Below are 57671 nucleotides of genomic sequence, written 5' to 3'. Positions count from 1 at the left end.
TGTGCTGCTCCTTCAACTGGTGCTCAATCTCATCGCAGACCGCATTGACCTGCCGGTCCGAGGGCGCAGAGCAGATCAGGAAGGCGTCAGTGATGCCCAGCCGCTCCCCCACGTCCAGAGCAACGATATGGGTGGCCAGCTTATCGGCGGCCGCGGCGGCAGCAGTCCGCACCTCGGCGAGCACATTCTCAGGAACTGTCATAACTGCTCCCCAGTCTAGAGCAGCACAAAGTAGAGCACGACGCCGACGGCGATGAGGAGCAGCACCGCCAGCACAATCACCAGCCAGGTCAGCACGCTCTGCCGGTCCACCTGGCGTGAGGTCGCATCCACCATCTTGTTCAGGTCCAGCCCGTGGGCACCCTGGGCATTGACCGGCTCGATCTGCCCAGTGAAGTACTCGACTTCCTCCGGATCGCGGTCCAGAGACTCGCGCACTGCCCGCCCGGTGATCACCGCAGACTCGGGCCGCTCACGACGACGGCGCCGCGCTTCCCGCTCCGCTTCGATCTGCTGTTTGCGCAGGCGCTCCTGGTTGGCCTGCATGGCTTTGGCGGCCAGGGCCTGCTGCTTCTTCAGCAACTCCGGATCCACCCGCGAGGGATCGTCATTGCGCGCGATCTCGGCCGTGGTGCTCTGCAGCTCCTGGGCGAGTTCGGGGTCCAGCTTCGGCAGCGATGCGGTCTCCCGCAGCAGTCGGCGTGCACGGCGTGAGGCCGGGATCGGGGCGCTCTGGTGGTCGATGAACTCCATGCCGGAGGCCTCTGCGTCAGTGCCGGAGTCCGACCGCTCCTCCTGGTCGTCGGCATCGTCCTCATCGGTGATGTCTTCTGACTCTGTGGCGGCGGCAAGCAGCGCCGCGTCCTCTTCGGAGAGCTCAACGTCGGGGGTTTCCGAGATCTCACCGTCCGGTGCTGTCTCCTCAGCCGCATCGGCGAGGTCCTCCTCTGGGCGGGCCGGCTCCTCTGCTTCGACCGGCTCCGGGAGCACAGCCTCATCGGGCACGTGGCCCTGTGCCGTCTGCGCGCTCTCGCTGTCGGCCTCCGCCTGGCCGGCCGCCTCCTGGTCGGTCTCAGGGTCTGTGGTGAGGTCTGCCTCCTCGGCGTCCTCGCCACGATCCTCCGCCCCCTGGGCCACCTCGGGCTCGTCCTCAGCCACCGGGCTGCTGATGATCTCGGTGACGTCGTCGCCGGCGTCTTCGGACTCATCCGGTACTGCCTGGTCCCACTGTGCGGGGGGTTCGGCAGCGACGTCGTCCTCACCCCGGTCAGGTCCTCGGTGCGGCGGGCGGGGCAGCTCTGCGGCTTCGGCAGCCTCGGTGTCCGTCAGCGTCCGCTCGGACTCTTCCAGCGCAGGTTCTTCTTCGATGTCGGAGGCAGAGGAATCCAGCTGCGCGTCCTGGGTCTCATCCGGCTGCGCGTCTCCGGCGGCCAGTGCGTCCGAGGTGGCCTCGGCCTCCTCCTGGGCCGCCCGGCGTGCGGCCAGCTCTGCTTCCCTCCTGCGGCGCAGCTCCTTGCGGGAGACCGGCAGATACCGCGCGCGCAGGTCCTCTCCCCCGCCCGAGTTCTGCTCAGTGGTGTCTGCGCTCATCTACGAAGCCTCCTGATCGTTGTCCTCCATCGTATGCCCGTCGGAGACTGGGATGCGGTCAGTTGCCGGGCGCGTGTCCGGCTCCGGCTGATAGAGCCGATGTTTGGTGATGTACTGCACCACACCGTCGGGCACCAGGTACCACACCGGTTTGCCGGCCCGGCCGCGCTCTCTGAGGTCGGTGGAGCTGATGGCCATGGCGGGAATCTCCATCAGGGAGATCTGCTCGGTGAGTCCGAAATCCTCACTGCGGTAGCCGGGTCGGGTGACCGAGACGAAGTGCGCCAGCTCCCAGAGCTCCTCCACGTTCTTCCAGGACATGATCTGGGCCATCGCGTCGGCCCCGGTGATGAAGAACAGGTCGGCATCGGGGTACATGCGGCGGAAGTCCCGCAGCGTGTCGATGGTGTAGGTCTTGCCTCCGCGGTCGATGTCCACCCGGGAGACGGTGAACCGCGGGTTCGAGGCAGTGGCGATCACGGTGAGCAGATACCTGTGCTCAGCGGGCGTGACCTGCCGGTCCGCCTTCTGCCACGGCTGGCCGGTGGGAACAAAGACGACTTCGTCCAGGCTGAATTCGGCGGCGACTTCGCTGGCGGCCACCAGGTGGCCGTGGTGGATCGGGTCGAAAGTGCCGCCCATGATGCCCAGCCTGCGGCGGCCTGTGCCGCCCGGGGTCTCAGAGGCCTGCGGGAAAGGTGGCAAGCTTGTCCTGCTATCTGCTGATCAGTGGTCCGAGTGGGGGTCGGCCGGCAGCTCCCTGCTCTTATTGGAGAAGCTGAGCGCAGTCAGAAGTGCCAGCATCAGCAGAATGAACATCACGATGCCGAACCATTCTGCGGGCATGAAGAGCTCATGCTCTTCTCCGCCCTCAGCGGCCAGCAGCAGTGCAGCGAACGGCAGGTTCATGCCTCTCCCTCGACGAACGGTTCAGAACACGTCAAGTCTACGTGAAAAGGGACCCCGCTCGCCTGCCGGCGCACCGGAGAGCACCGATGCGCCGGCCCAGCGTTCCGGGGTCCCTTCCCGATCAGCCTCAGGCGGGGCCGCCGCCGGACGGGGGCGTGGGGCTCTCGGCCTTCCGCTCCAGCTTCTGCAGCTGACGGGCGGCCGTCTCCCGCCCGCCCAGACCGAAGGCAAGGGCTGCGGGCCAGGGCGCCGCCGACCACCACCGCGCCGAAGGCGAGATTGATGATGGAGTCCGCGATACCCATGTACTGCAGACCCATAGCCACGAACAGGGCCAAAGTGCCGTAGCGGATGATCGTGCTGGCCGCACCCGAGCCCACGGTACGGGCGAGCAGGTTGGCGATGAAGAAGCCGGCACCGATGATGACAGCGCCGAAGAGCACCCGTCCGCCGAGGCTGAGCACCTCGTTGAGGATCGCGGTGATCTCCGGGAAGTTCAGCGCCCGGGCGGCCATGATGGCGAAGAACAGCACGATGGCGACCTGGCCGACCTTCGCCAGGATCTCCGAGACGCTGGACTGCCGCGGCTCCACACCGAGGTTGGCGGCCAGCCGGTCGGTGCCCACACTGGCCAGAGTGGAGGCCAGCAGGTCGCCGACGAACTTGGCGATCAGCACGCCGATGCCCAGGATCACCACCGCGGCGATGATCGCCGGGATGGCGTTGAGGATCATGTTCAGCATGACGGTGGCCGGCTCGGAGATTGCCGAGATGCCCAGCACCTGCAGGGCGGCGATGGCCACCACAATGAGGATCACAGCGAACACGAGGTTCGCGATCGTGGAGGTGATGCGCCGGTTCAGCTCGGCGGCTTCGGCGGAGTAGCCGCTCGGCGCCGGCGGGGCGCCAGCCTCAGCGGGCGCATCGGCCGGGGTGCGCTGAGCCGCGGACTGGGCCTTGTTGAACAGTCCGTGGAAGTTGACCCGCCCCAGGGTGGCCTCGATCAGCTGCTTGACGATCCGGGCGATCACGAAGCCGATGAAGAAGATCACACCGGCAGCGATGATGTTCGGCAGGAAGCCGAGGAAGATGTGCAGCATCTGCTGCACCGGCTGCAGAACCTGCTCCAGGGCGAAGACCTGCAGAATGGTCACCAGGCCGAACAGCCAGATCAGCAGTGATGCGATCTGTCCGAGTCCGTCGCCCAGTGACTCTCCGCCGTCGCCCCCGCGGTGGAGGATCGGCACCTTCTTGACCAGTTTGGCCACGGCCCATTTCACAGCCGCGGCAACCAGCCAGGTGATCACCAGAATGACGAGCGCTATCACGACTTTCTCGACTAGGCCGAGCTAGTCGTAGTCGCCGAGATTCATGGTTGCTCCTTCGGTCGTATGCAGTTGCCTGCTGACACATCGGCGTGCCGGACATCACATACGCTACCGAACCACTTGACACAGGTCTACCGATTGGTGGGAATCAGCTGGACTTCGGCTGAACGTTACGGCTCTTCTGTGTGCAGGGCAGGCGCCGTCTCAGTCGCGGATCTGGCCTTCACCGCGCACGACCCATTTGGTGGTGGTCAGCTCTCCCAGCCCCATGGGTCCTCGGGCGTGCATCTTCTGGGTGGAGATGCCCACCTCGGCGCCCAGCCCGAACTGGCCGCCGTCGGTGAAGCGGGTGGAAGCATTGACTACGACGGCGGCGGCGTCGACCTCTGCGATGAACCGCTCGGCGTGAGCCACCGAATCGGTGACGATGGCCTCGGTATGCCCAGTGGTGTGCCGGCGAATATGGTCGATCGCCTCATCCAGGCTGTCCACCACGCCGACTGCCAGCTCCAGGTCCAGGAACTCGGTGGCGAAGTGCTCGGCGGTCACCTCTGTGACTTCGGCATTGGCGCTGCGCTCAGCCGGCAGCCAGGCATCGGCTCGGGGGTCCACGTGCAGCACCACGCCTGCGGCATGCAGCGCCCGCAGCACTTCGCGGCCGGACTGCTCAGCCTGGGAGTGGATCAGCAGCGTCTCGGCGGCGTTGCAGACACTGGGGCGGGACATCTTGGCGTTGAGCACAATCTCCCGGGCCTGCTCAGGGTCTGCGGTGGCGTCGAGGAAGATGTGGACGTTGCCCTCCCCGGTTTCGATGACCGGGACTCGGGCATTCTGCACCACGTGCTGGATCAGCTCGCCGCCGCCGCGCGGGATGAGCACGTCTACGCTGCCGCGGGTGGTCATCAGCTCTGTGGCACCCTCCCGGCCGAAAGCGTCGATGGACTGCACAGCATCCACCGGCACCGAGGTGGTGGCCAGGGCTTGGCGGATGATGGACAGCAGCGTCTCATTGGTGCTCTGGGCTGCCGAGCCGCCGCGAAGGATGGCAGCATTGCCGGACTTCAGGGCCAGGGCTGCGATATCCACCGTGACATTGGGCCGGGCCTCATAGATCGCGCCGACCACCCCCAGCGGCACGGTCACCTGGCTCAGCCGCAGACCATTGGGCAGGGTGCGTCCCTGCACCACGCGGCCGACCGGGTCCTCCAGACCGATGATCTCTTCGACGGCGGCGGCCAGCGCTTCGACCCGCTGCGGTGTCAGCCGCAGCCTGTCCAGCAGGGCCCGGCTCATGCCGTTGTCTCGGCCGCGAGCCAGGTCTGCCTCGTTCGCGCTGCTCAGCGCTGCGGAGGATTCGCGCAGTCCCTCGGCCACGGCGGCCAGGGCGCGGTCCTTATGGCGCCGGTCCAGCCGGCCCAGTACGCGGGACGCCTCGCGGGCGCGCTGGCTGGTCTGCTGCACTGATGCGCTCATGACTGTACCTCCACTCTCACCATGTCATCAGTATGGATGACCGGACGTTCATAGTCGGGCCCCAAGTCCCGGCCCAGCTCGGCAGTGCTTCGTCCCAGCATCTGCGGAAGCTCCGTTGAGCTGAATGCGGTGACCCCGCGGGCACGCACCTGATCGCCGAGGCTGCGGACCTCCACCACGTCTCCGGCTTCAAAGCTGCCTCGGACCTCGGTGATCCCGGCCGGCAGCAGGGAACCGCGCCGGTCCACCACGGCGGACACAGCGCCGTCGTCGATGATCAGCGCCCCCTTGGTGTGCGCCAGATGCGCCAGCCAGGCGGACCTGGCGCCGCGACGTCGACCGCGGGCTTCGAAGAAGGTGCCGACCTCTTGGCCGGAGAGCAGCTCGGCGGCCCGCGAGGCTGAGGTCAGCATCGCTGGAGTGCCGTTGGCGGTGACGATCTGAGCGGCCTCCACTTTGGTGGCCATCCCCCCGGTGCCGACTCCGGCCCGCCCGCGCGGGCCCAGAGTGACCCCCCGCAGGTCCTCCGCACCGCGGATGCGGGCCACCGGCTGCCCGCCGGAGCTGGGCGGGCCGTCGTAGAGAGCATCGACGTCGGAGAGAAGCACCAGGGCGTCGGCGTGCAGCAGGTTGGTGGTCAGCGCAGCCAAGCGGTCATTGTCGCCGAACCGGATCTCCGTAGTGGCGACGGCGTCGTTCTCATTGATGATCGGTACGGTACCCATGGCCAGCAACTTCTCCAGGGCACGCAGCGCATTGGTGTAGGTGGAGCGCCGGATCAGGTCCTCTGCAGTGAGCAGCACCTGGGCCACGGTGGCTCCGTAGCAGGCGAAGGCGCGCGTGTAGTGGGCCAGCAGCAGCCCCTGGCCCACAGCGGCCGCAGCCTGCTGGGTGGCCAGGTCCTGGGGCCGCACGGGCAGGCCCAGCGGACTCAGTCCTGCCGCGATAGCGCCCGAGGAGACCAGCACCACTTCGGTTCCGCCCCGCCGCAGCTGCTGGCAGGCCTCCACCAAGGAGTTCAGCGCCTGCACACTGATCCCCCCGGCCAGGGTGGTCAGCGAGGAGGATCCGATCTTGACCACCACGCGCTTGGCCGTCGGCAGATCAGCGGCTGACCGAACGCCGGAGACGCGGAGCTTGGCGGAGCTCACCGCTGGTCCTCCTGGGGGTAGACGACCTTCACCTCAGCCTCGTCCTCCACAGAGTAGAGCTCCTCCATCTCCTGCCGCACAGCCTGCTTGGCGGCCCGGCGCTGGGCCTGCTCCTGCTTCTTCTCAGCGCGGGTGGGCCTGTGGTGATCCTCAAACCGCGCATCGGAGCCGCGGGGTCCGGCCAGGTGCTCAGCCCCGCCCGCCATGGTGGGTTCCCAGTCGAACACCACGCCGTCGGACTCGCTGCCGATGACCACGGAGTCCGAGGGTGCGGCTCCGAGCCGGAAGAGCTCGTCCTCAATGCCGATTGCCAGCAGCCGGTCCGCCAGGTAGCCGACGGCCTCGTCATTGCTGAAGTCGGTCTGCTGGATCCAGCGCTCGGGCTTGGCCCCGCGCACCCGCCAGAGCGGTTCGCCGCCCTTCTCCTCCCGGGTGATGGTGAAGCCCTTCTCATTGACCGGCTTGGGACGCACCGTCACCGGCACCGGAGCGGCCTCAGCGGTGCGCTCAGCACGTGATGCCTCGACCAGCTCGGCCATAGCGAAGCTGAGCTCCCGCAGACCCTTCCGGGAGACGGCGGAGATTTCGAAGACCCGGTTGCCGCGGTTCTGCAGCGTGGTGCGGACCATCTCCGCCATCGCCTCACCGTCGGGGAGGTCGGTCTTGTTCAGCGCCACCAGCCGGGGCCGCTCGTTCAGCGGAACGGCTGATGCGGCGCCGGTGTCCGCCGCCGGGCTGACGGCGTCCGGGGCGTAGGCGGCCAGTTCCGCCTCCACGGCGTCCAAATCGCTGACCGGGTCACGGTCGGTCTCCAATGTGCCGCAGTCCAGCACATGCACCAGCGCCGCGCAGCGCTCCACATGCCGGAGGAACTCATGGCCCAGCCCCTTACCTTCGGCCGCACCGGGGATGAGACCGGGCACATCGGCCACGGTGAACCGGGTCTCGCCGGCTTCGACGACGCCCAGATTGGGCACCAGGGTTGTGAAGGGGTAGTCGGCGACTTTGGGACGCGCTGCCGAGAGCGCGGCGATCAGGCTGGACTTGCCCGCCGAGGGGAAGCCGACCAGCGCGATGTCCGCCACTGACTTCAGCTCCAGCACCACCTCGACCTCTTCACCGGGGGTGCCCAGCAGCGCGAATCCGGGGGCCTTGCGCTTCTTGGAGGCCAGAGTCGCATTGCCCAGGCCGCCTTGACCGCCTTCGGCGATGCGGGCCCGCGCTCCGGCACCGACCAGGTCCGCCAGGACCGTGCCGTCACGGTCTTTGACCACGGTGCCGTCGGGCACCGGCAGCTCCAAGGTCTGGCCTTTGTGGCCGTGGCGCAGTCCGCCCTGGCCCACTCCCCCGTTCTCGGCCCGCCGGTGGGGGCGGTGGTGGTAGTCCAGCAGAGTGGTGGTCTGCGGGTCCACCACCAGCTCGATGTGGCCGCCGTCGCCGCCGTTGCCGCCGTCGGGCCCGCCCAGGGGCTTGAACTTCTCCCGGTGCACGGAGACGCAGCCGTGGCCGCCGTTGCCGCCGGCGGCGTGCAGCACTACTCGGTCTACAAAGTGCGCCATGGGAGTTCTCCTTGAGCTCTTCGGCGGTGCCTGGGGGTCTCAGGCTGGGGAAATGCCAAAGGGCCCGGTCAGCTCTGCGCTGCCGGACCCTTTGGTATCTGTGGGCTGCGGGGTGTCCCCGCTGCCGCGGATGCTGCTGCGGCCGGCCTCAGCCTGCCGCTGGGACGATGTTGACGACCTTGCGGCCGCGCTTGCTGCCGAACTCCACGGCGCCGTCGGCCAGGGCGAAGAGCGTGTCATCGCCGCCGCGGCCCACATTGGTGCCGGGGTGGAACTTGGTGCCGCGCTGGCGGATGAGGATCTCGCCGGCGGAGACGGTCTGGCCGCCGAAGCGCTTCACGCCGAGGCGCTGCGCGTTGGAGTCGCGGCCGTTGCGAGTCGAGCTCGCACCCTTCTTCTGTGCCATAGGTCTGCCTGCCTCTCAGGAATCTGGAACTGCTGCTAGCTTACCGCGTGCGCTCAGGCGATCGAGGTGATCTTCGCCCGGGTCAGCTCGGAGCGGTGACCCTGACGCTTGTGGTAGCCGGTCTTGTTCTTGAACTTGTGAATGACGATCTTCTTGCCGCGGAAGCTCTCCTGAACCTCGGCGGTGACCTTCACGTTGGCCAGCTCGTCGGCAGAGGTGGTGACCTTGTCCCCGTCCACCAGCATCACTGCCGGCAGCTCGATGGTGCTGCCTGCCTCAGCGTCGACGCGGTCAAGGGTCACGAGGTCTCCGACGGAAACCTTCTCCTGGCGGCCGCCTGCGCGGACAATCGCGTACACCACTTGGGACTCACTTCTCTCGTTGTTACTTGTGGACTGATGGTTGCATCCGGTGGACCGGCTGCATCCTGAGGCGCTGGCACCGACCAGGAGATGCTGTGTGGATCTCGGCGATCTCAGCGCACAAAAGACTGTGGGCGTCACTTGACACCAGAGACCTATCCTACGCGAAACCTGGTGCCCGAGCAAACTGCCGCAGTGGGGCCCTATGTCTGCTCAGGCGTGTGCCCGCTGCGGCCGAGCTCCTCAGCGGAGACCCCGACTCCCAGCATCACCGGCTCCGCGGCGGAGCTGGTCTCAGCCTGCTTCTTCTCCCCGGACGACGACGTCGGCTCGGCGGTCACCTGAGTGCCGGAGGCCTCGGTGGTGACTTCTGTGACCTCGCCTGCTGCGCCCTGGGCGGAGCCGGCGGCACGACGGCGGCGCGGACGGCCGCTTCCGCTGCGCTGCGAAGAGCGGCTGCGCGAGGCCACCGCCTCATCCAAGCTGTCCAGGGAGACCTGCTTCTGCCCGCCGGAGTCCCCTGAGGTCTGCTCGGCACTGCCGCGGGGCACCTTCACCGTTTCGCCTGCGATGGTCAGCACAGTCTTGTCCTGCCCGTCAGCCCCGGCGTCGGGCTTCTCGGACTCGGTCTTCCTCGCGTCGGACCGGCCGGCCTCAGATGCGCCGGAGCCCCCGGCGTCCTCGCCCTCCTCACCGGAGGACTTGCCGTTGGTGGCTGCAGCCACCTTGGCCATGCCCTGGGAGGCCTTCTCCAGCTTCTTCAGCTCTTTGGGATCCGGTTCGCGGTCGGCGTCGTTCTTCTTCCGCTTCTTCCGCTTCTTGGCGTTCTTCCCGGAGGACACCTCACCGGAGGAGGTGTAGGAGGGCCGCTGCTCCACCGGCTCGGGGTGGGTGATGATCCCGCGGCCGGCGCAGTGCTCGCATTCGGTGGAGAAGACCTCCAGCAGGCCGGTGCCCATGCGCTTACGGGTCATCTGCACCAGTCCCAGGGAGGTCACTTCGGCCACCTGGTGCTTGGTGCGGTCCCGTCCCAGGCATTCGACCAGGCGGCGCAGCACCAGGTCGCGGTTGGATTCCAGCACCATATCGATGAAGTCGATGACGATGATGCCGCCGATGTCCCGCAGCCGCAGCTGGCGGACGATCTCCTCGGCGGCCTCCAGGTTGTTCTTGGTGACAGTCTCCTCCAGGTTGCCCCCGGAACCGGTGAACTTGCCGGTGTTGACGTCCACCACGGTCATCGCCTCGGTGCGGTCGAAGACCAGCGAACCTCCGGAGGGCAGGTTCACAGTGCGCTGCAGGGCCTTGTTCAGCTGCTCGTCGATCCGGTGGTGGGCAAAGATGTCATCAGCCTTGTGGTCCTCCGGCCGCCACTGCCGGCAGCGGTCCAGCAGGTGGGGGGCCACATAGGTCACGTAGGCCTCAATATTGTCCCAGGTCTCTTCGCCCTGGACCTCCATGGCGGAGAAGTCCTCATTGAAGACGTCGCGGACCACCTTGATGGTCAGGTCCGGCTCGGCATAGAGCATCTCAGGGGCCAGGACCTTCTTGTCCTTGGCCTGGGACTCGATGCCTTCCCAGAGGGCGCGCAGCCGGTTGATGTCATTGGTCAGCTCTTCCTCAGAGGCGCCTTCGGCGGCGGTGCGCACGATCACCCCGGCGTCGGCGGGCATCTGCTCCTTGAGGATCTTCTTCAGCCGCGCCCGCTCAGTGTCCGGCAGCTTGCGGGAGATGCCGGTCATGGAGCCGCCGGGCACGTAGACCAGATAGCGGCCGGGCAGCGATACCTGACTGGTCAGCCGGGCGCCCTTATGCCCCACCGGGTCCTTGGTGACCTGCACCAGCACCGAGTCCCCTGACTTCAGGGCGTTTTCGATCTTGCGCGGGGCGTTGCCGATATTGGCCGCGTCCCAGTCCACTTCGCCGGCGTAGAGCACGGCGTTGCGGCCCTTTCCGATATCCACGAAGGCGGCCTCCATCGAGGGCAGCACATTCTGGACTTTGCCGAGGTACACGTTGCCGATCAGGGAGTCGGCAGTGGTGTGGGAGACGTAGTGCTCGGCCAGCACGCCATCCTCCAGGACGCCGATCTGGATCCGCTCGCCGCGCTGGCGCACCACCATCTTGCGGTCCACTGACTCGCGGCGGGCCAGGAACTCGGCCTCGGTGATGATGCCGCGGCGGCGTCCTCCGCTGCGGGAGGCGCGGCGGCGCTGCCGTTTGGCCTCCAGCCGGGTGGATCCCTTCACTCCGGTGACTTTGTCCGGCGCGCTCTCCCCGGCCTCGCGGCCGGAGCGGATCCGGGTGACGGTGTGGCCGTCGTCGTCGGACTCTTCGATCTCCATATCAGCCGAGCCGCGGCGGCGGCGCCGCTTCTTGCGGATGACCCGGCCGTCGTCCCCGGTCTCGCCCTCAGCTCCGCCGCTGCTGTTCGCCTCGGCGTTGGAACCCTTCTCCGAGCCGGAGTCCTCGGATGCGCCGGATCCCTGCCCGCCGTTCGAGCCGTTTCCGGCGTCCTTGCTGCTGCGGCCGCCGTCGTTCCCCTCCCCGGAGGGCTCCGCCGAGCCGCTCTGCTCAGGGTTCTCGGACCGGTTCTTGTTCCTGCCTCCGCGGCGACGCTTGCGGCGGCTCTTGCGGCCGCTGGAGCTGCCCTCTGACTTCTCAGCATCCGAGCCGTCGTCGTCGGCGTCGTCCTCGCCGGAGGGCACGTGCTGCTGGCCGTTCAAGTCCTTGGGACTGGGGGCGGGAATGCTGGAGAGATCCGGTGCCTGGAATGTCACATCCAGGGGGTCCTCCACCGCAGCAGGCTCGGCGGCGGGTGCCTCGGTGGCCTCCGAGGACTTCTCACTCCCCAGCTGAGGCGGGCGGAAGGGGTTGAAGATCTCTTCGGGTTCGTTCGCGGAGGTGGTTGTGTCGGTCATGAAAGGTAGGTCTGCTTCCGCCGCGGGCGCCTGCCGCCACACTCAGCGGGTCCACGCGGCTCTCGTCATGGAATTCTCTTGTTCAGCCGTCACCACCGGGCGCTGCCTGGACTCTGGTTGAGCCGGCGCGCTCTGCACGGTGTGCGACGTCCGTCACTCGCGGGTCGAACAGTCAGGGAGCTGACGCATCAGGCGGCATCTTCTGCAAAGTCCTCGTGTGTCTCCGTGCGGACCTTCATCGTCCACGACGGGTGCCTGCCTGCTGTGTTCAGTTGTGCTTGTTCCTGCCAGTGAAAGCCTTCTCGAAGTGCAGGTGTGGTCTGCGGCTCCGATGTGTTCAGTATCGCACACCATGGCCAGGGCCTCAGGTTCGGTGCGTACCATGGGGGCTATGTCGACGACTCTCACCGCCCCGGATGCCGGGGCTGGGGACCCGTCTGAGCCGGCCGCGCAGACTGGTGATTCCGGGCGTGTCCCCGCTTTCGCCCGCCCAGTCGGGTTCGTGGTGTGGCTGCTGGTCACCGGCGCTGTCGGTGCGGCGGCCAGCTTCCTGCTGCTGTATGAGCGGGTGCTGCTGTGGAGCAACCCGGACCATGTCACCGCCTGCGATGTGAACCCGTGGGTCTCCTGCGGCGCGGTGATGAACACCTGGCAGGCCTCCACCTTCGGATTCCCCAATATCTTCCTGGGCGTGGTGGGCTTCCCGGTGCTGATGGCGGTGGCGGTCAGCCTGGCCGCCGCGGCCGGGCGCATGCCGCGCTGGTACTACGCCGGGCTGCAGGCCGGTGTGGTGTTCGCCTTCGGCTTCTGCGTCTGGCTCTGGGCGAACGCGGTCTACGTGATCGGGGTGCTGTGCCCCTACTGCATGGTGGTCTGGGCTGCAGTGATCCCGCTGGCCGTTGTAACCACCGCGCGCAATCTGGTCCATGGGGTCATTCCCGCCTCCGCGGCGGTGCGCAGAGTTGCTGCCGACTGGTGGTGGGTGGCAGTGATTGTGCTCTACCTGCTGGTGTTCGCCTCCATACTGGTCCGCTTCAGCTACGCGTTCACCGGCTGAGGCCGCACCTCCCCTGGGCACCATCCCCGGCCGAGACCGGGGCGCCACCACGCCCGGGGCATTCGGCCGCGGTCTCCAACTCCTCCAGCTGCCAGTAGCGGCTGTACTGCTCGATGACCGCCTGCTCCACGGCGTCGGCTGTGACCCCCGGCGCCAGGTCCTCGGCCGCCCCTGCGGTCAGCGGGTCCCACGGCATCTGCAGGGCCTCGTAGACCTCGGAGAGCACTCGGCGAATCGGCCGGCCGTCCTCGACCACGATGGAGGAGGAGAACAGCCAGCCGGTGGCGATCTGCCGCTGGGCCGTTCCCACGAGCTTGATCCGCACATCGGGCTGGCCGGGCAGCACTGCGTGCACCGAATGGTCTCCGGCGCAGTACTCCCCCGGTATGGGTCCCACTGCTGCGTCCACCCCTACTGTGCGCAGCGCATCGGCGTAGAGCTCGGCAAAGGCGGCGAAGCGGGCCTGTGACTCGCGGATGGGGTCCGGATCCGGTTCGATGTGGTCGATCACCAGAGAACCGCGGTGATAGGCGGCTGCCCTGCCCCCAGCCCGGCGCACCACGGGGGTGAATCCGAGCCTGCGGGATGCCTGTTCGGCTGCGGCGAATCCGGAGAGCCTGCGGTCCCGCTGCCCGAAGGCCACTGTCGGCTGCGGCCGGTAGATCCGCAGCATCGGCCCGGTGGCCAGCGGATCTGCCGGATCCACCGCGTAGCGGCGGGTGCCTTCCAGCAGCTGCAGCGCCGCCTGCAGGTCCTCTGCAGCCCCCAGACTCGCCGCTGGGCGGTAGAGGGTCAAAACCTGCTGCGCCGATGACATGGACCACAAGTCTAGTTCAGCGGCCGCAGCCGCTAGTCTCTGCAGTATGACGACGACGCCGCAGACTGTGGGTCCCCAGCTGGTCGAAGCTCTGGAGCAGGCCGTGACGCCGGCAGCGGTGCTGGCTGAGCCCTTCGCACTGCATGAGTTCTCCCATGACCGGTCCTTTCACCACTGGGAGCCGCCCGAGGCAGTGGTGCGGCCGCGCAGCACCGCCGAGGTCGCGGCCGCGGTGCGGGTCTGTGCTGACTTTGGCGTCCCGGTGGTCCCGCGCGGTGCGGGCACCGGGTTGGAGGGCGGCGCGAACACCACCGGTGAGAGCGTCTGCATTGATCTCTCTCGGATGGACGCTGTGCTGGAGGTCGCTGCTGACGATATGTATGCCCGTGTGCAGGCAGGGGTGATGAAGTCCGCACTGAACGCCGCTGCGGCGGGGCACGGCCTGCACTTCCCCGCCGGGCCTGGGGTGGACGCGAGCATCGGAGGGATGGCCGCCACCTCGGCCAGCGGGACTATGGCGGTCAGCTGCGGCACGGTTGCAGACAATGTCCTGCGACTCACTGCCGTGTTGGGCGACGGGTCTGTCATCACCACCGGTTCGGCGGCGCCGAAGACCTCGGCAGGCTATGACCTGACGCGTCTGCTGGTGGGCTCCGAAGGAACTCTGGGCATCATCACCGAGGTGACCGTGCGGCTGCACCCGGTGCCTGAGGAGGTGGCTATGGGCATCTGGACCATGCCGTCCCTGCAGGCCGCGGCGGAACTGGTGGTCACCGGTCTGCGCGCGGGGGTGCGGTTCTCGCGGGTGGAGCTGCTGGATGCGACCACCGTTGAGGCGCTGCGGGGCTATCGCGGGTTCTCGGCTCCTCCGGCACCGACTCTGATGGTCGAGTTCGCCGGGGCCGCCGGGGAGGCTGCCGCACTGTACCGGCGTTTCACCGCCCTGGCGGAGAAGGCGGGCGCAGCGGAGCATTCAGCGGCGGAGGATCCTGACGACGTCGGCCGTCTGTGGCAGGTGCGTCATGATGCTCTGCCGGCCGCGCTGGCACTGGTGCCGGGGGCTTCGGCGCTGCCGACTGATGTATGTGTGCCCATCTCACAGCTGCCGGCCAACGTCATCCAGGCTCGGCGCGATGTGGAGGAGCTGGGACTGACCGCCCCGATTGTGGGGCATGTCGGTGATGGCAATTTCCATGTGGCCATCCTGCTGCCCCCAGGAGATGAGCAGGCTGCCGAGCGGGCCGCCGAACTCAACCGCCGCCTGGTGGACCGTGCCCTGGCTGCCGGAGGCACCTGCACCGGGGAGCACGGCATCGGTGCAGGGAAGATCGCCTCGCTGGCTGCCGAACACGCTTCGGCCCTGCCGGCTATGCGGGCGATCAAAGCCGCTCTGGACCCGCACGGCATTATGAACCCGCATAAGGTCTTGCCGAGCAGATCTGCCTGAGGTCTGGGACGGCACCTGGCTGAGCCGGGCGGGGTCACGCTGTCCTGCTCGGCGCCTCGGCCTCGTCGCTGCTCTGGGACTGGTGACGCTTGAGCCAGGCGCTGATCGGCGCGGCGGAGAGTCCGTGGATCAGCACTGATGCCGTGATCGCTAGGGACGCATAGGTGAAGATCTCCGGGTTGCCGGTGTGCTTCTCGGCCAGGGTGGCGTAGAACAGCGCCGAGACGCCGATAGGGGCGAACCAGCTGAGGAAGAAGGTCTGCGGGCGGTTGTGCAGAGTCCGGAACAGCGGGCGCAGGGTCCAGATGGTGACGAGCCGGCGTCCCAGAATCGCGGCGATGACGATGATCGGAGCCCACCAGTGGAGCTGGGGGGGGCTGGTCATCAGCAGTATGGGCAGCATCACGAACAGATAGGCCAGACCGTCGTTGATCCCGCTTTCCACCGAGAGGTTGTACCGGACTCGCTCGGGGACCTTCTCCTCTGCCAGCGAGCCGGTGACGATTGGGGTGGTCACCACTGGGTGGGTGGGGGTGATGATCGCCCCGATCATCAGTGCCATGACGAAGGGAACGGTCAGCCCCGCCCAGAGGGCGCCGGTGCCCACTGCGAGCATGGCGGCCATACCTATCCCGATGATGACCAGCAGCCAGCGAAGGTTGCGCTTCCAGTATCCGTGCGGCAGCCGCAGCGCGACGCCGGTCAGTCCGACGGCAAGAGTGAGTCGTGCTCCCTGCTCCAGCAGCGTGCTGGTGGGGACCCCGAAGTCTTCCATGCGGATCAGCCCCAGTGCGTAGGGGGCCGATGAGGACGCCGAAGGCCAGCGCGAGCAGCGGCCCTGGGAGGCTGAGCCGCTGAAACAATGTGGAGAACAGCGAAAGGACGACGACGGCTCCGGCGAACAGCGCCAGCACAAGATTTACGCCCATGAAGCCCCTTCCGTCAGTGGGTGAGGACATCGTGGTGGTCCGCACCCGGCGGCCACCTGGTCCTCACCCTAGGCGGGCCCGCAACCATGGGGCCACCTCTCAGGGCACACCCGTCCTACGTCCACCGGCCGCCGCGTGCTCGGTTTCGTCCCGAGCCGCATCACCAGCAGCGCATCACGGCGGGTCCAGACTGAGGCTCCTGCGAGCGACGCCGGCGATCAGTGGCGCACCAAGGACGGTCAGGCAAGCACCTGCAATGAGGAGGCACGAAAAAGGGCCCGGACCTGCAGAAACCTGCGGATCCGGGCTCCTTGCCAGGCCTTACGGCGACAACTCAGGACATCTGTCTTGAGAAAGTCTCAGAAGTCCCAGTCCTCGTCTTCGGTCTCCACGGCCTTGCCGATGACGTAGCTGGATCCGCTACCGGAGAAGAAGTCATGGTTCTCGTCCGCATTGGGGCTGAGGGCGGAGAGGATCGCCGGGTTCACATCGGTCACGTCCGAGGGGAACATGGCCTCATAGCCCAGGTTCATCAGCGCCTTGTTGGCGTTGTAGTGCAGGAACTTCTTCACATCCTCGGCCAGGCCGACGCCGTCGTAGAGGTCGTGGGTGTACTGCACCTCATTCTCGTAGAGCTCGAACAGCAGATCGAAGGTGTAGTCCTTCAGCTCCTGCCGGCGCTGCTCTGTCTCAGCCTCCAGGGCGCGCTGATACTTATAGCCGATGTAGTAGCCGTGCACGGCCTCGTCGCGGATGATCAGCCGGATGATGTCAGCAGTGTTGGTCAGCTTTGCCCGTGAGGACCAGTGCATGGGCAGGTAGAAGCCGGAGTAGAAGAGGAAGGACTCCAGAATGGTGGAGGCCACCCGCTTCTTCAGCCCGTCGTCGCCGTGGTAGTAGTCCATGACGATCTGCGCCTTGTGCTGCAGATTCTCATTCTCCCGCGACCAGCGGAAGGCGTCGTCGATCTCCTTGGTGGAGCACAGGGTGGAGAAGATCTGCGAGTATGACTTCGCGTGCACGCTCTCCATGAACGCGATATTGGTCAGCACCGCCTCCTCATGCTGAGTCAGCGAATGCGGAATCAGCGCCACTGCGCCCACGGTCCCCTGGATGGTGTCCAGCAGGGTCAGGCCGGTGAAGACCCGCATAGTAAGGGTCTTCTCCTCCTCGGTCAACGTGGCCCAGGACTGCACATCATTGGAGACCGGCACCTTCTCAGGCAGCCAGAAGTTGTTGACCAGGCGGTTCCAGACCTCGCCGTCCTTCTCATCGGGCAGGCGGTTCCAGTTGATCGCCTCGACGTGGTCGAGCAACGTCGATTGGGTTTCGGTCGCAGCTGAGGTGGTCACGTGACGTGGGTCCTTCTCTTCGTGTGCAGGTGGGAGGTGAGGATGACGGCGCCCTACAGCATGCAGGAGACGCAGCCCTCCACTTCGGTACCCTCAAGGGCCAGCTGGCGCAGCCGGATGTAGTAGAGGGTCTTGATGCCCTTCTTCCACGCGTAGATCTGCGCCTTATTGATATCGCGCGTGGTGGCCGTGTCCTTGAAGAACAGGGTCAGGCTCAGCCCCTGGTCGACGTGCTGGGTGGCCGCCGCATAGGTGTCGATGATCTTCTCGTAGCCGATCTCATAGGCATCCTGGTAGTACTCCAGGTTGTCATTGCTCATGTACGGCGCCGGGTAGTAGACCCGGCCGATCTTGCCCTCCTTGCGGATCTCAATCGGCGAGGCCACCGGGTGGATCGAGGAGGTCGAGTTGTTGATGTAGCTGATCGACCCGGTCGGCGGCACAGCCTGCAGGTTCTGGTTGTAGAGACCATGGGCGGCCACCTCGGACTTCAGCGCGCGCCAGTCCTCCTGGGTGGGGATGTGCACCTCGGAGAAGAGCTCACGGACCCTGGCGGTCTTCGGCTCCCACACCTGTTCGGTGTACTTGTCGAAGAACTCACCGGTGGCGTACTTCGAGTTCTCGAAGCCGTCGAAGGTCTCGCCGGTCTCCTTCGCGATCCTGTTGGATGCCCGCAGGCAGTGGTACAGCACCGTGTAGAAGTAGATATTGGTGAAGTCCAGGCCCTCTTCTGAGCCGTAGTGGATACGCTCGCGCGCCAGGTAGCCGTGCAGGTTCATCTGCCCCAGCCCGATGGCGTGGCTGCGCCTATTCCCCTCCGCGATGGAGGGCACCGACTCGATATAGGACATATCCGAGACGGCGGTCAGCGTACGGATCGCCGTCTCGATGGTCTGCCCGAAGTCCGGGGAGTCCATCGTCTTGGCGATGTTCAGCGAACCGAGGTTGCAGGAGATGTCCTTACCCACCTGGGCATACCCCAGATCGGGGGTGTACTCGCTGGGTTCGGAGACCTGCAGGATCTCTGAGCACAGGTTGGACATGGTGATGCGCCCAGCAATCGGGTTCGCCCGGTTCACCGTGTCCTCGAACATGATGTAGGGGTAGCCGGACTCGAACTGGATCTCAGCCAGAGTGGTGAAGAACTCCCGGGCATTGATCTTGGTCTTGCGGATCCGGGCGTCGTCGACCATCTCGTAGTACTTCTCGGTCACCGAGATCTCGCTGAACGGCTTGCCGTAGACGCGTTCGACGTCGTACGGGCTGAACAGGTACATATCCTCGTTCCGCTTGGCCAGCTCGAAGGTGATATCCGGGATCACCACGCCCAGCGAAAGGGTCTTGATGCGGATCTTCTCATCCGCGTTCTCCCGCTTGGTGTCCAGGAACCGGTGGATGTCCGGGTGGTGGGCGTTGAGGTAGACCGCCCCGGCGCCCTGCCGGGCTCCCAGCTGGTTGGCGTAGCTGAAGGAGTCTTCCAGCAGCTTCATCACCGGGATCACGCCCGAGGACTGGTTCTCGATCTGCTTGATCGGTGCGCCGTGCTCACGGATATTGGTCAGCGACAGCGCCACTCCCCCGCCGCGCTTGGACAGCTGCAGGGCGGAGTTGATGCCCCGGGCGATGGACTCCATATTGTCCTCGATGCGCAGCAGGAAGCAGGAGACCAGCTCGCCGCGCTGCTTCTTGCCGGCGTTGAGGAACGTAGGTGTCGCCGGCTGGAAGCGGCCAGAGATGATCTCCTCCATAATCCGCTCAGCCAGCTGCTCGCTTCCGCGGGCCAGGTGGAGGGCCACCATGCAGACCCGGTCCTCGAAGCGCTCCAGGTACCGCTTGCCGTCGAAGGTCTTCAGCGCATAGGAGGTGTAGAACTTGAATGCACCGAGGAAGGTCGGGAAGCGGAATTTGTGCGCGTAGGCCGAGTCCCACAGCCGGTGGATGAACTCCCGGCTGTACTGCTGCAGGGTCTCCGGCTCGTAGTAGTCGTTCTCGACCAGGTACTTCAGCTTCTCATCCAGGTCGTGGAAGAAGACGGTGTTGACGTTGACGTGGTCCAGGAAGTACTTGCGGGCAGCCAGCTGATCGGCCTCGAACTGGATCTCGCCGTTGGGGCCGTAGAGATTCAGCATGGCGTTGAGCTCGTGGTAGCTCAGCCCCTCCCACTGCGGGGGGACTTCCTTGGCCAGTGCCGGCTCGTCTACGCGGCTGAGAGGCTTGACTGCTGTTTCCAAAACTCTTCCAATCCCTTGTGGACCTTGGACACGTCTTCACTCGTGCCCATCAGCTCGAACCTGTACAGATGGGGGACGCCGCATTTGGCGGCCACTATGTCCCCAGCGATGCAGTAGCTGTCGTGAAAATTTGTGTTGCCGGCGCCGATCACTCCGCGCAGCAGCCGGCGGTTCTGCTCCACGTTGAGAAACTTCACCACCTGCTTGGGCACTGAGCCGCGGCCCCCGCCGGCCCCGTAGGTGGGCAGCATGAGCACAAACGGCTCGGTGGCCAGCAGCGTCTCCGTGCCGGTGTGCAGGGGCAGACGCGCAGCCTGCCCCTCAGGCAGCTGCAGCTTCTCCACGAATCGGTGCGTGTTGTTGGACACCGAGGAGAAGTAGATCAGCGACGCTGACGTCATCTGCGTGCTGCTCGTCTGCACGTGGTGCCTCCTGTTGCACGATGGTTTGCGGAGGATGGCGGCACAGGTGCCGCCGCCGAAAGGCCGGGCGCCTGCGCTCAGGCGGCAGCCTGGGCGGCCTCACCCGACGCCAGGGCGGAGATCTTGTCCGGACGGAACCCGGACCAGTGGTCGGATTCGGTGATCACCACGGGGGCCTGCATGTAGCCCAGCGCCCGCACTCGCTCCAGAGCCTCGGCATCCTGGGAGATGTCCACGGTCTTGTAGGTGACCCCATTCTTGTCCAGAGCACGGTAGGTGGCATTGCACTGCACGCATGCGGGCTTGGTGTAGACGGTGACGCTCATGCTGATCCCCTAGTGAAGTGTCGTGTGCTTTCGAGGTACTCCCGATACTACATCTTGGGTCAGACGAAGTCACTAACCACAAGATGCTGTACTCACATCAGTGTAGTTATCCACGGCCTGTGTACAAGTGCTGTGGAGGGCGTGTTCGGCTCCATGGCAGGGAACCGGCGACGACGACCGGTGAATCTCCACAGGTGGGGACAGCGCGGACTGACAGAAAATCGGGGCGATTCAGCGGCATCCCGGGCGTGTCGCGGCGGCTGCGGACGCATCCCGCGGTCGGGCTGATCAGCATACGGGCGGGGCGCGCCGACCCCGGCGCCCGACTTTCTCAGCCCAGGCGGTCTCTGCCTGCCGCAGCCTCCTCCGGAGCGGCGGCCTGCTGGCGGCCCGCCTGCTCCGGGGCTGGGTAGTGTGCGGCGACCAGCGCGCTGGCCTGATCATCCGAACCGGTCTGCTCGGCCTGGCGCTGGGCCTCCACAAAACCTTCGTAGGCCTCGCGCTCAGCCCGGCGACGCTGCCGGTCCCAGTCCAGGGCGCCGCCCATCAGTTCGAGAATCTCCTCCACGGCCGCCAGTCCACGGTCAGCGCGCTCATGCACCAGGCGGGTGCGCCGGGCCATCACATCGTCCAGATGCACCGCTCCTTCGGCAGTGACCGCGTAGACGATCTCGGCACGCAGATACCCCGGGGCGTGCTGCAGCGGCCGGCCCAGGTCCGGATCATCGTCGATGAGCTCCAGCAGCTCGGGCAGCAGGGAGCCGTATCGGTTCAGCAGCCGGTCCACCCGCTGGGCGTCCCAGCCGTAGTCCTGCATCAGCTCCTCGCTGCGGTCCACCCATTCTCCGTATCCCTGGGCCCCGGCCAGGGGAAGGGCCGCGGTGATGCTGGCCCGGTCCTTGAAGGTGCCTTCGGCGGCGAAGTCCACCGCGTCCTCGGCCATGACCCGGTAGGTGGTCAGCTTCCCGCCGGCCACACCGGTCAGGCCCGGGGCCAGCTGCATCACCGCGTGCTCCCGGGAGACCCGCGCGGAACCGGAGTCATCGGCTGTGACCGGCTGCAGCAGCGGCCGCAGCCCGGCCCAGGTGGCCAGCACGTCGGAGCGGGTGAGGTTCTCCCCCAGCACCGCATTGGCGTGCTCCAGCACATAGTCGATGTCCTGGCTGGTCGCCGTCGGGGAGTCCACCGGTTCGTGCCAGGCCGTATCCGTGGTGCCGATGGCCCAGACATCGCGCAGCGGAATCAGGAACAGCACCGACTTCTCGGTCTGGGTGATCACACCCACCGTGCCCTCCGCAGCGATCCGCTCCCGCGGCACAGTGATGTGGATGCCTTTCGAGGCCAGCACCCGCAGCCCGGTGCTGGCCTCGGCATCTGCCGGGGAAGCATCCGGCTGCAGGGCCTGACGCTGAGCCTGGCCGGTCCACACGCCGGCGGCCAGAATCGTCTCAGCGGCATGGACGTCGATCTCCTCCCCGCTGAGCGCATCGCGCACCCGCGCTCCGGTGATCCGCTGGGGATCCTCCGGGTCGCCGTGCAGATAGTCCACTGCTCGGGCGCGGGAGACGACGGCGGCTCCGAGGCTGTGTGCCGAGCGCGCCAGGGTGAGCACCAGCCGGGCGTCGTCGACCTGGGCGTCGTAGTACTCCAGTCCTCCGTGGAACTTCTCAGCGTCCAGGGCGGGGAAGCGTTCGCGCAGCCGGGCCCGTCCCAAATGCCGGTGGTAGGGCACGGCCCGGGACCGCGCCCCGCGCAGCAGGGAGGAACCGGTGGCCAGCGTGTCGTAGAGGGTCACGCCCGAGCCGACGAACGCCCGCTCCACCACATGCTTCTCGAACGGGAAGATGAACGGCAGCGGGCGGACCAGATGCGGGGCGAGCCGGCGCAGCAGCAGATCGCGTTCGCGCAGCGCCTCGGCCACCAGTTTGAAGTCCAGCATCTGCAGGTACCGCAGCCCGCCGTGCACCAGTTTGGAGGACCGCGAGGAGGTTCCCTGCCCGAAGTCCTGGGCCTCCACCAGCCCCACGCGCAGGCCCCGGCCGGCGGCGTCGAAGGCGGCGGCTGCCCCCACGACTCCCCCGCCGACCACCAGCACATCCAGCGGCCCGGTCTCCGGCCGCCCGAGTTCGGCGTCGGCGCTCTGGGCAGGCTCAGCGGTGGCTCGCAGGCGGCTCAGCGCGTCCCTGCGGGCCTGGGTGTTCAGCGGCTGCGGCTTCACATCCTCCACATTACGCCATCACCGAATCGTGACCTGCAGGGTCTTCACAGATTGCGCTTCTAGAGTTGAGAATCGAGACAGTGAACGTTGCACCGTTCGCAGTGGGCCGGCCGTCGGCGCGCTGATGACATATGACCGTCAGGAGAATCATCTATGTCCTCTGGTGTGACTCCAACAGAGGAGATACCGACCAATGAACTCGTCAGACAGGCCGAGGGGGACCTCTACCGGAAGCTGCTGGACCAGCTGAACAGCAGGGCCGATGAGAACGGCTCCACCAGCTCCATGGACCGGCTGGTGGATATGCGACGGCAGCTCACCGAGTTTCAGCTGCACTACAAGTTCGGCATGGACGAGGTCCTCACCAAGATCAATGTGCTGCGCGAGGAGTTCGAGCACACCCGGGACTACTCCCCCATCGAGCATGTCAACTACCGGCTGAAATCCCTGGAGCGGATCCTGGACAAGGTCCAGCGCTACGGCTGCGAGCCGACCCTGGAGGGCATCCGGCGGTCGATCCGCGACATCGCCGGCATCCGCATCACCACCAGCTTCGTCTCCGATGCCTACTGGGTGGCGGAGATGCTCTGCTCCCAGCCGGATATCCAGGTGGCGGAGGTCAAGGACTACATCCGCACCCCGAAGCCCAACGGCTACCAGAGCCTGCATGTGATCCTGCAGGTTCCGGTCTTCCTGTCCAACCGCACGGAGTTCGTGTTCGTGGAGGTCCAGATCCGCACCGTCGCCATGGACTTCTGGGCCTCCCTGGAGCACAAGATCTACTACACCTATGAGGGCGAGGTGCCCCGGGACATTCTGGACGAGCTGCGCGACGCCGCCGACAAGGCTGCCGCCCTGGATGCCCAGATGGCTGAGATCCGAGAGAAGGTCACCGCGCTGCAGAACCAGGCCCCGACCCCGCCGCACGGCGGCGCCGGGCCGACTCCCTCCGACCGTCCGCCGGTGTGGAACTGGGAGGACATCGTCAACAAGGTCAACAACGACGGCGACCCGCGGAACTGAACCGCCGCCTCAGCGGTAGAGCTGGGCGAAGTGATGAACCGGGCCGTGACCGCGGCCGACGTCGAGCGCATCCGCCCCGCCCAGCGCCTGGGTCATCCATTCCTTGACGTTCTCCAGGGCCTGCTCCCAGCTGCACCCGCGGGCACGCAGCGTGGCCATCGCCGCAGAGACTGAGCAGCCGGTGCCATGGGTGCTGGTGGTCTCCACCCGTGGCGCGCTGACCTGGTGGGCTGCAGGCCGCTTCCCCTCGGCGGCGGGGAACACCAGGGTGTCGATGACCTGGTCGCCGCCCAGGTGGCCGCCCTTGGCCAGCACTGCCGCGCCGTGGGCATCGGCAACAGTCTCCGCCTGGCCGATCAGCTCTTCAGGGCTGCCGGCCGGCTCCCCGGCGGCCAGCAGGGCCAGCTCCGGCACATTCGGGGTGATCAGGTCCGCCCGGTGCAGGAATTCGATCAGCGACTCCTCCGCCTCCGGCTCCAGAAGCCGGTCCCCGCTGGTGGCGACCATCACCGGGTCCACCACCAGCACCGGAGCCGCCGCATGCACCCCAGCACCGCCGGCGACTGGGCCGCGGTAGGTCTCATCCCACCACGCGGCGACCTCGGCGATGATCTCGGCGGTGCCCAGCATGCCGATCTTGACCGCATCGACGGCGACGTCGTCGCTGACCGCCTCCAGCTGCTCGCGCAGAAAGCTGGTGGGCGGCACGTGGATGCTGCGCACGCCCTGGGTGTTCTGCGCCACCAGGGCGGTGACCGCGCACATTCCGTATCCGCGGTGGGCGGCGATGGACTTCAGATCGGCCTGGATGCCTGCCCCGCCGGTGGGGTCGGTTCCGGCGATGGAGAGAACATTGGGGATGGTGCGCGGTGTCTGCACTGCGGAGTCCACGAGCATTCCCTTCGATGGTGCTAGCCAACAGGTTCAACGGGTGTGTTCTCAGCCTGCCGCCGCGCGGCAGGCACCCCGTGCTGTGGATCTACGTTACTGCATCACCAGCGCCGCAGGCTCACTCCAGGATGCTGTGGGCGCCGTCGCGGCGCGGATCATCTGCCCCGCGGATCTCGCCGGATTCGTAGTCGACCTCCAGGATCTGCACCGAGCCGAAGCTGGCCTGCTCATCCGGCCACACCTCGGTCTCCCAACCGGCGTCCTCCAGCTGCTGGATCTGCGAATCGGTGTGGCTGGCCTCCAGGTAGAGGGTGTCCCCGTCGGCGCGGAACCGCGGAGACTCCACTGCACCGGCCAGATCAGCGTCCTGAAGCCCCCACTGGATCAGCACGGTGCCCAGGATGTTGAGAATCTGGTGGCCCCCGGGGCTGCCCAGCACCAGCTCGGGCCGGCCCTCGGAGTCCAGGACCATCACCGGGTTGGACCAGGTCACAGTCCGCCGCCCGGGCTCAGGTTCGTTGGCCGGGGAGTCGATGGCCTCAAACCGGGAGAGGTGATTGTTGAGGAAGTAGCCGTCCACCATCTGCCCGGAGCCCCAGAAGTACATGATCGTATTGGTCATCGAGACCGAGAGGCCGTCGTCGTCGACCACGCTGATATGGGTGGTGTTGGGGGCTTTGCCCCCGCCCGCCTGCGGCTGCGAGGCGCCCGAGGAGCTCAGATCGATGCTGGCGTTGGCCTCGGGGTCGATCATCTCCTCCACCGGCACCTGGACGAAATTGGGGTCGCCGAGGTCATTCATCACGCTCTCCTCGGCCACCAGCCAGGCCTGGGAGAGGGTGTCCACGTACTCGGCCGACCCAGGCTCCATATCCGCGATGCCCTGGGCCTCAGCGATCTGCAGCATCTGGATCATCGGAGCCCCGGGCAGCGACGGCGGCGGGGCGATGACCTCGCGGCCGGCGAACTCGCCGCGCACCGGATCGGTGATCAGCACCTCGTAGTCGGCCAGGGACTCCGCGTCGATGCCCTCGGCCTCACCGGCCAGGCTCTCGGCCAGGCCTCCGGTGTAGAAGTCCTCCGCCCCGTTGTCGGCCAAAGTCTCCAGGGTGGCGGCCAGCTCCTCCTGCACCAGCCGGTCCCCCTCACCCAGCGGCTCGCCGCCGGGGGCGTAGTGGTCCAGCTCGGTGAGCGCGTTCAGTCCGTCCGGCTGGGCCATGCGCTGGGCCAGGAAGCCGCTGATCTCGAATCCTTCGGCGGCCAGCTCGTAGGCCGGCTGCAGCAGCTGCTCCCACTCCAGGGTGCCGTAGTCCTCGTGCAGCTTGTCCATCCCCGCGACGAAGCCGGGGATTCCGGCACCGGAGTCGGGAATCTCGCCGTCGTTGCTGACCACTTCGCGGTAGTCATAGAACAGCGGCTCGCCCTCAGCTCCGGCCACGATGGCCGAGCCGCCCCCGCCGATCCCTGATGCGAACGGCTCCACCACGGACACCGCGAAGGCGGCGGCCACTGCGGCGTCGACGGCATTGCCGCCCTCAGCCAGGATCTGTTCGGCGGCGTCGACGGCCAGGGGGTGTCCGGCGCTGACTCCCTGATGCTGCAGGGTCTCCTCCACCGGCTCGGGCAGCTGCTCCGGCGGCTCCGGCTTCGCCTGACCCGGGGCTGCCTCGCCGGACTCGGCCGGCTCTGCCTGCGGCGGGGGGTCTTCAAAGAGGCCGCAGGAGGCCAGCGCCACGGCCGCGGCTGTCGTCGTCGCTGCCAGGGCAGCGGCCCGGGGTGCGGGGATGAGTCGCATAGCTGATCACACTCGCTTGGGGTGACGGGGATAGGGACGGTTGTAGGCGCGGCGGCGGTGCCGCTCGGGCGGGCGGTAGGTCACCTGCAGGAACGACGGCGGCCGGCGCAGCAGCGTCTCCAGCGGACCATAGCGGAGGTTGGCCATCCAGATGGTGGCGAAGACCACCAGCGCGGCGATCATCGCCAGGGAGATCCACAGGCCCTGCGCAGGGTTCTCCGGCGGTTTGGGCACCACCAGCGCAATGATCACCAGATGGGCGCAGTAGGCGGTCAGCGGCATCTGCCCGACGGCGACCAGGGCGCGGATTCCCTTGCCGGCCCTCGGCACCAGCCGCAGCAGGATGCCGATGGTCAGCGCGGCCGTGCCGGAGGCGCTGATCACCCACAGCGGCATCTGGGAATGCCCGAAGGCGGAGACCAGCCGGTCCCATCCCACCACGGTCTGATCCGGGTGGCCGAAGATGCGGACCAGCAGCTGGGCCAGCCCGAAGGCTCCGAAGCCGGCGATCGCTCCGCCGATTATCAGGCGCCGCTGCACCACCGGACTGCCCAGGGGCTGGCGGCCCAGCCAGACGCCGAGGAAGAACGGGGCGATCCACACCACCAGCGGATAGGGCCCAGAGATGACGATGGCGGCCAGGATCTCCGGGAGGCTGTCGCCGAACCGGGCGGGGTCGATCTGGAAATTTGTCAGCTGCCGCACCAGAATCCAGATCACCGGTCCGCCGAAGGTGGAGGCCACGGCCGCCCAGAACAGCCACCGCATGGGCATGCGCACCATAAACGCGGCCAGGAAGAACAGGGCGGCGTAGGTGGTGAGGATGACGTTGACGTCATGGTCCAGCAGCTGCAGCGCCAGGCCCAGCAGGAACAGCAGCAGCCCCCGCCACAGCAGGGTCGAGCGCCGGGTGATTCCTTTGTTCAGCGCCCGGCGGGCCAGGAAGGTCACCCCGATCCCAGCCAGCACCACGAACAGGATGGAGGCCCGGCCGTTGAGTGCGCGGATGATCAGTGAGGAGATGCCTTCAGTGGTGTAGGGACCCACATTGACCACGACCATGCCGAAGACGGCAAAGGCTCGTGCGACATCCAGCGCGTAGAGCCGAGCCGTCCCACGGGGCTGTGTGGAGACCATCAACCGAAGACACTATCCATATCGCCTGCTGTTTCGCTGGACAGACACGTGCGTGCCCGGCATCGGAGCGGCTGCCTCGGGCCTCTGAGGTGCGGGAATCAGAGCACCACCGCTCCGAGGACTCCTGCGGCGAGCACCACCGCCCAGGCCGGGACCCGCCAGCTGGTCAGGGCGATGAACGCAGCGATGGCGACTGCGAGAGCTTCGATGCCGACGTCGATGATCCCGGCGGTGAACACCGGGGTGTAGAAGGCCGCGGCCAGCACGCCCACCACGCCGGCGTTGAACCCCAGCAGAGCCTTGCGCGCGGTCTGGTTGCTGCGCAGCCGCTCCCAGAAGCTCACGCAGCCGACCACCAGCAGTCCCCCGGGCAGGAAGATGGCCAGCACTGCCAGCGCAGCACCGGGGATGCCTGCTGCGGAGGCCCCCAGGAAGCCGGAGAAGGTGAACAGCGGCCCGGGCACAGCTTGGGCGGCGCCGTATCCGGCGAGGAAGACATCGGGTTCGAGCATCCCGGTCTGCACTGTTTCGGTCTCCAGCAGGGGGAGCACCACATGCCCTCCGCCGAACACCAGGGCTCCGGCCCGGTAGAAGGTGTCCGCCAGTGACGCGGCCTCGTTTCCGGTGGCGGCGGCCAGCACCGGCAGCCCTGCCAGCAGGGCGAAGAACGCCACCAGGCAGGGAATGGCGACCCGTTTGGGCACGCGCAGCGGGAAGGTATCTGCCTCGGAGGGCTGCTCCTGGGGCGGACGCAGCCAGATCAGTCCGATAAGACCGGAGACCGCGATGGCGGCCACCAGCACGAAGGGGCTGGGCACCAGCAGCACGATGATGGCCGCCAGGGCTGCGATGGTGGCCCGTGGAGCATCGGGGGTCATAGTGCGCGCCATGCCCATCACAGCGTGGGCCACCACTGCCACTGCTGCGGCTTTCAGGCCGTGGATCCAGCCGGCGTCGGAGAGGTCCCCAGCCCAGGCCACGCCGTAGGCGAAGGCCACCATGAGCAGCACCGAGGGCATGGTGAAGGCGAACCAGGCGGCGAAGAGACCGCCCCAGCCGGCACGCTGCAGGCCCAGGGCCATGCCCACCTGGGAGGAGGCCGGCCCGGGCAGGAATTGGCACAGGGCCATCAGATCGGCGTAGGCCTTGTCGGTCAGCCACCGGCGTCGTTCTACCAGCGCCTCACGGAAGTAAGCGATATGCGCCACGGGACCGCCGAAGCTGGTCAGACCGAGGCGGAGGAACACCCAGAAGACCTCCCAGACGGTGCCGGGACGCTCGTGGCCTGCTGGCGATGGTGCGGGTCCGCTCACGAGTATCTATGAGATCACGGTCCGCTCTCCGGTGCACAGCGGCGTGTCCCCGGGCGGCCAGGTCTCGGGTGCACAGCGGCGTGCCCAGACCGCTGGCTGCTGCCTCGGCCGGCTCACTGCATTCGGTAGGCCGCCACCGCCAGGGCATGGGAAACCCCCGGCGCTGGAGCTCGGCGGGCCGCCTGCGCCGTCATCTCCTGCAGCGTGGCGCGGGCGTCGAAGTCCCCGCCGAGGGCCTGCAGGTACTCGCGGTGGGCCTGAAGCGATGCGATACCGCGCTCCAGGCTGGTGCCGGTGACATCGATCAGGTGGTCCGGCACCGCCGGGTTGGGCACCAGCAGCCAGCGCGCACCCCAGGGTTCAAGGCCCTCCTGCTCGAGCAGCTCGCGGAAGACCCAGGGGTTGTCGGCGTCCCGGACGGCATCGACAGTGGAGAGTCCGGCAGCCCGGTGGTCTGCGTGATTGAGTCCCCATTCGACCTCCAGGGCCCACGGCTGGGTGACCACGACCTCAGGCCGGACCCGTCGGATATGCCGGGCAATATGCCGCCGGGTCTCCAGCGAATGGGTGAGCATGCCGTCTGGCAGGTCCAGGATGGTGAGGTCCTCCACGCCGACGGCGGCGCAGGCTGCCCGCTGCTCCTCGGCGCGCAGCGCAGCGACCTCCTCCGGGTCCCGGCTGCGCATTCCGGCCTCGCCCGCTGTAAGCAGCAGGTAGGAGACCTCGATGCCTAAGGAGGTCCACCGGGCTGCCGCGGCGGAGGCCCCGTACTCCATATCGTCCGGGTGCGCGACCACGCACAGAACTCGTCGGACGTCGCTGTCGTCGAAGAAGGGCAGTTCAGTCGGTGACATGTGCCCATCAGACCACGGCTGGTCGCCGGACCGATAGGGGGCCGGACCCGACCAGTGTCCGCATGCGGTCGAACGTGGGCGGCCCCGACCTGCTGCTGAGGGCACGCTCACCCGAAACTCATTCGCATCGAAATGGACTCCGCAGACCGCGCTCAGTATGGGAACACACTGTGCGTCACCTACTGACACCATCATCCACCACATCACTTGATTTTCGTCACATTCGAACATATAATCGAATCATGGGTACGCGGCAGGACACCCCTGAGGAGAGCCTCGGCACCCTCGCCGAGGTTCAGCGGCAGCTGTATGCACTGGAAGCGCGCCGCAGCAGGCTGATACTGCGCGCCGTGGACTCCCGCGTCGAGCAAGAGTGCCCCGAGGGCGAGGCCCCGGAGGCGTCCGCCGAGGCCCGGCAGCGGCACGCGGTGGTGCACAACGCTGCCGTCATGGAGGTGGCTTCGGCGCTGAACCTCAGTGAGGGCATGGTGCATCGGATATACGATGAGGCGCGCACGGCTCGCAGCATCCTCCCGGAGTGCTGGCGTGCTTTCCGGGCCGGACGAATCGGTGCCTACGCCGTGGGCCGGATCTGCCGGGCGGCCGAGCAGCTGCGGCAGCCGGAGCATCGCGATCATCTGGATGTGCTGGCTTCCGAGTATGCGGCCAGCCATCGGCCCGCACAGCTGAATGCCTGGCTGCGGCGCACCGCGGCTCGGATGGAGCCGGAGGCCCATAGGGAGCGTTCCGCGCGGACAGTCGCCGACCGTCAGGTATGGGTGCGCCACGGGGAGGACGGGGTCAGCCTGCTCTGCCTGGTGCTGCCGACGCTGACTGCGGAGAGCATCGCCCGGCGGCTCCAGGAGGCCGCCCGGTCGCCGCAGCGGCCCGTTCCCCACGATCCCAGTGTGCTCGCACTCCACCAAGCAGCCGGCACCCACGTGGAGGCGGGGCCTGCGCGGGGTCTGGACCAGGGTGATCCGGAGACATTCCGGCTCCCGGAGTGGCTCAGCTTCGGCCCCCACGGGTCCCGCGAGCGCAGGGCATCAGATGACGCACCCCGCCCGGCGGCACCGGATCCCGCTCAGCTGCTCGAACCTCCGCGGAGGAGAGCCGACGGCGACCCCCGCACCGTCCGCCAGCGGGAGGCCGACCTGGCCGCAGCGTGGCTGCTCAACGGCGATCCGGCAGAGGGCGAACCTGATCTGATGATCCGCCCAAGCGCCCACATCGGTGTGCTGATATCGGCTGAGGCACTGGTGGGCATCACCGAGGACCCCGCGGTGCTGCGGGATCGTTCCCAGGCGGTGCGCGCGGCGGCTCTGCGCGGTGTAGTGGCTCAGGAGCTCGCGCTCAGCCGCTCCGGAGCCGGCACCCGCTCAGGACCCCGCCGCGGACCCAGCACCGAACAGCTGCGCTGGCACCAGCTGCATGTGCGGCCCCGCGAACCAGATCCCCCGCCCGAATCGGATTCCCCACCGGCTGCCCCAGACGCAGACCACCTGCGAACCCGGGCTCCGGATGTGCTCAGTCACCACTACACCGGTCGGTTCGTACCGCAGATACTGCGGCAAGCCATCAGCTTCCGTGACGGTGTCTGCCAGGCACCTGGCTGCACGGTGCCGGCCGAACGCTGCGATGTGGACCATCGCGTCCCGTGGGAGGAGCGCGGCAGAACGAGTGCAGGCAACCTGTGGCTTCTCTGCCGGCGGCACCATCGCCTGAAGGGGCACGGGTACCTGAGTACACTCAGCCTTCATGAGTGCTGAGATGCTGATCACCCCGGTGACCCCTGAGTTTGTGCAGGGTGCCGTGGATCTGGAAGTCACCGAACGCGGGCTCATGCCGCACCGACTCACTCCGGCCGCACGTCGGCACGTCAATGGGCCGGTGGATCCCACCGTCTTCTCCGATCCGTCCGGGGTGCGCCTGCGGCTGCGCACGGCCGCGGAGGAGCTGACCCTGGTGACATGGCCGCAGAAGCGGATCACCGAAGGTCAGCCGGACGGACCGCCTCCGGTGTACGACGTGTGGCGCAGCAGCTCGCCCGACGGCGAGGCGGACACGCTGCACGCCCAGCTCACAGCCGAGGGCGGCACCTGGGTGGTGCTGGATCCGGTCACCGGCTCCGAGATCTCGCGGAAGGAGACCCGTCCGGCTCAGCTGCGCATCAGCGGTCTCCCGGCTCGCCCCACCCTGCTGGAGATCTGGCTGCCGTATCAGGAGTGGACCACTCTGGTCGAGTTCCGCTCCCCTGCCCCGGTGGAGCCGGCCGGCCCTCGCCCGGGCGCCCTGCGCTGGGTGCACCACGGCAGCTCGATCAGCCACGGTGCGGTCACAGTGGGGGCCTCCCACGCGTGGCCCGCCGTGGCCGCCCGCACCCTGAGCGCAGCCTCCTCCCCGGTGCACCTGACCAACCTCGGGTTCGCCGGCAACGCCAAGCTGGACCCCTTCACAGCACGCACGCTGCGCGAGATCCCGGCTGATGTGATCACCCTGAAGCTCGGCATCAACGTAGTCAACGGAGACTCCCACACACTGCGCAGCTTCACCCCGGCAGTCCACGGCTTCCTGGACACGATTCGTGAGGGCAGGCACGCCGAGACTCCGCTGGTGGTGATCTCGCCCATCTGGTGCGGGATCCACGAGGACACCCCGGGGCCGGTGGAGGCTTACACCGCCCGGGACTCCCACGGCGGGACCATCTTCAGGGCGCTCGGAGATCCGGCAGACACCGCCCGCGGGCGCATCACGCTTCGGATCCTGCGTCAGGAGCTGGAACGGATCATCGCCCTGCGCCGCGAGGAGGACCCCCACCTGCATTTCCTCAGCGGACTCGAGCTCTACGGCGAGTCCGATGCCGCCACGCATCCCTTCCCCGATGATCTGCACCCTGACACTGCCGGGCACCGGCTCATCGGCGAACGCTTCGCAGACTGGGCGCTCAGAGCAGGATTTCCGCCAGCAGCGGCAATGTGACCAGGCTCAGCCCCGTGCTCAGCACCAGAACCGCCGCCGCGAGCCGGCCGTCGCCGTCGTACTCCTCGCTGAAGAGAAAGACGGTGGTCGACGACGGAGTCGCCGCCAGGATGATCAGCGTGCCCGCCCAGACCGGTCCCAGCTGGTCATAGAAAGGCAGCACCGCCAGCCAGGTCAGCAGCGGCAGCGCCAGCAGCTTCGCCGCCGCACCCAGCAGCACCGGGGGCACCGGCACTCCCCCGCTGCGCACCCCCTGCAGAGCCGGGTGCAGAGCCAGGCCCACGCAGAACAGCGCCAGCGGAACTGCTGTGCCGCCGAGCATGCCCACCGGCTCGGAGATCAGCTCCGGCAGCGGCAGCTCCGCGAAGACCACCAGCAGCGCCAGCGCAATGGCAGAGAACATGGGGTTCTTCAGCACCCCGCGGCGCAGCACCGGCCACAGCCTGGTCCGCCAGAGCTGATCGGGAGGGGAACCCTGGGTCTGGGCCAGGGTCCGCACCACCGGGTATCCATTCATATAGACGACGTTGTGGATCATGTGCACGAGTCCTGCCGCCAATCCGGCCTCCGGGCCGAGCACACCCAATGAGATCGGTATCCCGAAATAGCCCACATTGCCGAAGGTCCCCGCCAGGGAGGTCGGGGCCGCCTGATCGCCGGGGCGGCCCATCGCCCGGCTGAGCAGATACACCGCCACGGAGAGCGCCGGGGTCACCGTCAGCACGATCAGCGGCATCGCCCATGGGAACGAGCTGATGGGCGGTGACTGCGTCATAGTGGAGAAGAGGAACGTCGGCAGTCCGAAGTAGAAGACGAATCCGTTCAGATAGGGCGAGGCCGAACGGAACCGGTCCGAGAACCCGGCGCAGAAGCCCAGCAGGGTGATCAGAAACAGCGGGGCGACCGCCGCAAGCATCTCAGCCATCGCGCTCCCTCCCCACTACCAGCGCAGCGTTAGACGACGTCGCTCGCCCAGCCCTGGCAGGGTGAAGACATCCTCGCGTCCGGCCACCGGGCCGGCCAGCGGGTCACTCTCCGATGCCGGCTCTGTGGAGTCGTGTGCTTCCAGCTGGGCTGTGCGGACTGCATCCGCCTCCGGGCGGAGGATATCGCGCACCACCAGCACCATCAGCCAGATCACCGCCCCCATATGCGCAGCGATCCCCAGCCCATAGGCCATTTCCACCAGGAGGTGACCGCCGCCGAAGGCTCCTCCGGAGGTGATCTTCGCGCTCATCATCCACACCGCCGCCCAGTGGAAGACCTCAGCGGCCTGCCAGACCACGAATACCCGCAGCCGCGGGTAGGCCAGCACCGCCAATGGGATCAGCCACATCACAAACTGCGGGGAGTAGACCTTTCCCAGCAGGATGAAGCTGGCCACAATCAGCAGGCACAGCTGGGCCAAGCGCGGCCGCTGCGGAGCCGCCCAGGCCACATAGGCGATGCCCAGACAGCAGATCAGAAACAGTCCGTTGGACAGCAGAGAGAAGCCTGAGCCCTCCAGCGGCAGCCAGGTGAAGGCAAGCCACATGGAGGAGAAGCTGACCTCCCGTTCGGAGGAGAACCGGTAGAACGTGGCCCACTGATCGAACTGTGTCACCATGAACGGGAGATTGACCGCCAACCAGCTCGCCGAACCTGCCGCCAGCACAGCGGCCGCCGAGCGCAGCCGCCCGGCGCGCACGCACAGCACCAGCACCGCGCCGAAGAAGAACAGCGGATACAGCTTCATCGCAGCGCCCAGCCCGAGCAGCACTCCGGCCCAGACCGGCCGTCCCCTGCCCCACAGCAGCAGGGCGAAGGACCCCAGGAAGACTGCCCACATATCCCAATTGATGGACAGCGTGAGAATGATGCCCGGCGCTAGGGCCACCATCAGTGCATCGCGACGGCGGCTGCGTGCCGTGGAGGCCGCCGTGATCAGCACCACCGCCGCCCAACAGGCGACCACGGCCAGGTGGTTCAGATCGTAGAAGACCAAGATCCGCTCCGCGCCGGAGCCTTCGCCGGGCACCAGCTGCGCCAGCACTCCGGCCACCACGGCGAGGAGCACCGGATACTCCATCACCTGGTTGCGCGGCACATCATCGACAAAGGGGAACAGCCCCTCAGCCAGCCCCCGTTCGGTGAACAGCAGTGAGAAGTCCGAATAGCACATGTGGATGTGCTGGTCCGGATCGCTCCATCCGTTGACCCGGCACCACTGCACGGCCAACAGGGAGAGCACAGCTCCGATGGCAGTGGCGGCCAGCAGCACACACAGCAGCGGTGCTCTCCGGCGGGGTCGGGAAGACAGGCTCACTCTCACCGGGCTTTCTGGTAGACATCAGCGGAGGCCCAGGAGACATCGGGCGTGGACAATTCTCTCAGGCTCAGCCAGCCGTCGGCGGCATTCCAGCGCTGTGAGTCGCGCCTCATGGTGAACAGGCTGGTGGTGTTCGGGTCGAACAGCACAATGTAGAGCAGATACAGGGCGGCGACCCCGATAGCGATGCCCTGCACCAGCAGGGTGTCCAGCCACTGGGCCACCGAAAGCTGGCCGACCATCGGCAGCAGCGTCATCACAGTGATCAGCAGGATCGTCAGCACCAGGGCCCGGCCCCGGTAGACGTGGACCACCGCGAACAGCGGCAGGATCCACAGCACGTACCAGGGCTGAATGACCGATGAGGCCAGCACCACCGCGCTGAGGCCATAGCCCGCCCACAGCAGCGGGTTGCCCAGCCGCGGTCGCAGCAGCATCACTGTCAGCACCACTGCCGAGACCAGCCTGGCGGCTCCATAGGCCCAGGCGGCCACGGTCGCAGCCTCGACTCCGGTGACCAGGGCGGCCAGATGACCCAGCCCCAGCCCCAGCAGACCCACTGGAGCAGCCTGGAAGGCGGCGGATCCGGCGGCGAGCGCGGCGGTGAACCAGCCCAGCCCCACGCCCAGCAGCCAGCCGCCGCCGCCGAGCAGAATCACCGCCAGCGACCCGGCGAAAGCCCATTCACGGATGCGGAGGAGATAGCTGGAGGTCTCGCGCAGCGTCAGCAGCACCGCGAAGGGCAGCACCACGATGGCGATCGGCTTGATCGCCACTGCCGCCACCAGCAGCAGGACCGCCAGCAGGCGCCGTCGGCGCAGTGCGTACCATGCGCCGGCAAGCATCAGACCGATCATCAGAGCGTCATTATGGGCAGCCGGAATGAAGACGATCAGGCTCAGCGGATTCAGCAGGCAGATCCACAGCGCCCACCCCGGCCGGGAGCCGAAGGCCCGGGCCAGCAGCGGGATGATCAGCAGCATCAGCACGACGCCGAAGACCGCCAGCAGGCGGAACAGCAGAATGGAGATCTCCGGGACTCCCCCGGAGACGAACCATACGCCGCGGGCCACCAGCAGGAACAGCGGGCCGTAGGGCGAGGGGGATTCGGCCCACAGGTCGTCAGCCCCGGCTGCGAACCATCCCGGAAGTTCGGAGACGCCTGTCTCATAGGGGTTCAGTCCGGCATGCAGCACACCGCCCTGCGCCCAGTAGGAGAAGACATCCTGGGAGAACACCGGGAAGCACAGCAGCAGCGGGCCGGCCCACATCAGCAGCGCTCGGCGCATCACCTGGACACTGCCCTCATCCCAGGTCTCCACCCGCTGGCTCAAACGCAGCCAGGAGCGCATCAGCAGCAGCGCTCCGAAGGCCAGCAGCACCGCGCAGCAGATCACACCGGCTGTGGTGGTCCGCAGCGGCAGCAGAGCCGGATGCACCGCCAACCAGGAGGCTGGGGTCATGATCAGGTAGCCCACACCCCAGGAGCCGACCATGATCATCAGCGCAGCCAGCAGGCCCTGGCGCAGGGTGTGGGAGACCTCACCCTCCGGTCCGCCGATCAGCCAGGAGGTGGCCCGGGCGCTGCCCAGCCGCTCGCGCAGGGCCACGGCGAGGCGGGTCACTGGGTTGTCAGGGAGAACCCAGCTGCGCTCAGCCACGTCTGTCGGCCTCCTCCGCCGACTCCGGTGCGGGGCGGACTGCGTGCAGCTCGCTGGTGCTCTGCGGCGGCTCCTCCGGCGCCGCATCGGCCCGCCAAGGCATCCGCAGACGCAGCCGCGGCAGGTTCCAGCCCTGCCACACCACCCAGCGGGTGCCGGGGTCAACGGTGGCCATCAGGGCGATGCAGATCCAGGAGACCGCCAAGGAGAGGGCGGCCATCTGGTGGTCCAGCTCCAGGAACTGATAGATGGAGAGCTGGTCCGCTGCGCCGAAGGCCAGGAAGAACGCCACGGTGAAGACCACCCATTTGAACTCCCAGCCCCGGCGGATGCCGGTCACCGCGAACAGCGGCAGCAGCCACAGCAGGTACCAGGGCTGGATGACCGGGGACAGCACCACAATCGCAGTGAACGCCCAGGTCATGCGCTGGACGATATGCTCCTCGGATCCGCGGAACATCAGGTAGAGCACCACCAGAACGCTGAGCACCCGGCCGATCAGCCGCAGCGTGTCCAGCGTCCAGTAGGTGGGGATGCCGAAGGCCGAGAGCACCGCGGTGAACCATCCGTGGGCGATGGCGATCGGCGACCAGAAGGTCGCCCCGCTGCCGGTGCCGACCAGAACAGTCAGCCAGCCGAAGCCGTAGCCCTGCACCAGACCGACCACCAGCAGGACTGCGCCGGCGATCCCGGCGGTGGCGAACCAGATGCGGAACTTCCTGGCCCAGGAGGAGCCCGGACCGGCCCAGAGCAGTCCGATGAACGGCAGCAGCACCATGGTGATGGGCTTGATGCCGATGGACACCACCACCAGCAGGGTCGCCAGCACTCCCCTGCCGTGGGCGGCCGCCCAGATCCCGGCCAGAGCGAAGCCGACCATCAGCGCATCATTATGGGCGCTGGAGACGAAGCTGATGATCAGCAGAGGGTTGGCCACGGTGATCCACTGCGCCCGGGCGGCGTCGACCCCATGCAGAGCCGCCAGTTTGGGCACCCAGTACATGATCATCACCACCCCGGCTGCGCAGGCGAGGCGGAACAGGATGATCGCCATATCCGGGTTCTCCCCGGAGACGGCCATCACCGCAGCCTCCAGCCACAGGAACAGCGGCCCATAGGGCGTCTCGTCATGGGCCCAGGTGATATCGGTGCCCAGGTGGAACCAGTTGTCCAGCGTGGAGACCCCGGTGGTGTAGGGGTCTTCGCCGGCCAGCACCAGCCTGCCCTGGTTCAGATAGGCGAAGACGTCGCGGGAGAAGATCGGCAGCACCAGCAGCTGCGGAGCCGCCCACAGCGCGGTGGCGATATTGACTGTGCGCAGGCTCCCGGGCGGCCAGTCGCCGTCGTTGTCCGGGCCGCGCAGAGCCCGTCCCAGCCGCAGCCAGGCGCGGAACATCAGCCAGCAGCCGGCTGTGAGCACGACTGTGCTGAAGATGACGCCGTCGGCCTCTGTGCGCAGCCGGATAGCCCACTCCCAGCGGGCGATCGGTGAGATGGAGACCAGCCAGCCCACGCCGAGGGACCCGATGAGGACCATCAACGAGCCGATGAGACCTTCGACGAGGGGTCCCCGGGCCCGGGCGCGCTGTGTGATCATTGTTCAGAGTCTATCTGGGTAAGGTGTTCGGGTGACTGAGACGCAGAACGATTCCACTGCAGGTCGCCGGCAGGCTTCAGCCGGTGACTGGTCCGGCCGCATGGTCTGGATCGATTGCGAGATGACCGGCCTGAACCCCGAGCAGGATGTGCTCATCGAAGTGGCCGCACTGGTCACTGACGCTGACCTCAACGTGCTCGGCGAGGGGGTCGACGTCGTGATCCGCCCGGAGCCCGAGGCCCTGGCCGGAATGCAGAAGGTGGTGCGGCAGATGCACACTGACTCCGGCCTGCTGGCGGAGCTGGAGGACGGCATCGCCCTAGAAGCCGCAGAGAAGAAGGTCCTGGAGTATGTCACCGCCTGGGTCCCGGAGGCTCGGGTCGCCCCGCTGGCGGGCAACTCAGTGCATGCCGACCGGGCGTTCCTGCGGGTGGGGATGCCCACTCTGACCGAGCATCTGCACTACCGGATCATCGATGTCTCCACTCTGAAGGAGCTGGCCCGCCGCTGGTACCCCGAGGTGCTGGCTTCGGCGCCGAAGAAGACCGGAAACCACCGGGCCCTGGGCGATATCAAGGACTCCATTGCAGAGCTGAAGCACTACCGGCAGCATCTCTTCGCTTAAGCGCACGCTCCCACTCGTTCCACATCTGCTTCAGGTCCCAGGCCTCCTCCGCCTGGATGGAGACGCCGCGCTCGCCGGTGCGCCGGGTGCGTCCGCGCACCACCATCAGCTGGGTGCCGAACAGCAGCGGCCCGGCCTGCTGCTGGGCTTCCTCGAAGAAGGCGGTGTCCGCGCATCCGGTCCCGTCCTCCAAGCTGATGAACACCGTGCGCCGGCCTGAGCGCATCGGCGGAGTCTGGGTGGCCACCCGAATACCGGCCACCAGCACCTCTGCGTTGCTGCGCAGCTGCAGCAGATCCGCTGCCGGGGTGACGCCGAGCTCCTCCAGAAGCGGTCGGTAGGTCTCCACTACATGTTCCCCCACCTCGGTGGAGAGCCCGTCCAGCTCTGCGGCGGTGCGCTCAGCCTGGGTGGGGTCGGGCACCGAGGCGTCCAGCAGCTCCGCATCGCTGAACAGCAGCGGCTGCTGCGGATCCGGCTGAGCGGCCGCCGGCCGGCGGTCCGAGGCGGTGAGCTGACGCACATAGCTGATGATGCTGCCCCGGGCGGCGGCCTCGGCCTCAGCGGGGAAGAGACTGTCGAACGCGCCGAGTGTGGCCAGGCGCAGCATCACTGGGCGGGAGAGCCTGGCCCGCTGGTAGAAGTCGGTGACCGACTCGTAGGGCTGATGCTCCACGATTCGGGACATCTCTGCCTCACTGAGGCCCCGAACATCACGCAGGGAGAGCCGGATCCCCTTCTCCTGGGCGCTGATCCGTTCCACCCGGTAGTGCTCGGTGGAGACGTTGACGTCCAGGGGCAGCAGCGAGATCCCCATGCGGCGGGCCTCTGAGACCATCAGCCGCCGCGGATACATCCCGGGATCGTGCTCAAGCAGACCGGCGAGGAACTCCACCGGGTAGTGGGTCTTCAGCCAGGCGCTCTGATAGGTGGGCAGGGCGAAGGCCGCACCGTGGGCTTTGCAGAACCCGAAGCTGCCGAAGCCGCGCAGGGTCTCCCAGATCCGGTCGATGTCCTCATCGGTGAAGATCCGGGCGCCGTCGTCGTCGAACTGCTGCGCAGTGCGGGTGCGGAAGCTGTGTTCGATCTGGTCCACGTCCTGCTCCATGCGGCGGCGCAGCTCATCGGCCTCCGCCAGGGAGACCCCCATGGTCTCGTGCAGGATCCGCAGCACATGCTCGTGGTAGATCACTACCCCGTAGGAGTCCTGGAGGAACTCGCGGAACCGCGGGTGGAGGTAGTCGATGCGCTCATAGCCATGCTTGCGGCTGATATAGGGGGTGACCATATTGCCCTTCATGGGCCCCGGCCGGAACAGGGAGATATCGGCGATGAGGTCCTCATAGCGGTCCGGCTGCAGCTTGCCCAGCAGCTCGCGCTGCCCCGGAGACTCAATCTGGAAGCAGCCCAGTGTGTGGGTGGTGCGGATCATCTCGAAGGTGGGCTCATCGTCATGGGGAAGGGCATCCAGGTCCACCCGGCCGTCAGCGGAGACATAGGGGGCATCCACCGGCAGTCCGCCCTCCACCGCGGCGGCCTCCCCATTGACCCGGGCGATCTCTTCGACCGCATAGGCCAGACTGGACTGCATCCGGACTCCGAGCACATCGAGCTTCAGCAGGCCCATATCGTCAATATCGTCCTTGTCGAACTGGGACATGGGCAGCCCGATCCCCGAAGGCTGGGTGGGCGTGACCGAGAGCAGGTCGCTGTCGCCGAGGATGACCCCGCAGGGATGCATCGAAATATGCCGCGGCAGCCGGTCCAGGCGCTCAGTGAGGTCCACCAGCATCTCCAGCTGGGGTTCGTTCTCCACCAGGGAGGCGACCTCCCGCAGTTCCGGCCGGCTGCTGAGCACCTGACGGAACTCGGAGGCGTTGAACCGCCAGATGCTCTCAGCGATCCGGTCCACCTGCTCGGGCTCCAGGCCCAGGGCCAGGCCGGCGTCGCGGGCCGCCCCGCGGGCCCGGTAGGTGTTCTGCATGGACAGCAGCGTCACCCGGTGGTGGCCGTAGCGCTCGAAGATCGCCTCATAGACCCGGTGCCGCTGGGCCGATTCGATGTCCACATCAATATCCGGCAGCGTGCTGCGGCTGCTTCCCAGGAAGCGTTCGAAGAGCAGATCATGCTCCAGCGGATCCACATTGGAGATCCGCAGCAGATAGTTCACCAGGCTTCCGGCCCCTGAGCCGCGGGCCTGGACCCGGACGTTCATCCCGCGGATCAGACCCACTGTCTCTGCCACGGCCAGGAAATAGGTGTCGAATCCGAAGTGGGCGATAGTGCGCAGCTCCTCCTCCAACCGGTGGTGGATGCGCTCCAACTGGGCTGCCCCCGCCTGCGGATAGCGTTCGGCCACCGCCTGTTCGCAGCGCTGACGCAGCACATAGGAGGGTTCGTCCTCCACCCCGATGATCTCCAGCTCGGGCACTTTCGGGCGCCGCCAGCCGATATCGGTCTGCGGGTCCAGCCGGCAGCGATCGGCCAGCCGCTCGGTGGTGCTGAGCAGATCCACCGCGGCGTGGCGCGGCAGTCCGGCGTACTCGGCCACGGTGAAGGCCAGCTGGTGCATCATCTCGGCAGGCTTCAGCCAGGCCTGGGCGTTGGGCTGGGGCTGGAAGTCCCCCAGCGGCAGCAGATGGGCCGCGGCGTCGAGCACATCGGCGGTGACGGCGTCGTCGGGCTGGAGGTAGCGCACTGCGTTGGTGAGAACTGCCGGGGCCTCCGCTTCGGAGGCCAGCCGGAGCATCCCTGCGGCGTGGGCGAGGCTGGCCCGGCTGCCGGGTTTGGTGTGGTGGCAGACGATCTCCAGCGCCACCGCCCCGGGCAGCTGCTGCTGCCACTGAGTCAGCAGGTCCCGGGCGCGGCTGGTGCGCCCTGCCAGCACCGCCTGCCCGACGTCAGAGTCCGGACCCAGCAGCACAGTGCCGGCCGGGCCCTGCTCCTGGGCGAGGAAGACTCCGGGGCTGCCGCGGCGGAGCCAGGCCCGCCGGTGGGCGGTGCCGTGGGCGGTGTGGCCGGCTCTGCGGCGGGAGGAGTGGGCTGAGGAGATCAGCCGCACCAGAGCAGCCCAGCCGGCACCGTGGTTGTGCCCGTGGGCCAGCACCGTGATCTCGGAGAACTGGTCGTCCTCCTTGACCCGCAGGTTCGCCCCCACAATAGGGGCCAGGCCCGCCTGGAGGCAGGCGCGGATATGGCGCACGGCTCCGTAGATGCCGTCGCGGTCGGTGATGGCCGCCGCGCCGGCTCCGGCATCGGCGGCAGCCTCCACCAGGGTCTCGGGGCGGGCGGTGCCGTGGTGGGCGGAGAAGGCGCTGGCCACGTGGAGATGGGTGAACTGAGGCATACGGCGGTCCTGCTAGTCGTAGATCGCGGTGATCGGCCACTGGGCGCCGTCGCTGGCGGCAAGGTCAAAGATCAGGATCTCCCCGTCCTCCACCGCCCGGGCCTGGACCTGCCACATGGGACGTTCCACCACCGCCGCAGCAGAGCCGGCCGGCACCCGCAGAGAGCTCTCCCACCAGGAGATGCGGTCCATCCAGGCAATAGGTTTGGCGATGACGGTGAAGCGCCTTCCCGCCCAGAGCAGACGTGCCGGCGCCCCCTGCGGAGTGGTCCATACCGTGGCCGTCTCCTGCTGCACCGCTGCATCAGCCGTCATCGGCAAACCTCCCATCATTCGAACATAGATTCGATTATGGAGTGTAGAGCGGGTCTCTGACAACGCCGGGCGGCCCCATCGAGGGCTGGGACTGGCCGCCGCGCGGAGGCGAGCACACCCGATGTGCTTCCGCCGGCAGGAACGGTGTATGATGTATTGGTTGCTTTTCGAGGCATCCTCGAAAGCACATGGTGGGCGTAGCTCAGCTGGTAGAGCATCGCGTTGTGGTCGCGAGGGTCGCGGGTTCAATCCCCGTCGCTCACCCCGTTGTTATGTATCAATACAGTGGAAACGCCCCGAACCCAGGTTCGGGGCGTTTGCCATGCACCGTCACTAGGACGCCGTCTTCCGGCGCAGCATCTGCAGCAGCGGGCGAGTGCGTGCGGGGATCCGCTGCCGCAGCACCGTCTCAGTGCGGGTGCGGTGCACTCCGGGAATCGCCAGGATCCGCTGGATCACCTCCTCCAAGTCCTGCGGTCCGCGGGTGACCACCACGCAGGTGATGTCACTGTCTCCGGTGGTGGAGTCGGCCTCCATCACCTCCGGAATGCCCGCCAGATGCTCGGTCACCTCATCCAGCACACCCTGGGCCAGGTTGAGCCGGATGAACGCCTTGGAGTCATAGCCCAGCGCAGCCGGGTCGATCACCGGCTGCCATCCGGCGAACACGCCGCGGCGCTGCAGGTTCTCCAGCCGCGCATGCACCGTGCCGCGGGCCACCTGCAGCTGCCGGGCATACTCACGCACTCCCGCCCGGGGCTGCTCAATGCACAGCAGCAGAAGCCGCAGGTCCAAGTCATCGATCGCCCGCATGCAGTCGCCTCCTGTATATGCCCTTGAATGTGTCACAGATCACAGTGATCAGCCTAACCGTTGAAACTGCAGAGTAACTAGTCCAATGGCACAGGATCCGGGGCATCTTATTGAAGAGATGGCCCCCTATCCGCACGATGGAGAGCACAACGGCATACCTGCGACCGAAGGCTCACCATGACTCTGGAACTGCAGAACACTCAGGCGCCGGCCGCGGATCCGGCTCCGGCGCCCACCCCGCTGGCTGCCCGCTACACGCAGAACGCCGGCACCGTGCAGCTCACCGGAATCCAGGCGCTGACCCGTCTGCCGGTGGACCAGCACCGCCGGGATGTGGCGGCCGGTTTGAATGTGGCCACCTTCATCTCCGGCTATGAGGGCTCCCCGCTGGCCGGCTACGATCTGGAGCTCGCCCGCCGGCAGGAGCTGCTGGACGCCAATGACATCCATTTCCGCCCCGGCCTCAATGAGGAGGCCGCCGCCACCTCCCTGCAGGGCACCCAGCTGGTGCAGGGGCTTCAGGGCAGCACCCGCGACGGCGTGCTGGGCATCTGGTACGGCAAGGCCCCGGGCTTGGACCGGGCCGCCGATGCGATGCGCCACGGCAACCTCATGGGCGCCCACCCCAACGGCGGAGCGCTGGTGCTGGTCGGCGACGACCCCGCGGCCAAGTCCTCCACCGTCCCCTGCGCCTCAGAGATGGCGCTGGCCGATATGGGCATGCCGGTGATCTACCCAGCGGACAGCCAGGAGATCCTCGAACTGGGCATGCACGCCGTCGAGCTCTCCCGCGCCAGCGGCCTCTGGGTGGGCATGAAGATCGTCACAGCTGTGGCAGACGGCTCCTCCACCGTGGACCTGCAGGCCGTGGCCGAGACCCCGCCTCCGCTGCTTCCGCACGGCGCGAAGAAGCATGAGCCCACCGGCAGACTGCTGCAGCCCACCCTCGGGCCGCTGGAGCGCGATCTGGTCACCACCCGGTGGCGGATCGCCGAAGAGTACGCCGCGCTCAACGGGCTCAACCGGATCGTCGGCGCCTCTGCCGGCGACACCCTGGGCATTGTGGCCGCCGGGCGCACCTGGCACGAGCTGCTCGCTGCCTTGGAGCGCCACGGCCTGCAGCGTGAGGACCTCGAGTCCACCGGGCTGCGGCTGCTGAAGATCGGGATGCCCTGGCCCCTGGAGTCCGGCATCGTCCGGGAGTTCGCCGAGGGTCTGGATGAGATTCTGGTGGTGGAGGAGAAGCGCTCCTTCATCGAGGCGGCCATCCGCGATGTGCTCTACGGAACGGCCGGCGCCCCGCGGATCACCGGAAAGAAGGACGACGACGGCGCAGAGCTGATCCCCGCCTACGGGGAGCTGGACTCCTCGACGCTGCACCGTCTGCTGGTCCGGCGCCTTCAGCCCCACGGACTGGCCTCCCGGCTGCGCGATGACTCCCCCGGCAGCCCCAATGGCAGAACGCTGCTTCCTGTGGTGCCCAGCGCCAAGCGCGCGCCCTACTTCTGCTCCGGCTGTCCGCACAACACCTCCACCAGCCCCGCCGGGGAGGACTCCCTGGTCGGCGCCGGCATCGGCTGTCACACCATGGTGCTGCTGATGGACGAGTCCCAGGTGGGCAATATCGCCGGACTCTGCCAGATGGGCGGCGAAGGCCTGCAGTGGCTGGGCATGGCTCCGTTCATCGACCGGGACCACTTTGTGCAGAACCTCGGCGACGGCACCTTCCACCACTCCGGCTCCCTGGCGATCCGCGCCGCCGTCGCCGCCGGGGCCAACATCACCTATAAGATCCTCTTCAACTCCGCAGTGGCCATGACCGGCGGGCAGGAGCCGGTGGGAAGCATGCCGGTGCGCCGCATTGTGGATCTGCTGAAGGCTGAGGGCGTGGCCAGGATCATCGTCACCACTGATGACACCTCTCGCTACCGGCGCGGCAGCCTCCCCCGGGATGTGCAGGTCTGGCACCGCGACCAGATGGATAAGGCCCAGCGCACCCTCGCGGAGGTCCCCGGGGTCACTGTGCTGATCCACGACCAGGAGTGCGCCACCGAGCTGCGCCGCAAGCGCAAGCGCGGACTGGCCGAGACCCCCACCACCCGGATCGCGATCAATGAGCGCATCTGCGAAGGCTGCGGGGACTGCGGAGTGAAGTCCAACTGCCTCTCCGTGCATCCGGTGGAGACTGACCTGGGCCGCAAGACCCAGATCCACCAGGCCTCCTGCAATCTGGACTACAGCTGCATCAAGGGCGACTGCCCCGCGTTCATGTCCGTGGAGCCCGGCACCCAGCAGGCCGGCCGTGCCCCGGACCTGGACCAGGACGATCTGCCCGCCCCGGCGCAGCGGCCTGCGCAGGAGCAGTTCGGAGTCCGCATCACTGGGGTGGGCGGCACCGGTGTGGTGACGCTGTCCCAGATCCTGGCCACCGCCGGGCTCATCGCCGGCTGGCACACCCGCTCCCTGGACCAGACCGGTCTGGCTCAGAAGGGCGGCGCCGTGGTCTCCGACGTCCGGTTCACGCGCAGTCCGCGGGCGACGTCGAACAAGCTCGCCGAGGGTGAATGCGACCTGTACCTGGGCTGCGACATCCTGGTGGCCGCTGAGGCCAGCTACGCCGATGTGCTCTCCGCCGACCGGACCACGGCGGTGGTCAACACCGCCAAGGTGCCCACCGGCGCTATGGTCTCCGACGCGTCGGTGAGCTTTCCCGACGTCGACCAGCTCAGCGGCGCGGTGATCGGTCAGGCCCGCGACGATTCGGCGGCCTTTGACGCCCAGCAGCTGGTGCTCCAGCTCTTCGGCAGCGACCAGTACACCAATATCTTCCTGCTCGGCGCGGCCTTCCAGTCGGGAGCGCTGCCGATCCCGGCCGCCGCGGTGGAGGAGGCGATCGAACTCAACGGTGCCGCGGTGGCGGCCAATATTCAGGCCTTCCGCCGCGGCCGGCAGTACATCGCTGATCCTGAAGCCGTGCGCCAGGCGGCCGCCGCCCACCGCGGCACCCCAGCCCCGGAGGATCCCTGGGCCGGACTGCCCGGGGAGTCCGAGCTTCATCGGCTGGTGCGCACCCGTTCAGCCGATCTGGTGGACTATCAGGACGCCGACTACGCCGCCGAGTACCGCAGCGTGGTGGAGCGTGTGCAGGCCGCCGAGGAGCAGGCCGTGCCGGGCAGCACCGCCCTGGCCGAGGCCGCGGCGCGCTATCTCTACAAGCTGATGGCCTATAAGGACGAGTACGAGGTCGCCCGCCTGGCCACCGACCCGACCGCTGAGCAGCAGCTCGAGGCCGAGTTCGGCGTCGGCGCCACCGCCAGCTGGCACCTGCACCCCCCGGCCCTGCGTGCGGTGGGGCTGAACCGGAAGCTGCGCCTGGGTCCGTGGTTCCGCCCCGGGTTCAGCGCGCTGAAGCGGATGAAGCATCTGCGCGGCACCGCGTGGGATCCCTTCGGCCGCGCGGAGGTCCGCCGTGTGGAGCGGGAGCTGATCACCGAGTACCGCGATCTGATCGATCATGTGCTGCAGCGGCTGAGTGCCGCGAACCTCGACGACGCCGTCGCGCTGCTCTCCCTGCCGGATATGGTGCGCGGCTATGAGGAGATCAAGCTGGCCAATGTGCAGCGCTACCGCGAGGAGAAGGAGCGGCTGCTGGCCCAGTTCGACGCCGCCGCCCGGTCACAGGCCTAGTCTGCGGATCCGCCGCGCTGAACAATGCGTTCGGCGTGGCGGATCAGCGGCGCATCCACCATCGCTCCGCGGAACTGGAAGGCCCCGCCGTGGCGCTCCACCTCGGCCAGCAGAGCTTCGGCATACTCCAGCTGCTCGGCGGTGGGCCGGTAGGCGGTGCGGATCGTGGCCACCTGCCCGGGGTGGATGCAGGCCTTGGCCGCGAAACCGCTGGCCACCGCGTCGGCGGCCTCCTCGGCAAGCCCCTCGGAGTCGGCAATATCGGCGTAGATCGAGTCGATGGCGGCCCGTCCATGGGCTGCGCAGTGCAGCAGCACTGTGCTGCGCACATACCGGGCGATATCGCGGTAGCCGCCGTCGGGCCGGCGGGAGGAGGTGCCTCCCAGGGAGGCGATCAGGTCCTCAGCACCCCACATCATGGCGGCGGTGGCCGGATGTGCCGCGATGTCCGGCGCAGCCGCCGCACCGGCGGCGGTCTCCACCAGAGCGATCACCTGCACTGCGGGCATCCGACTGTGCAGGACCTCCACGTCCTGCAGCCGCTCCGTCTTAGCCAGCATTACGTACCGCAGGTCCAGGTCCTCCAGAGCGGCCATATCTGCCTCGAAGTCCTGCGTTCCGGCTGCATTGACCCGCACCACGGTGCGCGCCCGCAGCTGCTCCGGGGCCTGAAGCCAGTGGGCGCGCACGGCCGCGCGGGCTTCGGGCTTATCCGCCGGCGCCACCGCGTCCTCCAGATCCAGGATCACCGCATCGGAGCGCTCCGCCGCCTTCTGATACCGGTCAGGCCGGTCGGCGGGGCAGAACAGCAGGGCGGGGCCCAGGGTGAAAGTCGGGTTGGTGTGCGGCCCGGGATCGGTGTGCGGGGTGTCGCTCACCGCTGGGCCTCCATCTGCGCTGCGTGGTGGTCCTTCAGCCAGAGCATCACCGAGCGGACGCATTCGGCCACCACCGTGCCCTCCTGGTTGCGTCCGATGTGCCGGATGGTCACGATCCCCTGCCCCGGCCGGGAGGAGGAGAGCCGCTTGTCCAGAATCTCCGACTCTGAGTAGAGGGTGTCCCCGTGGTAGAGCGGGTGCGGGAACTTCACGGACTCGAAGCCCAGATTGGCCACAATGGTGCCTTGGCTGATCTGGGCCACGGATGCCCCCACCAGGGTGGCCAGGGTGAGCATGGAGTTCACCAGCGGCTGGCCGAAGGGCTGCTCGGCGGACCAGTGGGCGTCCAAATGCAGCGACTGGGTGTTCATCGTCATCGTGGTGAACAGCACGTTGTCGGCCTCGGTGATCGTGCGCCCGGGTGCGTGCCGGTAGACGGTGCCCACCTCGATCTCATCGAAGTAGAGGCCGCGCTGATCAACTACCCGAGACGGCTGGCGCTGCGTGCCGTCGTCGTGCTGGTCGGTCATAGTGCTCTCCTCACTGAAGTCCCAGGGAGCGGGCGATGAGCATCAGCTGAACCTCGGTGGTGCCCTCGCCGATTTCCAGGATCTTCGAATCGCGGTAGTGGCGGGCCACGGTGTACTCATTGATGAACCCGTAGCCGCCGAAGATCTGGGTGGCGTCGCGGGCATTGTCCATGGCCGCCTCTCCGGCCACCAGCTTGGCGATGGATGCCTCCGTCTTGAACGGCTTGCCGGCGGCCATCAGCTCTGCGGCGTGGTAGTAGGCCAGCCGCGCTGTGTGGGCGCGGGCTTGCATGCGGGCGATCTTGAAGGAGATCCCCTGGTAGCTGGAGATCGGTGAGCCGAAGGTGCGGCGCTGCGAGGCGTAGTCGACCACCTGGTCCACACAGCCTTGGGCGGCGCCTGTGGCCAGCGCGGCGATCGCCACCCGGCCCTCGTCCAGAATGCCCAGGAAGTTCGCATAGCCGCGGCCGCGCTCCCCCAGCAGGTTGGCCTCGGGCACGCGGCAGTCGGTGAAGGACAGCGGATGGGTGTCTGAGGCGTTCCAGCCGACCTTGTCATAGGCTTCGCCCACTGAGAAGCCCGCAGTGCCGCTGGGCACAATGATGGTGGAGATCTCCTTGGCGGTGCTGCCGTCGTCCCGCCGGCTGGTGCCGGTGACCGCGGTGACGGTCACCAGGGAGGTGATGTCGGTGCCGGAGTTGGTGATGAACTCCTTGGTGCCGTCGATCACCCACTGGCCGTCCTCCAGCCGCGCGGTGGTCTTGGTGCCGGAGGCGTCGCTGCCTGCCTCCGACTCTGTCAGGCCGAATCCGGCCAGGCGCTTTCCCGAAAGCAGATCCGGCAGCCAGGTCTGCTTCTGCTCCTCGGTGCCGTAGCGGTAGATCGGCATCGCGCCCAGGCCTACTCCGGCCTCCAGGGTGATCGCCACCGACTGGTCCACTTTGGCGATCTCCTCCAGGGCCAGGCAGAACGCCAGGTAGTCACCGCCCTCTCCGCCGTACTCCTCGCTGAAGGGCAGGCCGAAGAGGCCCATCTGCCCCATCTGGTCGATCACCTCGTAGGGGAAGCTGTGGTCGGCGTCGTGGGCGGCCGAGACTGGGGCGATCACCTGGCGCGAGAAGTCGCGCACCGACTCGGCCAGGGCCTGGTGCTCTTCGGACAGCAGTTCGGTCATGAGGGGTCCTCCTGTTGATCGGATTCGACGACGGCGAGCACCTGGCCCAGGGAGACCTGGTCGCCGGGGGCGACGTGGATGCGGGCGATGCCGTCAGTGGGGGCGGTGAGGCGGTGCTCCATCTTCATTGCCTCCAGGGTCAGCAGCACCTCACCGGCGCTGACCTGCTGTGCGGATTCGACGGCGACGGCGACCACGGTGCCGGGCATCGGGGCGGTGACCTCCGGCATGGCCTCGGTGAGCTCAGCCTCCAAGGCAGAGACCCTCCGGCCGGTGGCGGCGGTGTGGTCCAGCACGGTGAGCATCCCGGAGAAGTCCTCATCGGTGATCCACACCTCGGTTCCCTCCCGGCGGCGGCGTCCTGTGGTCAGGTGCACCGGATAGGTCGCCTCAGGTGTGCGCAGCAGAGACCTGCCGCCGTCGCCGGCGGGATCGAGCTGGGCTGCGCCGTCGAGCTCGATCTCAAAGTGCACCGGCTCCTCCCCTGGACGCTGCCAGATCACCTCCACCTCGGGGGTGCGGGCTCCGCTGTGCCGCCACCCGTCGCGCCGCCAGGCTGCCGGTGACTCCCCGGCCGGAACCTCGGCGGCGACGGTGACGGACTGGGCGGCGGCCCAGTGCAGCGCGGCGGCCAGTGCATGGCGCTGGGCGGGCCGGGGGAAGCTCATCTGCGGCAGCCGCCGCTCGATCAGGGTGGTGTCCATCCGGCCGGCGCGCACGTCGGGATCGGCGGCCAGCTGCCGCAGATACCCGATATTGGTGGTCATCCCGTGCAGGCTCATCTCCCCCAGGACCCGGTGCAGCCGCGCGAACGCTTCCTCCCGGTCAGCGCCGGCGGCGATCAGCTTGGCCAGCATCGGGTCATAGTCGGTCCCCACGCGTGTCCCGGTGCGGATGCCGGAGTCGAAGCGGATGCCCTCCCCGGTCGGCTTGAGCAGGCTGAGGATCTCCCCGGCGCTGGGCATGAAGCCGGCCTCGGCGTCCTCGGCATAGATTCTGGCCTCCACGGAGTGGCCGGTGAGGGTGATCTGCTCCTGGCTGAGACTCAGCGGCTGGCCTGCGGCGATCCGGATCTGCTCGGCCACCAAGTCCACTCCGGTGACCTCTTCGGTGACCGGATGCTCCACCTGCAGCCGGGTGTTCATCTCCATGAAGTAGAACGTGTCCGGCTGCTCGTCGGAGACCAGGAACTCCACAGTGCCGGCGCCCAGATAGTCCACACTTCGGGCGGCCTCGCAGGCGGCGCGGCCGATGCGCTGGCGGGTGGACTCGTCCAGCAGGGCGGAGGGGGCCTCCTCAATGACCTTCTGGTGCCGGCGCTGCAGAGAGCATTCGCGCTCGCCCAGGTGGATGATGTGACCATGAGCGTCGGCGAGCACCTGAACCTCAATATGGCGCGGTGAGCGGATCAGCTGCTCAATGAACAGCGTGTCGTCGCCGAAGGCGGTCTGCGCCACCCGGCGGGCGGCCTGAAGGGTCTCCGGCAGCTGGTCGGCAGTCTCCACCACATGCATGCCTTTGCCGCCGCCGCCGGCCGAGGGCTTGATGAGCACCGGGAACGTCATGCCGGATGCGGCTTGGGCGAGCTCCTCGTCGCTCAGCCCGGGCTCGGTGATTCCCTCCACCACCGGCACTCCGGCGGCGGCCACATGATTCTTGGAGCGAATCTTGTCCCCCATCACCTCCAGGGCCTGCACCCCTGGGCCGATGAAGCTCAGTCCTGCGTCTGCACAGGCCCGGGCGAACGCGACGTTCTCTGAGAGGAAGCCGTAGCCGGGGTGGATGGCCTCAGCCCCGGTGGTCCGGGCCGCCTCGATCACTGCAGGGATGTTCAGATAGGACTCGGCGGCTGCAGCCGGGCCCAGGCGCACGGCGTGATCTGCTGCGGCCACATGCGGGGAGTCGGCGTCGGCGTCGGAGTAGACTGCCACCGCCCGGATCCCCATCCGGTGCAGGGTGGAGATGATTCGGCAGGCGATCTCTCCGCGGTTGGCCACCAGCACCGTGCCGAACAGGGGCGTGCGGCGCGATGGCGACCGGCCCGCTGGTGTGTCTGAAGTGCTCACAGTCATCACATCCTGAACAGGCCGAATTCGGTCTCCGGCAGGGCGGTGCGGGAGCAGGTCTCCAAGGCCAGGCCCAGGACCCTGCGGGTGTCTGCGGGGTCGATGATGCCGTCGTCCCAGAGCCGGGCAGTCGAATAGTAGGGCTGGCCCTGGGCCTCGTACTTCTGGCGGATCGGCTCCTTGAACGCCTCTTCCTCATCCTGGGGCCACTGCTGGCCGGCGGCCTCCAGCTGGTCCCGTTTGACAGTGGCCAGGACGGAGGCGGCCTGAGTCCCGCCCATCACCGAGATTCGCGCGTTGGGCCACATGAACAGGAAGCGCGGCGAATAGGCACGCCCGCACATGGAGTAGTTGCCGGCCCCGAAGGAGCCGCCGATGATCACGGTGATCTTGGGCACCCGGGCGGTGGCCACCGCGGTGACCATCTTGGCTCCATGCTTGGCGATGCCGCCTGCCTCATAGTCGCGGCCGACCATGAAGCCGGAGATGTTCTGCAGGAACAGCAGCGGGATCCCCCGCTGGTCGCACAGCTCGATGAAATGTGCGCCCTTGAGCGAGGATTCGGCGAACAGAATCCCGTTATTGGCCACGATCCCCACCGGATGCCCATCAATATGGGCGAACCCGGTGACCAGGGTGGTGCCGTAGTCCCGCTTGAACTCGTGGAATGCGCTGTCATCGACCAGCCGGGCGATCACCTCCCGGACCTCATAGGGGCGGTTGACGTCCTGCGGAATGATGCCGTAGAGCTCTGCGGGGTCCCGCCGCGGGGGCCGAGGCTTCTGCACATTCCAAGCGCGCGGCGCGGGCCCCGGCAGCGTGGAGACGATGTCCCTGACGATCTGCAGCGCATGGTCATCGTTCTCCGCGATGTGGTCGGCCACCCCAGACTCAGCGGTGTGCACCACGGCTCCGCCGAGCTCCTCAGCGGTGACCTCCTCGCCGGTGGCGGCCTTCACCAGCGGCGGGCCGCCGAGGAAGATGGTGCCCTGATTGCGCACAATCACCGACTCATCGCTCATGGCCGGCACATAGGCCCCGCCCGCGGTGCAGGAGCCCAGCACTGCGGCGATCTGCGGAATCTTCTTCGCCGAGAGGTTCGCCTGGTGATAGAAGATGCGGCCGAAGTGATCCCGGTCGGGGAAGACCTCGTCCTGCATCGGCAGGAACGCTCCCCCCGAATCCACCAGATAGATGCAGGGCAGCCGGTTCTCCTCAGCGATCTCCTGGGCGCGCAGATGCTTCTTCACCGTCATCGGGAAGTAGGTGCCGCCCTTGACGGTGGAGTCATTGCAGACCACCATCACCTGGCGCCCATGGACCAGTCCGATGCCGGCGATCAGGCCGGCCGCCGGTGCGGCGTCGTCGTACATGCCGTGTGCCGCCAGCGCCCCGATCTCCAGGAACGGGCTTCCCTCATCCAGCAGTCGGTCCACCCGCTGCCGGGGCAGCAGCCGGCCGCGCTCGGCATGGCGGCGCCGGGCCTTCTCAGGACCACCCAGGGAGGCGCGGTAGAGGTGATCCTTCAGCTGAGCGACCAGCGCCCGGTTCGCCTCCGCATTGGCGGTGAACTCCGCCGACTGCGGGTCCGCCTGACTCGCCAGTGCCTCCACAGCGCCCTCTCCGCCCGCGGCGGCGGCCCACGAACACCTCTGCCGCCAGCAGGCCCAATGAGTTAATATTGACTAACTGAAATCCAAGATAGTGGCGGTGATCACTTCTGTCCAGCGTGAGCGACCCCGACGTGCCCGCAGCGCCCCGGACCCGGCGCCAGGCCGATAAGCAGCGGCGCTGCCGCGAGCTGCTGGAGGCCGCCGCGCGCCTTTTCGGCACTCACGGATATGCCTCAGTGGCCCTGGATGACATCGGCAGCGAGGTCGGCGTCTCCGGCCAAGCGATCTACCGCCACTTCCGCGGCAAACAGGACCTGCTGGGGACTCTGCTGCTGGAGACCAGCGCCGCGCTGCTCGACGGCGGGCGGCAGATTCGCTCTGACTGCCCGGACCCGCATGAGCGCATGGAGCGGCTGATCGCCTTTCACGTGGAGTTCGCGCTGAACAGTCCGGAGATCATCCGGGTTCAGGACCAGGAGATGCCCCAGCTGGTGGACGCCGACCGGCGACGCGTGCGGCGCATGCAGCGCGAATACCTGGAGATCTTCAGCGAAACGGTGCGCCAGCTGCACCCGCGGATGACCCCGGTGGAGCTGCGCACCCGGGTGCACGGCATCTTCGGGCTGATCAATTCCACCGCACATTCGGTCACACACTCCTACCGCCAGCTCCCCTCCCCCCAGGAGCTGGCCGAGAGCGCCCCGGTGCTGCAGGTGATGGCCCGGGCCGCTGTGGATGCTCCGCTGCGCGAGGGCTGAGCGGGCCGCGCCGACCACATAGTGCACACCCCTTGTGAGCTGAATCACTGGGTGCTAGCTTCGGGTTGAGATCCATTAACTGGAATCCCGACGAGTTCAGGAGATCTCATGAGCCGTGACGCTGCCGCTGGCCGCCTGACCCTCTCACACGACGTCGGAGATACCGACCCGCCGCTGCTGGAGACCACCATCGGCGAAGCACTCGCCTCTGCTGCGGAGCGCTTCGCTGAGCGGGAAGCTCTGGTGGACGTACCCTCCGGGCGGCGCTGGACCTACGCCCAGCTGCGACAGGACGTCCGGTGCCTGGCCACCGGACTGCACCGAGCCGGGGTGCGCCCGGGAGACCGGGTCGGCATCTGGGGGCCCAACAGCTGGGAATGGACGCTGACCCAGTTCGCCACCGCGGAGATCGGCGCGATTCTGGTCAACATCAACCCTTCCTACCGGCAGCACGAACTCAACTATGTGCTCGAGCAGTCCGGCATCAGCGCCGTCGTCGCCTCCGACACCTTCAGAACCCAGGACTACCCCGCGATGCTGACCGCCGCCGAGGAGGAGCTGGGCGCCCTGCAGCTTCGGGTCATCATGGGGGATGAGACCTGGCAGCAGCTGATGTCGACTCAGGCGGATGAGGAGCTGCTGGATGAGCTCGCGGCGGGTCTGAGCAACACCGATCCGATCAATATTCAGTACACCTCCGGCACCACCGGCTTCCCCAAAGGCGCCACGCTGACTCACCGCAATATTCTCAACAACGGGTTCTTCGTCGGGGAGGTCAACCGCTACACCGAGCAGGACCGGATCTGCATCCCGGTGCCGTTCTATCACTGCTTCGGCATGGTCATGGGCAATCTGGCGGCACTGACCCACGGTTCGGCCGCCGTCATCCCGGCCCCCTCCTTCGACCCCGGTGCCACCTTGAGCACTGTGCAGGATGAGCGGTGCACCAGTCTCTACGGGGTTCCCACCATGTTCATCGCTGAGCTGAACCTGGAGAACTTCGACGACTACGACCTCTCCAGCCTGCGCACCGGGATCATGGCCGGCTCCCCCTGCCCGGAGGAGATCATGCGGCAGGTGATCGACCGGATGAATATGGCGGAGGTGACCATCTGCTACGGGATGACCGAGACCTCCCCGGTCTCGCTGCAGACCAGGCCCGACGACGAGCTCGAGCTGCGGGTGAGCACTGTGGGCCGGGTGGTCCCGCATGCAGAGGTCAAGGTCGCCGACCCGCACACCGGTGAGACCCTGCCGGTGGGCACCGACGGTGAGCTGTGCACCCGCGGCTACCTGGTGATGAGCCGGTACTGGAACAACCCGGAGAAGACCAGGGAGGCCATCGACGACGACGGCTGGATGCACACCGGTGACCTCGGTCAGATGGATGCCCACGGAAATGTGCGGGTCACCGGCCGCATCAAAGACATGGTGCTGCGCGGTGGGGAGAACATCTATCCGCGTGAGGTCGAAGAGGTCCTCTACACCCATCCGGACATCATCGACGCCCAGGTGATCGGCGTGCCCGACGACACCTACGGCGAGGAAGTCATGGCCTGGGTGCGTCTGGCCAAGGACGCCGAACCGCTGAGCGCCCGAGCGCTGCGCGAGTTCTGCGCCGACCGGCTGGCGAGGTACAAGATCCCCCGCTATGTGGTGATTGTGGATGAGTTCCCCACCACTGTGACCGGCAAAGTGCGCAAAGTGGAGATGCGCGAGCGTTCGCTGCAGCTGCTGGACACCCCCGGCGCAGTGGACGACGCGCGGGCGCAATGACAGGCTGAGCCCATGGCTGCCCACCGGATCTGCACCACCAGCTTCGCCAGCGTCTTCCCCATTACATCGCCAAGGCCGAGCGCAAAGGCCGCAGCAAGGACGAGGTCGATGAGATCATCCGCTCCGAGGCGCCTGCCTGAGGGGTCAGGCAGTCTCGGCCTGGTCCTCCGTGCGGCTGTCGCCCTCGGCGAAAGGCTCCTCGGTCACGGTGAGCACCAGGTCCTGAATCCTCCAGTCCAGGTCCACGCAGCGTCGGCGCACCTCCTGCAGCCAGGCCACATCCACCGTGGGTCCGCTGACCTGCAGGAAGCACTCGGCGTGGAGCACATGGCCCTGGTCCCGCAGTCTGGTCTGCACCCCGGTGACCTCAGGCTCGGCACGAATCTCCGCATTCAGCCGAGCGATGAGCGGATGAAGCTGCGTATTGTCCACGGTGGTGGCGCGGGCGTCGACCAGGTCGCGGATAGCGTCGCGGATATTCTCCCACCCATCTTTGGTGATGGAGGTGGAGACCACCAGCGCTGCGACCGCATCGGCCCACCACCAGCCGAAACCGATACCGGCCACGCCTACCGCCGTCGCCAGCCCGGTCAGCCAGTCGGCGCGGTTCATATCCGCGTCGGCGCGCAGCACCTTGTCATGCAGCTGGTCGGCCAATCGGCGCTTGATCCGCCCCAGGATCACCGGGGCGATGCAGCTGGCCAGGGCGACGGTGATCATCAGTCATCCCAGCCACAGCGGGTGGCCGAAGACGCTCACCGCTCCGATGGGCGGCCGCTCATGCATCAACAGGCTGCTGGCTCCATCGACCAGCAGCAGGCCCACACCGGCCAGCGCCACCCCAGAGACCAGATGCCCCACGCCGACCGCCCGGTGCAGCCCGAACGGGAAGCTGCGACTGGGCCTGCGGGCGGCGATGCGCGCTCCGACCAAAAAGGCCAGCGGAGGCAGGAAGGAGAGCATGTCCTCGGTCCAGGCCGTCTTCATCGCCTGCGAACTTCCCATCACCGCCGCCATCGCAATCACGGTGGCCGTCAGGATGACCAGCCACAGCCACTGGACGCGCCGCGCCGTCCGCAATGCCCGCATCTGCGGCTCGGGAAGCTCGGTGTGGCCGAACCTGCTCATTGCGCCTCCTGCTGGATGAAGTAGCTCTCAAGATCCAGCAGCAGCGCATTCTCTCCCTGCTCCACCAGCACAATGCGCCCAGGGCCCTCCTGCGGCCTGTGGTACGGCCGGCTGGGGGCGACCGCCTGCTGCCAGGGGGTGCCCTCATCGAATCCCCCGATCACCAGGTCCAGATCGCCGGCGGCCAGCTGGCCCACCAGCTCACTCTCACTGCCGGTGACCCAGCGGATCTCAGCGTCGATGCCCTCGGCGTACCCCTTCAGCAGGTCAACCTCCGAGCCGGAGGGCTGTTCGGCATCCAGCTGGGTCCAGGGCGGATGCTCGGTGATGCCCACGATCAGCTCTCCTCCGGTGGCCTGTTGGAGACTTCCAGCCGGATCAGCGGGATAGTTCGCGCAGCCGGCTGCGGCCCCGCCGATGAGTGCCATGGCTGCCAGCGCCTGCAGCCGTGATGCCCGGACCATCTGCGGCTCCTTTCATCCTGCAGGCACCCTACTCCTTCCGCCCGGCTGGCGGCAGACCCACATTGAGACAGCGTTGACAGCCGACGCCGGGCAGATGCTCGGCTGCTGCTCAGCTTCGCTTCCGAGGATGGCATTCAGGCGACCACGGAGGCAGAGATGGACACCCGCTCAGAAGCACCGAGGCGATCCCTATGGCTGGACACCCATCCTGTCGAGCAGCCTGCCGGCGAGCCGTTGGCTCCCGGCTCGCGGTTCGACACCGTTTGTCGACGACGGGTGAAAAATGAGCAGTGATCGACGGTGCGGGTTCTATTGATCGTCGCAACGTTTGGACCCTTCAGAGCATAGCAAGGCGTCGAAGAGCTCTAGCGGGGACTGCCCGCCCAGCACCTTCCGTGGGCGCCGGTTGAGCTCGTCCTGGACCGCTAACAGATGCTGCTGG

The 57671-nt window shown here is 67.5% G+C and carries 46 protein-coding genes, 1 tRNA gene, 1 pseudogene and 1 riboswitch (1 of these 49 running past the window's edge); of the genes and pseudogenes, 11 read left to right on the top strand and 37 right to left on the bottom strand.

The annotated features are described in order from the left end of the window. The 11 genes from rsfS to Q1K09_RS08450 all read right to left on the bottom strand — a co-directional run. On the bottom strand, window positions 1-202 hold the 5' portion of the coding sequence (gene rsfS / locus Q1K09_RS08500; protein WP_300344683.1) for a ribosome silencing factor. It extends 170 nt beyond the left edge of the window; 202 of the gene's 372 nt are visible here — the first part of the coding sequence; it begins with the start codon at window positions 200-202; its stop codon lies off the left edge, out of view. A gap of 14 nt (window positions 203-216) precedes the next feature. Next, window positions 217-1590 (bottom strand): hypothetical protein, encoded by a 1374-nt coding sequence (locus Q1K09_RS08495; RefSeq protein WP_300344680.1) that lies wholly within the window; start codon window positions 1588-1590, stop codon window positions 217-219. After that, on the bottom strand, window positions 1591-2295 hold the full coding sequence (nadD, locus tag Q1K09_RS08490; RefSeq protein ID WP_300344679.1) for a nicotinate-nucleotide adenylyltransferase: 705 nt from the start codon (window positions 2293-2295) through the stop codon (window positions 1591-1593). 21 nt (window positions 2296-2316) lie between these two features. Continuing rightward, a complete protein-coding gene (locus tag Q1K09_RS08485; protein ID WP_300344677.1) occupies window positions 2317-2499 on the bottom strand; it encodes a hypothetical protein in 183 nt (60 codons plus the stop codon). After that, window positions 2496-3827 carry a mechanosensitive ion channel gene (locus Q1K09_RS08480; protein WP_300344676.1) on the bottom strand — a complete coding sequence of 444 codons (1332 nt, stop codon included), beginning with the start codon at window positions 3825-3827 and terminating at the stop codon, window positions 2496-2498. Before Q1K09_RS08480 ends, Q1K09_RS08485 begins: the two co-directional genes overlap by 4 nt. Before the next feature lie 204 nt (window positions 3828-4031). Beyond that, window positions 4032-5300 (bottom strand): glutamate-5-semialdehyde dehydrogenase, encoded by a 1269-nt coding sequence (locus Q1K09_RS08475; protein ID WP_300344674.1) that lies wholly within the window; start codon window positions 5298-5300, stop codon window positions 4032-4034. Then, on the bottom strand, window positions 5297-6451 hold the full coding sequence (gene proB, locus Q1K09_RS08470; protein ID WP_300344672.1) for a glutamate 5-kinase: 1155 nt from the start codon (window positions 6449-6451) through the stop codon (window positions 5297-5299). Before proB ends, Q1K09_RS08475 begins: the two co-directional genes overlap by 4 nt. Continuing rightward, window positions 6448-8010 (bottom strand): GTPase ObgE, encoded by a 1563-nt coding sequence (obgE, locus tag Q1K09_RS08465; protein ID WP_300344669.1) that lies wholly within the window; start codon window positions 8008-8010, stop codon window positions 6448-6450. Before obgE ends, proB begins: the two co-directional genes overlap by 4 nt. Window positions 8011-8158: 148 nt before the next feature. Continuing rightward, on the bottom strand, window positions 8159-8416 hold the full coding sequence (rpmA, locus tag Q1K09_RS08460) for a 50S ribosomal protein L27 (RefSeq protein ID WP_300344668.1): 258 nt from the start codon (window positions 8414-8416) through the stop codon (window positions 8159-8161). 53 nt (window positions 8417-8469) lie between these two features. Beyond that, window positions 8470-8778 carry a 50S ribosomal protein L21 gene (rplU, locus tag Q1K09_RS08455; RefSeq protein ID WP_300344666.1) on the bottom strand — a complete coding sequence of 103 codons (309 nt, stop codon included), beginning with the start codon at window positions 8776-8778 and terminating at the stop codon, window positions 8470-8472. Window positions 8779-8981: 203 nt separating this feature from the next. Further along, window positions 8982-11699, bottom strand: a complete 2718-nt coding sequence (locus Q1K09_RS08450; RefSeq protein WP_300344665.1) for an Rne/Rng family ribonuclease — start codon at window positions 11697-11699, stop codon at window positions 8982-8984. Between the two features lie 391 nt (window positions 11700-12090). Here Q1K09_RS08450 and Q1K09_RS08445 point away from each other — a divergent pair, with 391 nt between their 5' ends. Then, the gene (locus Q1K09_RS08445; protein ID WP_300344663.1) at window positions 12091-12756 is read left to right on the top strand and encodes a vitamin K epoxide reductase family protein; all 666 of its coding nucleotides are present in this window, start codon (window positions 12091-12093) and stop codon (window positions 12754-12756) included. On the opposite strand, the gene Q1K09_RS08440 is transcribed toward Q1K09_RS08445, so the two are convergent. Continuing rightward, window positions 12746-13573, bottom strand: coding sequence for a lipoate--protein ligase family protein (locus Q1K09_RS08440; protein ID WP_300344661.1), 828 nt, complete (start codon window positions 13571-13573; stop codon window positions 12746-12748). The genes Q1K09_RS08445 and Q1K09_RS08440 overlap by 11 nt on opposite strands. A gap of 46 nt (window positions 13574-13619) precedes the next feature. Here Q1K09_RS08440 and Q1K09_RS08435 point away from each other — a divergent pair, with 46 nt between their 5' ends. Then, on the top strand, window positions 13620-15020 hold the full coding sequence (locus Q1K09_RS08435; protein WP_300344659.1) for an FAD-linked oxidase C-terminal domain-containing protein: 1401 nt from the start codon (window positions 13620-13622) through the stop codon (window positions 15018-15020). Window positions 15021-15054: 34 nt separating this feature from the next. Here Q1K09_RS08435 and Q1K09_RS08430 read toward each other — a convergent pair whose 3' ends face one another. From Q1K09_RS08430 to Q1K09_RS08405, 6 genes are all read right to left on the bottom strand, one after another. Then, the gene (locus Q1K09_RS08430) at window positions 15055-15795 is read right to left on the bottom strand and encodes a cation:proton antiporter (protein ID WP_300344657.1); all 741 of its coding nucleotides are present in this window, start codon (window positions 15793-15795) and stop codon (window positions 15055-15057) included. 513 nt (window positions 15796-16308) lie between these two features. Beyond that, the gene (gene nrdF, locus Q1K09_RS08425; RefSeq protein ID WP_300344706.1) at window positions 16309-17265 is read right to left on the bottom strand and encodes a class 1b ribonucleoside-diphosphate reductase subunit beta; all 957 of its coding nucleotides are present in this window, start codon (window positions 17263-17265) and stop codon (window positions 16309-16311) included. Between the two features lie 89 nt (window positions 17266-17354). Then, window positions 17355-19487, bottom strand: coding sequence for a class 1b ribonucleoside-diphosphate reductase subunit alpha (gene nrdE, locus Q1K09_RS08420; protein ID WP_300344703.1), 2133 nt, complete (start codon window positions 19485-19487; stop codon window positions 17355-17357). An 11-nt stretch (window positions 19488-19498) separates the two neighbouring features. After that, complete coding sequence (gene nrdI, locus Q1K09_RS08415) at window positions 19499-19933, bottom strand: class Ib ribonucleoside-diphosphate reductase assembly flavoprotein NrdI (protein ID WP_300344701.1); 435 nt, start codon at window positions 19931-19933, stop codon at window positions 19499-19501. A 98-nt stretch (window positions 19934-20031) separates the two neighbouring features. Continuing rightward, window positions 20032-20280, bottom strand: a complete 249-nt coding sequence (nrdH, locus tag Q1K09_RS08410; protein WP_300344654.1) for a glutaredoxin-like protein NrdH — start codon at window positions 20278-20280, stop codon at window positions 20032-20034. A gap of 331 nt (window positions 20281-20611) precedes the next feature. After that, on the bottom strand, window positions 20612-22507 hold the full coding sequence (locus Q1K09_RS08405; RefSeq protein WP_300344652.1) for a glycerol-3-phosphate dehydrogenase/oxidase: 1896 nt from the start codon (window positions 22505-22507) through the stop codon (window positions 20612-20614). A gap of 144 nt (window positions 22508-22651) precedes the next feature. Here Q1K09_RS08405 and Q1K09_RS08400 point away from each other — a divergent pair, with 144 nt between their 5' ends. Further along, the gene (locus Q1K09_RS08400; protein ID WP_300344649.1) at window positions 22652-23521 is read left to right on the top strand and encodes a GTP pyrophosphokinase family protein; all 870 of its coding nucleotides are present in this window, start codon (window positions 22652-22654) and stop codon (window positions 23519-23521) included. A gap of 9 nt (window positions 23522-23530) precedes the next feature. Here the strand turns inward: Q1K09_RS08400 and thiD are convergent, their stop codons facing one another. The 5 genes from thiD to Q1K09_RS08375 all read right to left on the bottom strand — a co-directional run bounded on the left by thiD (window position 23531) and on the right by Q1K09_RS08375 (window position 29511). Then, complete coding sequence (gene thiD / locus Q1K09_RS08395) at window positions 23531-24412, bottom strand: bifunctional hydroxymethylpyrimidine kinase/phosphomethylpyrimidine kinase (protein ID WP_300344647.1); 882 nt, start codon at window positions 24410-24412, stop codon at window positions 23531-23533. Next, a riboswitch (TPP riboswitch) is annotated at window positions 24401-24500 on the bottom strand. Its footprint overlaps the gene before it by 12 nt. 30 nt (window positions 24501-24530) lie before the next feature. After that, window positions 24531-26207, bottom strand: coding sequence for a gamma-glutamyltransferase (locus Q1K09_RS08390; protein ID WP_300344644.1), 1677 nt, complete (start codon window positions 26205-26207; stop codon window positions 24531-24533). A gap of 6 nt (window positions 26208-26213) precedes the next feature. Then, window positions 26214-27344 (bottom strand): DUF418 domain-containing protein, encoded by a 1131-nt coding sequence (locus Q1K09_RS08385; protein WP_300344642.1) that lies wholly within the window; start codon window positions 27342-27344, stop codon window positions 26214-26216. A 98-nt stretch (window positions 27345-27442) separates the two neighbouring features. Further along, on the bottom strand, window positions 27443-28657 hold the full coding sequence (gene chrA / locus Q1K09_RS08380; protein WP_300344640.1) for a chromate efflux transporter: 1215 nt from the start codon (window positions 28655-28657) through the stop codon (window positions 27443-27445). Window positions 28658-28770: 113 nt separating this feature from the next. After that, window positions 28771-29511: a PIG-L deacetylase family protein gene (locus Q1K09_RS08375; protein WP_300344638.1), complete on the bottom strand. Its 741-nt coding sequence runs from the start codon at window positions 29509-29511 to the stop codon at window positions 28771-28773. 242 nt (window positions 29512-29753) lie between these two features. Between Q1K09_RS08375 and Q1K09_RS08370 the strand changes: the two genes are divergently transcribed. Together Q1K09_RS08370 and Q1K09_RS08365 are read left to right on the top strand one after the other, a co-directional pair. Then, window positions 29754-31280, top strand: a complete 1527-nt coding sequence (locus tag Q1K09_RS08370; RefSeq protein ID WP_300344637.1) for an HNH endonuclease signature motif containing protein — start codon at window positions 29754-29756, stop codon at window positions 31278-31280. Beyond that, entirely contained in the window at window positions 31270-32490 is a 1221-nt protein-coding gene (locus Q1K09_RS08365) for a GDSL-type esterase/lipase family protein (protein ID WP_300344635.1), read from the top strand. Before Q1K09_RS08370 ends, Q1K09_RS08365 begins: the two co-directional genes overlap by 11 nt. On the opposite strand, the gene Q1K09_RS08360 is transcribed toward Q1K09_RS08365, so the two are convergent. Genes Q1K09_RS08360 through mptB (Q1K09_RS08345) form a run of 4 tightly spaced genes read right to left on the bottom strand, consistent with a single transcriptional unit; the run spans window position 32456 to window position 38056 of the window. Continuing rightward, window positions 32456-33415 carry an AEC family transporter gene (locus Q1K09_RS08360; RefSeq protein WP_300344633.1) on the bottom strand — a complete coding sequence of 320 codons (960 nt, stop codon included), beginning with the start codon at window positions 33413-33415 and terminating at the stop codon, window positions 32456-32458. The genes Q1K09_RS08365 and Q1K09_RS08360 overlap by 35 nt on opposite strands. A gap of 15 nt (window positions 33416-33430) precedes the next feature. After that, window positions 33431-34795: a glycosyltransferase 87 family protein gene (locus Q1K09_RS08355; RefSeq protein ID WP_300344632.1), complete on the bottom strand. Its 1365-nt coding sequence runs from the start codon at window positions 34793-34795 to the stop codon at window positions 33431-33433. A gap of 2 nt (window positions 34796-34797) precedes the next feature. Further along, window positions 34798-36459: a polyprenol phosphomannose-dependent alpha 1,6 mannosyltransferase MptB gene (gene mptB, locus Q1K09_RS08350; protein WP_300344630.1), complete on the bottom strand. Its 1662-nt coding sequence runs from the start codon at window positions 36457-36459 to the stop codon at window positions 34798-34800. After that, a complete protein-coding gene (gene mptB, locus Q1K09_RS08345; RefSeq protein WP_300344628.1) occupies window positions 36452-38056 on the bottom strand; it encodes a polyprenol phosphomannose-dependent alpha 1,6 mannosyltransferase MptB in 1605 nt (534 codons plus the stop codon). Before mptB (Q1K09_RS08345) ends, mptB (Q1K09_RS08350) begins: the two co-directional genes overlap by 8 nt. Window positions 38057-38087: 31 nt before the next feature. Between mptB (Q1K09_RS08345) and orn the strand changes: the two genes are divergently transcribed. Beyond that, window positions 38088-38681, top strand: a complete 594-nt coding sequence (gene orn, locus Q1K09_RS08340) for an oligoribonuclease (RefSeq protein ID WP_366909212.1) — start codon at window positions 38088-38090, stop codon at window positions 38679-38681. Here the strand turns inward: orn and dnaE are convergent. After that, the gene (gene dnaE / locus Q1K09_RS08335) at window positions 38629-42027 is read right to left on the bottom strand and encodes a DNA polymerase III subunit alpha (protein ID WP_300344627.1); all 3399 of its coding nucleotides are present in this window, start codon (window positions 42025-42027) and stop codon (window positions 38629-38631) included. The two genes, orn and dnaE, sit on opposite strands and share 53 nt — an antisense overlap. Window positions 42028-42039: 12 nt before the next feature. Further along, window positions 42040-42342, bottom strand: coding sequence for a DUF6504 family protein (locus Q1K09_RS08330; protein WP_300344625.1), 303 nt, complete (start codon window positions 42340-42342; stop codon window positions 42040-42042). Between the two features lie 191 nt (window positions 42343-42533). Here Q1K09_RS08330 and Q1K09_RS08325 point away from each other — a divergent pair. After that, window positions 42534-42606, top strand: a tRNA-His gene (locus tag Q1K09_RS08325). 69 nt (window positions 42607-42675) lie between these two features. Here Q1K09_RS08325 and Q1K09_RS08320 read toward each other — a convergent pair. Beyond that, window positions 42676-43155 (bottom strand): Lrp/AsnC family transcriptional regulator, encoded by a 480-nt coding sequence (locus Q1K09_RS08320; RefSeq protein ID WP_300344623.1) that lies wholly within the window; start codon window positions 43153-43155, stop codon window positions 42676-42678. Window positions 43156-43332: 177 nt separating this feature from the next. On the opposite strand from Q1K09_RS08320, the gene Q1K09_RS08315 reads away from it, so the two are divergent. Next, a complete protein-coding gene (locus Q1K09_RS08315) occupies window positions 43333-46842 on the top strand; it encodes an indolepyruvate ferredoxin oxidoreductase family protein (protein ID WP_300344621.1) in 3510 nt (1169 codons plus the stop codon). Here Q1K09_RS08315 and Q1K09_RS08310 read toward each other — a convergent pair. The 5 genes from Q1K09_RS08310 to Q1K09_RS08290 are packed head-to-tail and all read right to left on the bottom strand — an operon-like array spanning window position 46839 to window position 53103. Then, window positions 46839-47720, bottom strand: coding sequence for a CoA ester lyase (locus tag Q1K09_RS08310; protein ID WP_300344619.1), 882 nt, complete (start codon window positions 47718-47720; stop codon window positions 46839-46841). The two genes, Q1K09_RS08315 and Q1K09_RS08310, sit on opposite strands and share 4 nt — an antisense overlap. After that, window positions 47717-48250: a MaoC family dehydratase gene (locus tag Q1K09_RS08305; protein WP_300344617.1), complete on the bottom strand. Its 534-nt coding sequence runs from the start codon at window positions 48248-48250 to the stop codon at window positions 47717-47719. Before Q1K09_RS08305 ends, Q1K09_RS08310 begins: the two co-directional genes overlap by 4 nt. 10 nt (window positions 48251-48260) lie before the next feature. After that, a complete protein-coding gene (locus Q1K09_RS08300; RefSeq protein WP_300344615.1) occupies window positions 48261-49424 on the bottom strand; it encodes an acyl-CoA dehydrogenase family protein in 1164 nt (387 codons plus the stop codon). Then, complete coding sequence (locus tag Q1K09_RS08295; RefSeq protein ID WP_300344614.1) at window positions 49421-51496, bottom strand: biotin carboxylase N-terminal domain-containing protein; 2076 nt, start codon at window positions 51494-51496, stop codon at window positions 49421-49423. Before Q1K09_RS08295 ends, Q1K09_RS08300 begins: the two co-directional genes overlap by 4 nt. After that, window positions 51496-53103, bottom strand: coding sequence for a carboxyl transferase domain-containing protein (locus tag Q1K09_RS08290; protein ID WP_300344612.1), 1608 nt, complete (start codon window positions 53101-53103; stop codon window positions 51496-51498). Before Q1K09_RS08290 ends, Q1K09_RS08295 begins: the two co-directional genes overlap by 1 nt. A 116-nt stretch (window positions 53104-53219) precedes the next feature. Here Q1K09_RS08290 and Q1K09_RS08285 point away from each other — a divergent pair, with 116 nt between their 5' ends. The 3 genes from Q1K09_RS08285 (at window position 53220) to Q1K09_RS08275 (ending at window position 55777) form a co-directional block, all read left to right on the top strand. Continuing rightward, window positions 53220-53861, top strand: coding sequence for a TetR/AcrR family transcriptional regulator (locus Q1K09_RS08285; protein WP_300344610.1), 642 nt, complete (start codon window positions 53220-53222; stop codon window positions 53859-53861). A 108-nt stretch (window positions 53862-53969) separates the two neighbouring features. After that, window positions 53970-55637: an AMP-binding protein gene (locus Q1K09_RS08280; RefSeq protein WP_300344608.1), complete on the top strand. Its 1668-nt coding sequence runs from the start codon at window positions 53970-53972 to the stop codon at window positions 55635-55637. 29 nt (window positions 55638-55666) lie between these two features. Further along, on the top strand, window positions 55667-55777 hold the full coding sequence (locus Q1K09_RS08275) for a DUF2200 family protein (RefSeq protein WP_366909224.1): 111 nt from the start codon (window positions 55667-55669) through the stop codon (window positions 55775-55777). Between the two features lie 4 nt (window positions 55778-55781). Here the strand turns inward: Q1K09_RS08275 and Q1K09_RS08270 are convergent. Continuing rightward, a pseudogene (locus tag Q1K09_RS08270) lies at window positions 55782-56726 on the bottom strand (cation diffusion facilitator family transporter). A gap of 35 nt (window positions 56727-56761) precedes the next feature. Continuing rightward, window positions 56762-57229 carry a transporter substrate-binding domain-containing protein gene (locus Q1K09_RS08265; RefSeq protein WP_300344607.1) on the bottom strand — a complete coding sequence of 156 codons (468 nt, stop codon included), beginning with the start codon at window positions 57227-57229 and terminating at the stop codon, window positions 56762-56764. Window positions 57230-57671 lie beyond the last annotated feature (442 nt).

It is taken from the genome of Nesterenkonia sp., assembly GCF_029265375.1.
Lineage (GTDB): Bacteria > Actinomycetota > Actinomycetes > Actinomycetales > Micrococcaceae > Nesterenkonia.
The sequence above is the reverse complement of the archived record's forward strand: the minus strand, read 5'-3'. Positions and strand labels throughout refer to the sequence as shown.

Excerpts from the sequence above, each read along its gene's own strand:
- Q1K09_RS08370 (WP_300344637.1), top strand. The coding sequence starts at position 29,754 with ATGGGTACGCGGCAGGACACCCCTGAGGAGAGCCTCGGCACCCTCGCC.
- Q1K09_RS08440 (WP_300344661.1), bottom strand. The coding sequence starts at position 13,573 with ATGTCATCGGCGCAGCAGGTTTTGACCCTCTACCGCCCAGCGGCGAGT.
- Q1K09_RS08400 (WP_300344649.1), top strand. The coding sequence starts at position 22,652 with ATGTCCTCTGGTGTGACTCCAACAGAGGAGATACCGACCAATGAACTC.
- Q1K09_RS08365 (WP_300344635.1), top strand. The coding sequence starts at position 31,270 with ATGAGTGCTGAGATGCTGATCACCCCGGTGACCCCTGAGTTTGTGCAG.
- Q1K09_RS08265 (WP_300344607.1), bottom strand. The coding sequence starts at position 57,229 with ATGGTCCGGGCATCACGGCTGCAGGCGCTGGCAGCCATGGCACTCATC.
- Q1K09_RS08280 (WP_300344608.1), top strand. The coding sequence starts at position 53,970 with ATGAGCCGTGACGCTGCCGCTGGCCGCCTGACCCTCTCACACGACGTC.
- Q1K09_RS08390 (WP_300344644.1), bottom strand. The coding sequence starts at position 26,207 with ATGCGACTCATCCCCGCACCCCGGGCCGCTGCCCTGGCAGCGACGACG.
- Q1K09_RS08485 (WP_300344677.1), bottom strand. The coding sequence starts at position 2,499 with ATGAACCTGCCGTTCGCTGCACTGCTGCTGGCCGCTGAGGGCGGAGAA.
- obgE (WP_300344669.1), bottom strand. The coding sequence starts at position 8,010 with ATGGCGCACTTTGTAGACCGAGTAGTGCTGCACGCCGCCGGCGGCAAC.
- Q1K09_RS08435 (WP_300344659.1), top strand. The coding sequence starts at position 13,620 with ATGACGACGACGCCGCAGACTGTGGGTCCCCAGCTGGTCGAAGCTCTG.
- Q1K09_RS08300 (WP_300344615.1), bottom strand. The coding sequence starts at position 49,424 with ATGACCGAACTGCTGTCCGAAGAGCACCAGGCCCTGGCCGAGTCGGTG.
- dnaE (WP_300344627.1), bottom strand. The coding sequence starts at position 42,027 with ATGCCTCAGTTCACCCATCTCCACGTGGCCAGCGCCTTCTCCGCCCAC.
- Q1K09_RS08295 (WP_300344614.1), bottom strand. The coding sequence starts at position 51,496 with ATGACTGTGAGCACTTCAGACACACCAGCGGGCCGGTCGCCATCGCGC.
- Q1K09_RS08305 (WP_300344617.1), bottom strand. The coding sequence starts at position 48,250 with ATGACCGACCAGCACGACGACGGCACGCAGCGCCAGCCGTCTCGGGTA.
- nrdH (WP_300344654.1), bottom strand. The coding sequence starts at position 20,280 with ATGAGCGTCACCGTCTACACCAAGCCCGCATGCGTGCAGTGCAATGCC.
- mptB (WP_300344628.1), bottom strand. The coding sequence starts at position 38,056 with ATGATCACACAGCGCGCCCGGGCCCGGGGACCCCTCGTCGAAGGTCTC.
- Q1K09_RS08445 (WP_300344663.1), top strand. The coding sequence starts at position 12,091 with ATGTCGACGACTCTCACCGCCCCGGATGCCGGGGCTGGGGACCCGTCT.
- Q1K09_RS08475 (WP_300344674.1), bottom strand. The coding sequence starts at position 5,300 with ATGAGCGCATCAGTGCAGCAGACCAGCCAGCGCGCCCGCGAGGCGTCC.
- Q1K09_RS08330 (WP_300344625.1), bottom strand. The coding sequence starts at position 42,342 with ATGACGGCTGATGCAGCGGTGCAGCAGGAGACGGCCACGGTATGGACC.
- Q1K09_RS08430 (WP_300344657.1), bottom strand. The coding sequence starts at position 15,795 with ATGGAAGACTTCGGGGTCCCCACCAGCACGCTGCTGGAGCAGGGAGCA.
- nrdI (WP_300344701.1), bottom strand. The coding sequence starts at position 19,933 with ATGACGTCAGCGTCGCTGATCTACTTCTCCTCGGTGTCCAACAACACG.
- Q1K09_RS08320 (WP_300344623.1), bottom strand. The coding sequence starts at position 43,155 with ATGCGGGCGATCGATGACTTGGACCTGCGGCTTCTGCTGCTGTGCATT.
- Q1K09_RS08315 (WP_300344621.1), top strand. The coding sequence starts at position 43,333 with ATGACTCTGGAACTGCAGAACACTCAGGCGCCGGCCGCGGATCCGGCT.
- Q1K09_RS08385 (WP_300344642.1), bottom strand. The coding sequence starts at position 27,344 with ATGGTCTCCACACAGCCCCGTGGGACGGCTCGGCTCTACGCGCTGGAT.
- Q1K09_RS08375 (WP_300344638.1), bottom strand. The coding sequence starts at position 29,511 with ATGTCACCGACTGAACTGCCCTTCTTCGACGACAGCGACGTCCGACGA.
- Q1K09_RS08450 (WP_300344665.1), bottom strand. The coding sequence starts at position 11,699 with ATGACCGACACAACCACCTCCGCGAACGAACCCGAAGAGATCTTCAAC.
- Q1K09_RS08360 (WP_300344633.1), bottom strand. The coding sequence starts at position 33,415 with ATGGCTGAGATGCTTGCGGCGGTCGCCCCGCTGTTTCTGATCACCCTG.
- rpmA (WP_300344668.1), bottom strand. The coding sequence starts at position 8,416 with ATGGCACAGAAGAAGGGTGCGAGCTCGACTCGCAACGGCCGCGACTCC.
- Q1K09_RS08495 (WP_300344680.1), bottom strand. The coding sequence starts at position 1,590 with ATGAGCGCAGACACCACTGAGCAGAACTCGGGCGGGGGAGAGGACCTG.